The following is a 54909-nucleotide window of genomic DNA, read 5'->3' on the forward strand; positions in this document are numbered from 1 at the left end:
GGCGCCCATGGCCAGCATGAACAGCACCGCCACCGGCAGGTCCACCAGCTGCAGCGGCGTCTCGACGCCGAACAGGTTCACCACCGGCCCGAACGGCACGATGGAGAAGGCCAGGAACGCCGGCACCACCATGATCACCGGGGCGAGCAGGTAGAGCACCCGGTCCACGTTCCGGGGGAAGAGATCCTCCTTCAGCCCCATCTTGATCGCGTCCGCGACCGACTGCAGCAAGCCGGACCTGCCCGCCCGGTTGGGGCCGTGGCGGTGCTGCATCCGCGCGATCAGCTTGCGCTCGAACCACACCCCGAAGACCACGCCGAGCCCCAGGAACACGAACACCATCACGGCCTTGAGGATGGTGATCCACAGCGGATCATGGCCGAAGTCGGCGAGGGTGGGATCGGCCGCGAGAGCCCGTCCCGTCGTCCCGGTGAGCGTCATGAACGCGCACGCTAGTGCGCCGCCGTCCCGGTGTCTTGAACGAATGCGAACAGCTGTCCCGGCGTCATCCCCGCCATCGCCCGCACCTCGCGTGTCAGATGCGGCTGGTCGGCGTAACCGCACGCGATCGCCGCCTCGTCCAGCACGGCGGCGGGACGGCTCAGCGCCCGCACCGCCCGCTGGAACCGGGCGACCCGCGCCACCGTCTTCGGCGACAGCCCCACCGTGCGCCGGAACCCCAGCTCCAGATAGCGACGGCTGACACCCAGCTCGGCGGCCACCGCCTCCACCGTGACCCGCCCGCCCGGCTCCCGCAGCCGCGCGTGCGGGCCCAGCAGCCGCCCGTCCGGCGGCTGCTGCAGCCGCCGCCACGCCCGCATGATCAACTCGTCGGGGCCGGCCGGTCGCAGCCGGGTCGCCAGCCACCGCTCCAGCAGGGCGAAGCGCTCCGCCCAGCCCGCCTGCTCCGCCAGCCGCCCGGCCAGCTCGCCGGCCTGACCGGCCCCGAGAAGAACCTCCAGCGGGACGGCCGCGGCGCCGGCCACCTCGCGCATGGGCGTCCCGGTCAGCGCCGCCATCCCGGCGGGCGTCAGCCCGACCGCCACCCCGTGACGCCAGAGCGCCTGAGGAACGAGCGTCGCGGCGCCGCGCGGCCCGGTGACGAACGCCCCCGCGCCCGTGAAGTCGACGATCAAGGTGGCCGCGTTCAGCGGCAACATCCTGGTGGGCTGCCCCGCCACCGCCGGCGTGCGGAAACCCGCCCAGCCCAGCACGAAGGGACGCAGCTGCGGCCGCGCCGCGCGGACCCGGACCTCGTACGGCTCCGGCCGTGGCCGCGCCGGCAGTGAATGGATCGACATCACCTCCCATCATCCAGGAGGCCGTCCCGGGATCTCGTGGCGGGAGCATGCCAAGAGCCATGTTCCTGCCGTGAGGGCGTGGTGTTTGTCGCTTCGCGGCGAGTTCGGGCGACCGCGTTCCGTGCAACGTATCCGGTATGACGGCGAAGAGAACGAAATCCTGCTCATGCGGACACGGATCCTCCTGCTCCTGCGCCAGCACCTGCAGCTGCGGCTGCAACTCCTGATCCCCCCGGCCCGGTACGCGGGCCCGAGCGCCGGCGACCTCCGGTGACAGGGCGGGCACAGCGCCGTGCCCGCCACGCTCCCTCTGCCGCGACACGGGGCGATGCCGGCGCGCTCCACCACCCGGTGACAGCCCGGCGATCGGCTGGGCGATCGGCTGGGCGATCGGCTGGGCGATCGGCTGGGCACGGCACACGTACGTGGGCGACTCCGGGTCGGTCGCCGCGGGGCCCGATCCGGCGATCCTGGGCGCGGGTGCGCCGACCTCGACAACGAGAGCCGGCCACCGGCGTCCGGGACGGTGATCTATCTTCGGGTAGCGTGATCGACTGGTACCCGAAGACGGAGCCGTACGACTCCGGCCTGCTCGCCGTCGGCGACGGCAACGAGATCTACTGGGAGACCTGCGGCAACCCCGCCGGCAAGCCCGCGCTGTTCCTGCACGGCGGCCCCGGCGGTGGCCTGCTGCCCGACCATCGGCGCTTCTTCGACCCGGACGCGTACCGGATCGTGCTGTTCGACCAGCGCAACTGCGGTCGCAGCCGCCCCCACGCCGGCGACCCGGCCGTCTCGCTGCGCCACAACACCACGCCGCACCTGGTCGCCGACATCGAGCGGCTGCGGGAGCACCTGGGCGTCGAGCGCTGGCTGGTGTTCGGCGGAAGCTGGGGGACGACCCTCGGTCTCGCCTACGCGCAGGCGCACCCCGGCCGCGTGACCGGGCTGGTGCTGCGCGGCGTGTGGCTCGTCCGGCCCGGCGACCAGGCGTGGTCGTTCACGCCGTCGGGGGCGGCGCACCTGTTCCCGGCCGAGTGGGCGGCCTTCGTCGCCCCGATCCCCGCCGAGGAGCGGCACGACCTGATCGCCGCCTACGGCCGCCGCATCGCCGACCCCGACCCAGCCGTGCACCTGCCCGCAGCGCGCGCCTGGATGGGCTGGGAGCTGTCGGCGAACACGCTGCTCCCGGTCGCCCCGCCCGACCTCGACGACGCCATGCTGCTGGGCTTCGCCCGCATCACGCACCACTACATCGCGAACGGGGCCTTCCTCCCGGACGAGGGCCTGCTGGCCGGGATCGACCGCATCCGCCACCTCCCGGCCGTCATCGTCAACGGCCGCTACGACATCAAGACGCCGCCCGGCCAGGCGTGGGCCCTGCACCAGGCCTGGCCGGAGGCGGAGCTGCACATCGTGGAGGACGCCGGTCACGGCGGCTCGGAGCCCGGCATCCGCAGCCTGCTCATCCAGGCCACCGATCGCCTGCGTTCCTAGGGGCGGCCGTTCAGGGTGTCGAGGAAGCGTCGCTCGAACGCGGCCCGGTCGGCGGCCGTGCCGTACCGGAGCCGGCCTCCCGCCGGGGACAGGAACGTGCGGCCGGCCGACGGGCCGCTGAGCACGACGTCCACGCGTCCGTACGCGAACTCCACGTATCCGGGGCGGACGGCGCTCATGGCGGCGAGCGGGTCCCACCAGTAGAGGAGGTTCTGCGCGATCAGGGGCCGCACCTCGGGATGGGTGACGATCTCCAGGACGGTGGCGGCGGCCGGGGTGCCGTGGTCGGCGGCGAGCCGGTCCAGGAACGTGTCCGTGATCGGCACCTCGTTGGCGGCGTCCAGCGACACCATGCGGACGGCTCCCCGGCTGCCGGTGAGCACGGCGCGGGCGGCGGCGGGGTCGAGCCAGTAGTTGAACTCCTGCGTCCCGTCGAACTCCGGCGGCGTGCCGCAGCACAGGTTCCCCGGCACGTGGACGGCGCCGCCCATCGTGGTCAGCCGCGCCGCCGAGTACGGCAGGGCGGCGGCCGGGTTGGTGAGCGGGCCGGTGGCGATGATCTGGGTCGAGGGGTCGTCCCGCAGCAGCTTCCTGATCAGCTCGGGGGCGCGCACGGCCGACGGGCTCTCGTCGCCCGCGCAGCCGGGGGTGGCCGCCGTGAGCACCCGGTCGAAGAGCCGGCGCAGGTCGGCGGGGAAGGAGTGGGGCCCGGTGCCCGAGCCGTCGGCGATGCGGACGCCGCGCAGGCCGAGCCGCTCGGCCAGGCACCTGGCGTGCCGGATGGCCCGGCCGGGTAAGCCGGCGCCGCTGTTCGTGACGGTGATGGCGCGCAGGTCGATGCGGCCGGCGTGGTGCTCCTGGGCGAGGTAGGCCAGGGTGGCGGCGTCGTCGAAGTCCATGTCGGTGTCGAAGACGACGGCGGGCCGCTCGGGGCCGGAACGGGCGTGGGCGGCGGTCGCGGGGATCAAGGACGTCGCGGCGAGCAGGGCCAGAAGGAGGGGAAGAAGGGGTCTTTTCATGAGATTCCCGGAGAGGTGGGGTGATCGGTACGGACTCCAGTCAAACCCGGACCTGTTTCATTTCGTCTTCACCGCCCTTCCCACCCGGCGATTGCCCGATCGGGACGTCACCTGTCAAACTGGTGATGTGAAACATGTCTTCCTGTGCGGCAACCCCGCACTCGACTTCGCCTGCACGATGCGCGCCCGCCGCACCGCCCGCTTCGAGACGCTGGACGCCCCCGCCGCGCTCGACTCCTGGTACGTGGAGTGCGGCCTGGTCAACGAGGCGCCCTCCTGCTCCGGGGACGACCTCGCGCGGGCCGTGCGGGTGCGAGAGGCCATCTACGCGCTGGTCACCGCCCGGCTCGCCGGCGAGGGCTACGACGAGCAGGCGCTCGCGCTGGTGAACGAGGCGGCCCGCACGCCACCCGCGACCCCCAGGCTCACCGCTGCGGGCCGGTGGACGGAGGCGACCCCCGAGCAGGCGCTGTCCACCGTGGCACGGCACGCCATCGAGCTGCTCAGCGGGCCGGACGTGCCGCTGATGAAGGAGTGCGCCAACCCCGAGTGCACCAAGGTCTTCATCGACCGGTCGCGGGGCGGGCGGCGGGAGTGGTGCGGCATGGAGTCGTGCGGCAACAAGGTCAAGGCGGCGGCCTACCGGGCCCGCAAGAAGCAGGCGGTCGCGGCGCACTAGCCTCGGCCCGCGCGGGGCGGGGCTGCGGCGCGTCGGCCCGCGAGGGGCGGGGCTGCGGCGCGCCGGCCCGCGAGGGGTGGCCCGCTGGCCTCAGCCCGGAGGAACCAGGGTACAAGTCGGGATTTATCTCGCTAAGGTGCATGGGCTCGTGCCTGATGGCCGGGGTCGGCGTGTGGAACGTCCGGGCCGACGAGACTCCCGTCACTCCGGTGCTGGCGGCCGGCTCCAGCGAGCCGACCTCGTCCGCCACCAGAAGCGGGCACCGCGCCCGCACCACGCCGTCCACTCCCAGAAGCACCCCGAAAAGCACCCCAGAAGGACCCCCAAGAGCACCCCGTCGCCCACCGTCACGACCACGCGGCCGCGCCCCACCCCGTCCCGGACGCGGACGGCCGCCACCCGGCCGTCGCCGTCCGCCAGTGCGAGGAAGACGCGGCCGGCGGCGGCCTCGTCCAGCCTCGCGTACGTGCGGGTCGCCGGCGCGTCGAGGATCAACCCTGAGGGCGTGACCTGCTACACGGGCTCGATCGGCTTCGGCATCGGCCTGGACGCGAGCCAGGCGGGCGCCCCGTTCTCCAACCAGTGGATCGTGGACGGCCAAGTGCTGGAGAGCGGCTCCAGGAGGATCCCGTCCTACGGCAAGAGCGACTACTTCGGCTCGAAGAAGGAGGTCAGGCCGGAGCTGGGCACGTCCCACACCGTGGTCTTCCAGCTCACCTCCCCGCAGCGCAGGAGCAAGTCGGCGACCTGGACCATGTGCTGAGCGAGCCGGCCGCCCAAGACAGGAGGGCTCACATGGCGGCGCCGCGCATCTCCGCCTCGATGTCGCGCGCGGTCGCGGCCAGCGCGCCGACCAGGCCGGGCAGCAGGTCCCGGGAGAAGCGCGTGGTCGGCATCGACACCGACACGGCCGCCTGGGCCGTGCCGTCGGCGCCGCGCACGGCCCGGCCGACGGCGGTGACGCCCGCTTCGGTACGGCCCGCGTTGATGGCGAACCCGCGCTCCCGCGTCGTGCGCAGCTCGCGGCGCAGCGCCGCCAGGTTGGGCCGCTGCTCGGGCCGGTCGGCCCACTTCTCCGCGCTGTAGAGGAGGTCGAGCCGCTCGGGCGGCAGGTCGGCGAGCATGACCTTGCCGCCGGACGCCAGGTGGGCGGGGAAGACCATGCCTTCGCGGTTGCCGACCCGCAGCGCCTGGGCGCACTCCACGGTGCCGATGAACCGTACGTGGTCGCCGGCCAGGATGACGAGGTTCGCGCTCTCGCGTACCCGCTCGACGAGCGCCGACAGGTGCGGCATGGCGATCGCGCGCAGCCGTGAGGTGTGGGACAGGGAGCTGGCGCCGAGCGAGAGCACGGGCCCGGCCGCGTAACGGCGGTCTTCGAGCTGCACGGCGAAGTCGCGGTACACCAGCATGGCGAGCAGCCGGTGCGCCGTGGAGGGCACGACGCCGAGCCGTTCGGCGGCCTCGCCGACGCCGAGCGGCCCTTCCACCTGCAGCATGACGGCGAGCTGCAGCGCGTGGTCGACGCTGCGGATGGCGTAGTTCGGTGGATTCTTCACAGCGGGTCCGGCGGATTCTTCAGAGCAGAATGTCCTGTTCTTCTGGCGCGCCCAGGCTACAAGCTGGCACCGACGGCATCGAGCCGCACGCCCGAAGGAGCCGAGATGACCCACACCGCGAACCATCCGGTGCGCCTCGCCGTGGTCGACGCCCCGGACCAGCCGCCGCCGTCGCCCGCGCTGGAGGAGCTGTACCGCGGCTTCGAGCGGGAGCTGCTGATCCCGCTCTGGACGGAGATCGGCGACCTGATGCCGCCGCACCCGCGCTCGAAGGCGGTCCCGCACCTGTGGCGCTGGCGGAGCCTGCTGGCCCTGGCGGAGCGGGCCGGGCACCTGGTGCCGGTCGGCCGCGGCGGGGAGCGGCGGGCGATCGCGCTGGCGAACCCGGGGCTGGGCGGCCGGCCGTTCGCCACGCCGACGCTGTGGGCGGCGATCCAGTACCTGATGCCGGGTGAGGACGCGCCGGAGCACCGGCACACGCAGCACGCGTTCCGGTTCGTCGTCGAGGGCGAGGGCGTGTGGACGGTCGTCGGGCGCGACCCGGTGCCGATGCGGCGCGGCGACTTCCTGCCCCAGGTGGGCTGGAACTGGCACGCCCACCACAACGGCGCCGCCGAGCCGATGGCCTGGATCGACGGCCTGGACATCCCGTTCCAGTACGCCGTGGACGCCCAGTTCTTCGAGTTCGGCCGGGACCGGATCTCCGACGCCGAGCGCACCACCCCGGACCGCTCCCGCTCCGAGCGGCTGTGGGGGCATCCGGGCCTGCGCCCCGTCTCCGCGCCCGGCCCGCGGCCGGGCACCCCGCTGCTGGCCTACCGCTGGGCCGACACCGACCGCGCGCTGGCCGACCAGCTCGACCTGGAGGCGGAGGGGTACGCGGGGACGGTCGAGCCGGGCCACGCGGCCGTCCGCTACACCAACCCCACCACCGGCGGCGACGTGCTGCCGACCATCCGGGCGGAGATGCACCGGATCCGGACCGGGGCAGAGACCGCGCCGCGCCGCGAGGCGGGCTCGTCGGTGTTCCAGGTGTTCGACGGCAGCGGGCGCGTCACGGTCGGCGACAGGTCGTGGTCGGTGACCCGCGGCGACCTGTTCGTGGTGCCCTCGTGGCAGCCGTTCTCGGCCAGGTCCGAGGCGTCGGCGTCCGACTCCGACTCGGGCGCGCTCGATCTGTTCAGGTTCAGCGACGGGCCGGTCTTCGAGGCGCTGCACCTCGACCGGGTCACCGTGGAAGGGAACGGCAAGGCATGAGGCTGGCCACCATCCGCACGGCTGACGGCCGGACCAGGGCCGTGCGCGTGGACGAGGACGCGTCGGTGGATCTCGGCGCCGCCGACGTGGGCGAGCTGCTGGCCCGGCCGGGCTGGGCCGAGCGTGCCGCGCGGGCGCGCGGAGACGCGGTCGAGAGCGCCGGGTTCGCGCCGGTCGTGCCCCGCCCCGGCAAGATCGTGTGCATCGGGCTGAACTACCGCACGCACATCCTGGAGATGGGCCGCGAGCTGCCCCGGTATCCGACGCTGTTCGCCAAGTACGCCGAGGCGCTGATCGGCGCGTACGACGAGATCCTGCTGCCGCCCGAGTCCGGCCAGGTGGACTGGGAGGCGGAGCTGGCCGTCGTCATCGGCGCGCGGGTAAGGCGAGCGGGTGAGGCGGAGGCGGAGGCGGCCATCGCCGGGTTCGCCGTGCTCAACGACGTCACCATGCGCGACTGGCAGTACCGCTCGCCGGTGTGGTTGCAGGGCAAGACGTGGGAGGCCAGCACGCCGTTCGGCCCGTACCTGGTCACTCCGGACGAGCTGCCCGGCGGCACCCGCCCCTCGCTCACCCTGACCGGGTACGTGGACGGCGAGGTGGTGCAGCGGGCCGACACCTCGGACCTGGTATTCGACCCCGTGGCGCTGGTCCGGTACGTCTCCACGATCGTCACCCTCAACCCGGGCGACGTGATCGCGACGGGCACGCCCGGCGGGGTGGGGCACGCCCGCGAGCCCGCCCGCTACCTCACCGACGGCAGCGTCCTGGCCACCGAGATCACCGGCCTGGGCCGCGCGGAGTCGAAGGCGGTGGCGGAGAAGCCCGCCGCTGAGGGAGCGTCCTGATGGCGGCCCGGCGGAGCCTGGCCGACAGCCTGCGCTGGATGGCCGAGGGCACCGGCACGTTCTTCGACGCGCTCGCCCGCCTGCCCGACGACCGCCTGGACCGGCCGACGGCGCTGACCGGCTGGACCGGCAGGCACCTGCTGGCGCACGTCGCCGCGAACGCCGACGCGCTGCTCAACCTGGCGCACTGGGCGAGCACGGGCGAGGAGCGCCCCATGTACACCTCGTTCGAGCAGCGCGACGCCGACATCCGCACGGGCGCGGTGCGGTCCCCGGCCGAGCTGCGCTCCTGGGCCGCGACCTCCGCCGGGCTGCTGGAGAAGCGGCTGTCCGGGCTGGACGAGTGGCAGTGGACCCGGCCGGTGCGCACCGCGCAGGGCCGCACCGTCCCGGCGACCGAGATCCCGTGGCTGCGGGCGCGGGAGGTCATGGTGCACGCCGTCGATCTCGGCGCGGGGGTCGGCTTCGCCGACCTTCCGCCGGACTTCCTCGCGGCCCTGGTCGACGACATCGCCGCCAAGCGCTCCGGCGCCGCCGACGGCCCCGCGCTCCTGCTCAAGGCGACGGATCACGACGGCACGTGGCACGTCTCCGGCACCGGGGACGACCCCGTCACCGTCACCGGCACCCTCGCCGAGCTGGCCGCCTACCTGTCCGGGCGAGCCACCGGCCCAGGAGGCCGCCCCGCCCCCGCCCTGCCGCGCTGGCTCTAGCCCCCCGACGAGAGGAACACCCCGGATGACCAGTGTCGACGTAGTGGTGGTGGGCGGCGGCATCGGCGGCCTGGCCAACGCCCTCGCCCTCAGCCGCAAGGGCCTGCGGGTGCGGGTGCTGGAGCGGGCGCGGGAGTTCGGCGAGGTCGGCGCCGGCCTGCAGATCGCGCCCAACTGCACCCGCATCCTCGACCACTGGGGCCTGCTCGACGAGATCGTCTCGCTGGGCGTGCTCCCCGAGCACATCGTCATGAAGGACGCCCTCGACGGCAGCGTCCTGACCCGGCTCGACCTGCACGACGTGGAGCGCCGCTACGGCTTCCCGTACGTGGTGATCCACCGCAGCGACCTGCACGGCACGCTGCTGCGCGCCTGCCGCGAGGCGGGCGTGGACCTGGTCACGAGCGTCACGGTGACCGGGTACGAGCAGGCCGCGGGCGGTGCCGTGGCGGTGCACGAGGGCGGGCGGGAGCTCGGCCGGGTGGTGATCGCCGCCGACGGGCTGCACTCGGTGGCCCGCCGCCTGCTGAGCGACGACGAGCCGGTCAGCTCCGCGTACGTCGCCTACCGCGGCGCCGTGCCGTTCCACGAGGTGCGCGGCCTCGACGTGCACCCGAAGGACGTGGTCGTCTACATCGGCCCCCGCTGCCACTTCGTGCAGTACCCGCTGCGCCAGGGGGAGATGTTCAACCAGGTAGCGGTGTTCGAGTCGCCCAAGGCGCTGGCCGGCGAAGCCGAGTGGGGCACGCCCGACGAGCTGGACGCGGCCTTCGAGCACACGTGCGCGCAGGTGCGGGCGGGGCTGCCGCTGATGTGGCGGGACCGCTGGTGGCGGATGTTCGACCGGGACCCGATCATGAGCTGGGTCAGCGGCAGGATCGCCCTCACCGGCGACGCGGCGCACCCGCCGCTGCAGTACCTGGCGCAGGGCGCGGTGATGGCGATCGAGGACGCCTGGGTGCTGTCGGAGCACGCGGGCGCTAGCGGCGACTGGGACGCGGTGCTGGCGGCGTACGACGCCGTCCGTCCCGAGCACTGCCGCCGCGTGGTGACGACCGCGCGCGCCTGGGGGAACCTGTGGCACCACGACGGGGACAAGCGGCTGTGGCGCAACGACGTGCTGCGCGGGCGCGACGTGCACGACTACACCTACGTGGACTGGCTGTTCGGGCCGACCGCGCTCACCCCCGAGCAGGAGCCGCCGATGTTCCCGGGAGGCGGGGCGATCGTGTCATAGTGGGGCATGAGCGAGGAGCAGGATGCCCGTGAGCAGGCCCTGGTCGAGCAGGTGCTGGCGGCCTTCGAGGGCACGCCGTCGCCCCGGCTCAAGCAGCTCGTCCAGGCCCTGGTCGGGCACCTGCACGCGTTCGTCCGCGAGACGCGGCTGACCACGGAGGAGTGGGAGGCGGCGATCGGCTTCCTCACCGCGTGCGGGCGCATCACCGACGACCGGCGGCAGGAGTTCATCCTGCTGTCCGACGTGCTGGGCCTGTCGATGCAGACGATCGCGGTCAACAACGAGGCGCGCGGCGACGCCACCGAGGCGACCGTGCTCGGGCCGTTCTTCACCGAGGGCGCGCCGGAGATCCCGATCGGCGGCGAGCTGCCCGGCGGCGCGGCGGGCGAGCCGTGCTGGGTGGAGGGCGTGGTCACCGACACGGCGGGCGCGCCGGTGCCGGGCGCCAGGATCGAGGTGTGGGAGGCCGACGCCGACGGCTTCTACGACGTCCAGTACGGCGACGGCCGGACGGCGGGCCGCGCCTGCCTGCACAGCGACGACCAGGGCCGCTTCGCCTTCTGGGGGGTCACGCCGACGCCGTACCCGATCCCGGCCGACGGCCCGGTCGGCGACCTGCTGAGGGCCACCGGGCGCTCGCCGATGCGCGCCTCGCACCTGCACTTCCTGGTCTCCGCCGAGGGGCTGCGCACGCTGGTGACGCACATCTTCGTCCGCGGCTGCGCGTACCTGAGGCGCGACAGCGTGTTCGGCGTCAAGGAGTCGCTGGTCAAGGACTTCGTCCGGCAGCAGCCCGGCACGCCCGCGCCGGGCGGGCGGCGGATCGAGGGGCCGTGGACGCGGGTGCGCTTCGACATCGTCCTCGCCCCCCAGAAGGAAGTCCTCGCCCCTCAGAAGGAAGTCCTCGCCCCCCAGGAGGAAGGGGCGGACGCGCACCGGCCGGTGCCGGACGCGTCCGGGGATCGTCGAAGGCGCTAGCGGGCGGCCTTCAGCAGGTCGGCGTCGATCGGCCGGCGGTCGGCCAGCGCCGTGAACAGCTTCTCCCACATCGGCATCACGACGTGCGGGGTGTAGCCGTAGGCCGTCTCGGCCGCGGTGGCGCCCAGGCGCAGCCGCAGCTCGCGATCGCCCATCACCCGGCCGAGCGCCTCCGTCATGGCGGGCACGTTGCGGGGCGGCACGAGCAGGCCGTCCTTGCCGGGGGTCAGCACGTCGGCGGGCCCGGTCGGGCAGTCGAAGGCGACGATCGGCAGCGCGTGGCCCATCGCCTCGATCATGGCCATCGGCAGGCCCTCGATGCGGGAGCTGAGCGCGTACACCGACGCCCTGGCCAGCTCCTCGTGGATGCGGTTGCTGCGGCCCATCAGCCGGATCCGGTCGCCCGCGCCGAGCTCGTCGATGCGCTTCTGCAGCCGCTCCTTCGACGGGCCGGTGCCGAAGATGCGCAGCTTCCACTCCGGGTGCTCCTCCGCGGTGGCCGCGAAGGCCGGGATGAGCATGTCGAAGCCCTTCTGCGGCACCAGCCGGCCCACGGCGATCACGATCGGCTCGCTCTGGTCGGAGTGCTTGCGCTCGTCCATGTGCACCGCGTTGGGGATGCGCACGACCGGCGTGTCCTTCAGCAGCTTGCGGTACTCGCGGCGGCTGGTCTCGGTGAGCACGGCGATCGCGTCGAAGCGGCCGTAGTGGCGGGCGATCTGCTCGCGGACCCGCTCGTGGTAGGAGGCGAGGTTCATGTGCTCCTGGGCGACGCGGATCACGCTGGAGGAGGCGCGGCGGGCGGCGATGAGGTTGAGCGCGGGGCGGGTGGTGACCAGGATGCCGTCACGCAGGCCGGAGACGTACTCGATGACGGCCGCCTCGACGCGCTCGGTGAAGTACTCGGCGGCGAACTCGCCGTACGGGACGATCTTGCCGCGGGCCCGCCGCCACACCTTGCGGGCCAGGGAGTCGGCGGTGACGCCTTCGCGCTGGTCCACCAGCGTCGACAGGCGCACCAGCGGGTCGATCGCGAACTGCGGCTCGGTCCTGCGCCGGACCACGCTGACGATCTCGACGTCGTGGCCGGCCGCCGCCATGGCGTTGGCCTGGTTGACCACGGTGCGGATGGTGCCGCCCATGCCGTAGGCGTGCAGCAGCATGTAGCGGATCCTCATGTCAGGTACTCCCAGGTCCTGCACATGTCCTTCAGCACATCCGGGATCTGGTCGGGGCGGGGCAGGTCGCGGCCGCGTTGTACCGTTCCTGAGCGGATCTTGTCCTTCCAGTCACCCAGGCCCTTGGTCACGACGTCGGGGGTGCCGTACGTGAGCAGCTCGGGCGCCCAGGGCACGCCGAGGAAGTCGCAGATGGCGCGGCCGACGCGCTCGGGCTCCGCGGTCAGCTCCTCGTAGCGGACGGTCAGGCCGGGCAGGGCCTTGCGCGCGCGCTGCACGGCCTTCATGTACCGCAGCGCGTCGGCGGCGGCCTCGTCGGGGGTGCGCTTGCCGGGGCTGGCCTCGTACCAGGAGCTGGCGATCGAGGCGGGGTGGCGCAGCAGGAACACGAACCGCGCGTCCGGCCAGCAGGTGGACAGCCGCTCGTAGGCGAACGCGTTGGCCGGCGTCTTCTCGACGATGTACCGCTTGCCGCTGCGGACCAGCTCCCGGTGGAGCACGCGGTCCCACAGCAGGTGCTCCAGGTCGGCCTTGTTGTGGCCGAGTGCCTCCATGGCCTTTTCCGCCAGCGAGGTGTCGAATTCCACTCGCAACCGGCGTACGTGCAGCTCGTGCGGAGCGTGCAGGTCCGGGTGAGCGTTGAGCATCGCCCGCAGCAGCGTCGAGCCCGATCGGACCGGCGAGATGATGAACACCGGCGCCTGCACGAGGCGATCGGTCTTCGGATCCGCCGGGGGCCGGAAAGGCGTTTCCGGCCGTTTGACCGGAGCCTTTTCCTGGACCGTCGTCGTAGCCGCTTGCCCTGCTTTACCTACTCGGTTGAACTGGAATCCTGTGTACCTCGCCAGCGCCCCGTTGATTGTGCGCTGCCACTTCATGCCCAGGGAGAGTACCGGGCGTACCTGGAAATTGCCTGAACGAGAACGGACGCTTAACGCGGCACCACCGGCAGCGTGATGTACGAGTCCGGAAAAACCCGCTGATTCTGTACGACCAGGTCAGCCTCGGTCGCCAGCGCGGCCGGGCGGCCGGTTCCCGGGTTACGGTCGAAGCGGGGGAAGTTCGAGCTGGAGATCTCCACCCGGATCCGGTGACCGGCCTTGAAGACCTGGCTGGTGGCGACCAGATCGATCACGTACGTCCCCGACGGCGTGCCGGTGCGCACGATGCCGTCGATCACGCTCATCGCCCGCCCGTCCGGGTACACGTCCACCAGTTTGGCCGTCCAGTCGGTGGCGGCGGCCGAGGTCTCGGCGTGCAGCGTCACCGACACCGGCCCGGTCACCTCCACGTCGGAGCCGAGCACCCCGGTCGTGTAGCACAGCACGTCGGGGCGGCGCTCCACGTCGCGCTGGTCCTGCGGGCCCACGTTCGTCGGGTCGGCCAGCAGCGTCGGGCCGCCGGTGGTGGGCACCGGGTCGCGCGGGTCGAACGTGAACGTCGCCGGCTCGGCCGAGACCGGCGGCTCGGGGCTGAGCAGGCCGTCCGCGCGCAGGTAGTACGGCGTGTCCACGGCGCGGGCGAGCGGCCACGCCTCCTCGTCCCGCCACACGTCGTCGCCCATCACGAAGATCCTCACGGCCGGGCCGGTGTCGCGGCCCATCAGGAACGCGAGCTGCCGCTGTTCGAGCTGCACCGCCGGCGCCGAGGCGGCGAACCCGAAGTCGAGCCGCCCCGTACCGGACGAGGCCGCCGTCAGGTGCGACCAGGGCCCGACGACCAGCGGGCCGCCCAGCCGCCGGTGGTTCTCCAGCGTGCCCGCGAGGAACAGGTCGAACCAGCCGGCCACGTGCATCACCGGCACCTCGATGCGGTCGTGCCGCAACGTTTCGGCCAGCTCCTCCCAGAACGCGTCGCGCTCCGGATGGGAGATCCACTCGCGCCACCACGGGATGCCCTCGATCGTGTCCAGCGGCAGCGTGCGCAGCGCCGTGGCCTGGTCGGTCATCGCCGGCAGCAGCGCGCCGAACGCCGCCCCGACGTCCTCGCCCGCCTCCGCCGCGTGCATCAGCCCGAGCGCCGCCTGCATCGCGCCCCAGTTGAGCGCCGAGCCCAGGGCCAGCGCCCCGCCGTGGTACTTCAGACCGTCGTGGAAGTCGTGCGGCGTCATCGCCGCGTACACCGCCTTGAGCCCCGGCGGGCGGGTGGCGGCGGCCTGAAGGGCGCAACCGGCCAGGTACGACATGCCGGTCATCACCACCTCGCCGTTCGACCACGGCTGCCCGGTGATCCAGGCGATCGTGTCGTGCCCGTCGTCGCCCTCGTCCCGCCACGGGCGGAACTCGCCGTCGCTGCTCCCGCGCCCCCGGCAGTGCTGCAGCACCACCGCGAAGCCCGCCTCCAGCGCCGCCGTCACCGGGATCATCCGGAACGCGCCCTCGCCGTACGGGCTGCGCGCCAGCAACGCCGGGAACGGCCCACCCTCCGCCCGGCGGTGCACGGTGCCGCGCAGCACGGTGCCGTCACGCATCGGCATGGGCGTGTCGTACTCGGCGGTGACGCGCATCGGCGAGCGGTCGAGCTTCGGCATCGGAGCCTCCGGCGTCGGTCGGGCCGGCGCGGGTCGGGCCGGCGCGGGTCGGGCCGGCATGGGTCGGGGCGGCGTGGGTCGGGCCGGCGCCGGTCAGGTGAGGGTGTAGGCGTCGTACCGTACGGCGGAGGCGGCGCGCGCCGCCGAGGCCACCGCCAGCGTACGGTTCAGCCACAGATAACGCTCGTCGCCGGTCTCGAAACGGCAGAACAGCCGGAAGTAGTACTCCGACGGGTCCACCTCCTCGCCCCGCGCGAGCCGGTCGAGCACCTCGGGCGGGCCGTGCCGCACGCCGCTGGTCGAGATGTAGAGCAGCGCGCCGTCGTGGGTGCGCAGCGTGTAGCGGGTGTCCACGCTGATCGCGCCGTCGGCGTGCACCACCTGCCAGTCGGCGCCGCCGGGCAGCACCACGCCCGACAGGCGGGGCCCCTCGAACGAGCCGCCCACGATGTTGATCACCCGGCGGCGGCCCCACGGCGAGTCGCCGAGGTCGAGGATCGGGTCGAGCTCGACGTGGAAGGAGGCGAGCGGTTCGAGGTTCATCGGGTGACGCTCCAGGACGGGCGGGCGCTGAGCGAGGCCGGGTCGAAGCCCGCCGTGCGCTTGTAGGAGGCGGCGATCTCGGCCCGCTCCGCCAGCGGGATGACCTGCTCCACGTCGTCGAACCCGCCCGGCGCCCGCTCGTGGGCCAGCTTCATCACGACCTCCGGGCCCATCTCCCTGTTCGACAGCTGCAGCGCCGTCGTGGCGGGCCGCCGCAGCCGCTCGTACGCGGGCAGGTCGTCGCGGGCCAGCGCGTACGCCAGCACCCGGGCGTCGATGATGGCCTGGGAGGCGCCGTTGGAGCCGATCGGGTACATGGCGTGGGCCGCGTCGCCGAGCAGCGTGACGTTGCCGACGGTCCAGCGGGGCAGCGGGTCGCGGTCCACCATCGGGTACTCGTAGGCCGTGTCCGCGCCGGCGATGATGCCCGGCACGTCCAGCCAGTCGAAGCGCCAGCCGGCGAAGTGCCGGCCGACCTCGGCCAGGTCGCAGGGGCGGTTCCAGTTTCCGCGCTCGGGCGGCTCGCCGTCGAGCGGGCGCTCGGCGATCCAGTTGATCAGGGTGCGCTCGCCGGTCTCGATCGGGTAGGCGACGAACTTCTGCGTGCCGTCGCCCGCCATGATCATGGATCGGCCGGTCAGGAACGGCTCGCCGTACGTGGTGCCGCGCCACAGCACCAGGCCGTTCCCCGGGGGCGGCCCCTCGTCCGGGTACAGGTGCGCGCGCACGGCCGAGTTGATGCCGTCCGCGCCGATCAGCAGGTCCTCCTCGCCGGGGCCGGTGATGCGGCTGCCGGTCCGTACGCTGTCCGGCCCCAGCCGCTCGATCACCGCCTCCAGCAGCAGCATCTGCAGGCGGCCCCGGTGCACGGAGTACTGCGGCCAGGCGTAGCCGGCGCCGAGCCCGCGCGGCTCGGACCAGATGGGGGTGCCGTAGCGGTTGAAGTAGGCCAGCTCGGCCGTGGCGACGCCGATCGCGGCCAGGCGGTCGGCCAGGCCCAGCTCGGTCAGCTCGCGGACGGCGTGGGGGAGCAGGTTGATGCCGACGCCGAGGGGCTTCAGCTCCCGGGCGGCCTCGTGCACGGTCACGTCGGAGAAGCCCGCCGCGTGCAGGCTGAGTGCGGCGGTCAGGCCGCCGATGCCGGCTCCGGCGATGACGATGCGCACTGGCCCTCCTCCGAGATTGTTATGGCCGAAACAATATCTCGGGTGGGCGTCCCGCTACGCAAGACTTGACCGGTGACCGATTCCCAGGCCGGGCCGCCCGACCTCGAGTACGCCGCGTACGCGCGGGAGCGGCTGGCCGCGATGCCGCCGCCCGCCGATCCCGACGCGTTCGCGCTGGCCTACCACCTGCTGCAGCTCGCCTACCTGCTCGTGACGGACCTGGAGACGCGCATCCACCGGCCGCGCGGCTGGACGCTGCCGGGCTTCCGGCTGATGTTCAAGCTGTGGCTGCTCGGCCCCACCCAGCCGGTCCGGCTGGCCGAGCTGTCGGCCATGTCCCGCTCCGCCGTCACGAACGCGGTCAACACGCTGGAGCGCGGCGGGCTGGTGGAGCGGCGGCCGGTGCCGGGCGACGGCCGCGCGGTCGTCATCGCGCTCACCGGCGCGGGGGAGAAGGCCGTGCGGGAGGCGTTCGCCGAGCAGGCGCGGCGGGAGGGGGAGTGGTTCGCGCCGCTGGACGAGGCGGAGCGGGAGCGGCTGACCGGGCTGCTCATCAGGATCCTGCGGGAACGGCCGGCACTGGGCTCCGCCCGGTGACGGGGGTGGTCAGGGGGCGACACGGGTGTTCAGGCGGCGATCGCGAGCCGCGTTCGGTGACGGAGCGGTCAGGCGGTGATCGCGAACCAGACGAGCTTGCCGTTGTCGGCCGGTGTCACGCCCCACTCGTCCGCGATCGCGGCGACGATCTGCAGGCCGCGCCCCGACAGGGCGTCCACGCCGGGGGAGCGCTGGAACGGCACGCCCTCGCCCGGGTCGAACACCTCGCCGTACAACCGGCCCCCGCGCTCCTCCAGCCGCAGCGTGTAGGCGGAGCCGCCGTGCCGTACGACGTTGGTGACGAGCTCGCTGACGATCAGCAGACAGTCGTCGGAGAGGTGGGCCAGCTCCCAGCGAGACAGCTCCGCCCGGACGAGGGAGCGGGCCTCGGCGACGCCGGCGGGAGCGGAGGGCAGCAGGTACTCCACCGCGCGGGCCTGAGGGGCGGTCAGGGACCCGCCGTGAGGGGCGAGGTGGGGGGCCATACGCATCACGTTCTTTCATTTTGGGAGCGCTCCCACACTTACGATAAGCGCTCGCCTTCACTTTTGTGAATGCGTGGCAGAGAAGTTTCCTCAGGGGATGCGAGCGACGGCACCGTAGTTGCCCGACGAGCTGGGCTCCTCGCGACAGGCGTGGCCGTTGTCGTCAGGGCGCCACTCCGGCACCCACACCAGCCCGGGCGCCACCAGGTCGAGCCCCTCCAGCAGGGCCGCCACCTCGTCCTTCGTGCGGATCGCCAGGTGCGGCAGCGTCATCGCGAGCAGGTCGCGGATGGCCGGCAGCAGCTCCGGCGGGACGCCGTCGAACGTGGTGTGCAGCAGGCCGAGGAAGCTGCCGCCCGGCGCCGTGTGCCGCAGGCGCTTGATGACGTAGTGGGCGTACTCGTCGTCGTTGAGGCTGTAGGTCGACAGCAGCAGCACGGCCACCGGCCGGTCCCAGTCGATGAACGTGCGCACCACGTGGTCGCGCAGCACCTCGTCGATCTCGCGGATGTCGCCCTCCACGACGCGCACCAGGTCGGTGAAGGGCTCGATGGTGGCCTGCGCCATGGTGACCACCATCGGGTTGTTCTCGACGTACAGGACGCGCGGGGCGGCGGCGCACGCCTGGCGGGCCACGTCGTGCAGGCCGTGCCCGGCCGACGGGCCGCTCGGGATGCCGCTGCCCACGATCAGATACTGGTCGACGCCTTCCGCGGACAAATGGCCGATCATGCGGGAGAAGAATTCGAGCACCGCGCGGGCCGCCGTGGTCAGAGCCGGGGCCGCCTGATCAAAATGGCGGACCGTGTCCTTGTCCGCGAGGAAATGGTTCTTGCCACCTGCCGCAGCGTCGAAGATGCGCGTTATTCTGGCCTGCGTGGTCTCGAGGCCGGCCAAGTTCCGCACGGCACGCTGGTGCATGATGGCCCCTTTTCCCTCGCCGCTACCGGCAAGCCGGTAGACGATCTCTGGACCTCACTCGATGACTCGAACCATATGTTCCAACAATTCCAGTCAATGACAACCCGCTAGACCGGTTGTCTTGGATATGTTTGGCCGCCGCATCGGTGTGGCAAGGGACCTCTGCCGGGCGGGACACACCCGGCAGAGGATGAAGGGGCGCGTGCGTCAGTCGGTGCCGGCCTCCATCGCCGCCTGGTCGAGCAGCACGTCGTCGTCGGACACCTCGCCGGGGGCCTCGCCACGAGAGGCGATCGCCTCGGCGCCGCCCTCCGGCATCGCGCCGATCAGCCCCGTCGCGGCCACCTGCGTGGTGCCCAGCAGCGTCTGGTGCCCCACCATGCCGAGCCCGGCGTACTGCTCCAGCTTCGCGCGCGAGTCGGCGATGTCGAGGTTGCGCATGGTGAGCTGGCCGATGCGGTCGAGCGGGCCGAACGCGGCGTCCTCGGTGCGCTCCATCGACAGCTTGTCGGGGTGGTAGCTGAACGCCGGGCCCGTCGTGGCGAGCACCGAGTAGTCTTCCCCGCGCCGCAGCCGCAGCGTCACCTCGCCGGTGATCGCCATGCCGACCCAGCGCTGCAGCGACTCGCGCAGCATCAGCGCCTGCGGGTCGAGCCAGCGGCCCTCGTAGAGCAGCCGGCCCAGCTTCCTGCCCTCGATGTGGTAGCTGGCCAGGGTGTCCTCGTTGTGGATGGCGTTGACCAGCCGCTCGTAGGCCGCGTGCAGCAGCGCCATGCCCGGCGCCTCGTAGATGCCCCGGCTCTTGGCCTCGATGACGCGGTTCTCGATCTGGTCGGACATGCCGAGCCCGTGCCGGCCGCCGATCGCGTTGGCCTCCAGCACCAGATCGACGGCCGAGGCGAACTCCTTGCCGTTGATCGTCACCGGCCGGCCCCGCTCGAACCCGATCGTGACGTCCTCGGCCGGGATCTCGACCTCAGGGTCCCAGAACCGCACGCCCATGATCGGCTCGACGATCTCGATGCCGGCGTCGAGGTGCTCGAGCCTCTTGGCCTCGTGGGTGGCGCCCCAGATGTTCGCGTCGGTGGAGTACGCCTTCTCCGTGCTCGCACGGTAGGGCAGGCCGCGGGCGAGCAGCCACTCCGACATCTCCTTGCGCCCGCCGAGCTCGCTGACGAAGTCGGCGTCGAGCCACGGCTTGTAGATGCGCAGCGACGGGTTCGCCAGCAGGCCGTAGCGGTAGAACCGCTCGATGTCGTTCCCCTTGAACGTGGAGCCGTCGCCCCAGATCAGCACGCCGTCGTCGAGCATCGCGCGCACCAGCAGGGTGCCGGTGACGGCGCGGCCGAGCGGCGTCGTGTTGAAGTAGGTGCGGCCGCCGGAGCGGATGTGGAACGCCCCGCAGGCCAGCGCGGCCAGACCCTCCTCCACGAGGGCCTCCCGGCAGTCGACCAGCCGGGCGATCTCGGCGCCGTACGCCGTCGCGCGGCCCGGCACCGAGGCGATGTCGGGCTCGTCGTACTGGCCGATGTCGGCGGTGTAGGTGCAGGGAACCGCACCCTTCTCGCGCATCCACGCGACCGCCACGGAGGTGTCGAGGCCGCCGGAGAAGGCGATCCCGACGCGTTCGCCTACGGGGAGGGAGGTGAGCATCTTGGACACGAATAGAAGTATATACACATGACTGCATGACCATTCAATGCTTGCCCCCTCATCGGCGCGCCGCCTTGTTCGGGGCAAAATTTAAATCAGTCGCTTGGCTTACGATGGTCAGGCTGGTTGAGTGAGCCTGTGAAGGTCACCGTTGACGAGGACAGATGTTGCGGCGCCGGCAACTGCGTGCTGCTCGCGCCCGAGGTGTTCGACCAGCGTGAGGACGACGGCATCGTGCTCCTCCTGAACGCCGAGCCGGCCGAGACCGAGCACGCGCGGGTCCGCGAGGCCGCCGCCGTCTGCCCGGCGGGCGCGATCGAGATCAGCACCGGGACCGGCATCGGGATCAGCGAGGACGCATGACCGAGACACTGCCCGAGTTCCCAGGCGTGAGAGCGGCGACGTGCCCGTTCGACCCGCCGCCGCGCATCCAGGCCCTGCAACAGGACGGGCCGCTCACCAGAGTCCGGCTGTGGGACGGCAGCACACCCTGGCTCGTCACCACGTACGCCGAGCAGAAAGCGCCCTCCTGCGCGAGAGCGACGACCCCAAGCTGATCGCGGGCGCCGTCGAAGAGCTGCTGCGCTACCTCAACATCACCCACAGCGGACGCCGCCGCGTGGCCCTGGCCGACATCGAGATCGCCGGCCAGGTCATCCGCGCCGGCGAAGGCCTCATCATGGCCAACGACATCGCCAACCGCGACCCCGCCGTCTTCCCCGACCCCGACGAGCTGGACCTGCGCCGCGACGCCCGCCGCCACGTCGCCTTCGGCTTCGGCGTCCACCAGTGCCTCGGCCAGCCGCTCGCCCGGATGGAGCTGCAGGTCGTGTACGGCACCCTCCACAAGCGCATCCCCACCCTCACCCTGGCCACCGACCTCGACCGCATCCCCTTCAAGCACGACGGCCAGGTCTACGGCGTCTACGAGCTACCCGTCACCTGGTGACCCGCGTGCCGCCGGTGGTGACACACGTCCCGCGAGTGGTGGCGCGCGGGCCCCGGGCGGTGGTCCGGGGGTGGCCGGCACGCCGTTGGCCGGTACGCCGCTAGGGTGCTCGTGTGGATCAGTGGGGTGGCCGGTGAGCGGGATGGAGGGGCTGGTCGAGCGCGTGCGCGGGCTGGCCGCCGCAGGTGAGCGCGTGGTGGTCGGGATCGCCGGCTGCCCCGGCGCGGGCAAGTCGACGCTGGCGGGCCGGCTCGCCGCCGCGCTCACCGCCGCCGGGCTGCCCGCCGTCTGGGTGCCGATGGACGGCTTCCACCTGGCCGACGTCGCCCTCGAACGCCTCGGCCGGCTCGGCCGCAAGGGCGCCATCGACACCTTCGACGGCCACGGCTACCTCGCCCTGCTGCGCCGCCTGCACACCGAGACCGGCACCGTCGTGTACGCGCCGTCCTTCGACCGCGACATCGAGCAGCCGATCGCCGGCGCCATCGCGGTGCCGCCGCAGGCCCGGGTCGTCGTCAGCGAGGGCAACTACCTGCTGCACGACGAGGACCCGTGGCGGCAGGTGCGCACGGCCATGACCGAGGTCTGGTACGCCGACCTCGACGACCACGTCCGCCTGGAGCGCCTCACGCGGCGGCACGTCCGGTTCGGCAAGAGCCCGGAGCAGGCGGAGCGCTGGGTCGCGACCGTGGACGAGCCCAACGCCGCCGCCATCCGCGCCACCCGCCACCGCGCCGACCTCCACGTGGACATCGCCGCCCTCGCCCTGTCCCCCTGACCTCCCGCCCCGCGATTTGCGGGGGTGTGAGGCCCGGGTTAGCGTGCCGCATGACCCGAGGCAGCGACCCCGAGCCGGGCCCCGAGCAATCCGCAGCCCCCCGGGACACCGCACCCAGGGCGGCCACAGCCGGAGGCGCCGCGCCCGGCGAGGCCGCAGCCGGGGATGCTGCCAGGGCCGCTGAGGGCACCGGCGGCGGCGCGCCCGGCGAGGGCGGTGCCGCGTCCAGTCCCTGGGCCGTGCTGGTGCGGCATGCGGACTTTCGCCGGCTTCTCGCGGGCAACACCGTCTCGCTGCTCGGATCCAGTGTCACCACGGTCGCGCTGCCCCTGACCGCCGTCGTCCATCTCGGTGCCTCCGCCACCGAGATGGGCGTGCTCGGTGCCCTCGGCCTGCTGCCGCACCTGCTCCTCGGCCTGCCCGCCGGCGTGTGGATCGACCGGGTGCCGTACCGCCGCGCGGTCGTGGTGGCCGACGCGGTGCGGGTGGGGCTGCTCGGCGCGGTGCCGGTGCTGGCCGTGTTCGGCGGGCTGCGGATGTGGCACCTGTACGTGGTGGTGACGCTGGCGGGGACGGCGGCGTTGGTCGAGTCGGTGGCCGCGCAGTCGTTCACGCCGCAACTCGTCCCGCGTGAGCGGCTGCTGGCCGCGGCGGCCGGCCCGTTCGCGCTGGTCGTGGCCGTCGTGGTGCTCGCCCAGCTGTTGCGGGGCGCGGGCCCCTCGCTGTACGGCGTCAACCAGCAGACGTTCCGCCAGGCGCTGATCCCGGCCGAGCTGCTGTCGCGCGCCAACGCGACCTGGCGCTTCCTCGCGTACGGCGGGCAGTCGCTGGGCGCGCTGGCGGGCGGCGCCGCAGCCGCGGCGCTGGGGCTCCGGGCCACCCTGGTCGTCACCTCGTGCGTGATGCTCGCGGGCACCGCCATCGGCGCCGCCTCACCCCTGCGAAGCTTGCGCCGCCTGTGAGCCGTGCGCGGCCTCCCCGCCGGGCGAGCTAGTGGTGATGGGCGATGGGCGCCATGTACGTGTACAGCTCGTACCCGACGAACGCGACCACCGGCAGCCCGACCGCGATCAGCAGGCGGCGCGGCAGCGGCGGCCGGGCGACCGGCGGCGCGATGTCCTTGATGGGGATGACCGGCACCTTGGCCAGCGGCACCGGGTCGGGGGCCGCCGCCAGCTCGGGGTGGCGGGCCAGGTAGCCGGCGGGGAAGGACGTGAGATGGTAGGCGCCGCACGCCGGGCAGCTCAGCCCGGACCAGGGTGGCTGGACGGGCACCCCGGAGGCGAGCCAGATCTCCGTCTCGTTGCCGTGGTCGTCGGTCAGGTGACGGACGACGTAGTCCTCCTCCCATACGTAGAGACAGCGCAGGCACTCGAAAGGCCATGACTCACGGGATTCGAACCCGTCGTGCACAGGGAATCACCCCCGGCCGGGTAAGGAGCGTGTGTGTTCCTTACGAGTGTCCGCCCCTGCCCGTACTCCCACGCAAGTGGGCAGTTGTGACACTTGCCGCCACAAAAAGCTCGCTCGGTGTGATGTTAGCCGCCCTTCCAGGGCTCGTCAGAGCGGGCCGCGGTGCCAGGGGCCGCGGATCGCGTACGTGCGGCCCGGCGGGTCCAGCGAGACGGAGTCGCCGAAGTTGTTGACGAACAGGACCGAGCCGTCCGGGCTGAAGCACGCCCCGGCGAACTCGCACTCGTCGGCGATGTTGACCGCGAACTCGAACGGCTGCCCCCTGCGCGGGTCGAGCCCGATCAGCCGGTTCACGTTGGTCAGGCCGGGGGCCAGCGGGTGCGGGTCGGCGTCGGCGGAACTGGCATCGTCCTCGCAGAGCACGATGCCGCCGCGCGGCGTGAACGTCAGGTTGTCGGGCGAGTCGAGCTCCTTGCGGCCGGGCGACTCGTAGACCAGCACGAGCGTGCCGCCGTCGCGGCGGCCGGGGACGTACTGCCAGACCTGGCCGTAACCCTCCAGGTAGCCGTCGGCGTTCGGCGGGTCGCCGTTCTTGGCGTCGCCGCCGCTGGTGGAGTTGAAGAAGACGCTGCCGTCGCCGTACCAGCAGCCTTCGAGGCGGTTGAACTTGGCGCCGCCCTTGGCCAGGCCCTGCCCGGTGCAGGTGGTGGCGCCGTTCTCGAGGTCGGGGTCGGGGTCGTCGATGCGGACCCATTCGACGGGCAGGCGGGCGCCCATGGTCTGGCCCTCGCGGCAGTCGTAGCCGTCCACCCCCCTGATCTTGAGCATCTCCAGCACGCCGCCCTTCGCCAGGTCGCGCGGGTCGCTGGGGCGGAAGCGGTAGAAGCCGTCGGGCGTGCCCGACTGGTCCTCGGTCTCGTAGACGTATCCCGTGCGCGGGTCCACCGCGACCGCCTCGTGCGAGAAGCGGCCCATCGCCGTCAGCGGCTGGGAGGGGGCGGGATTGCCGGGCGCGGGGCCGTCGAGCGGCACCGCGAAGATGTAGCCGTGTTTGCGCTGCCAGCCCTGCGCCGGGCCGGCGGTCGTCTCCTCGCAGGTCAGCCAGCCGCGGTCGTGCAGCATGCGGCCGCCCGCGCAGTTGACGATCGTGCCGTTGAGGCTGACAAAGTGCCGCAGCACCGCGCCGCCGCGCAGGTCGACCTCCAGCGTGGTGGTGCCGCCGACGCCCAGCTCGTCGTAGCGCCGCGAGCCTTCGACGTACACGCGGCCGACGGGGGAGCCGGGGGTGGTGCGCACCTCGTGGTTGCGGATGAGGCGGACGGTGTGGCGGCGGGTGCCCGGGAAGGCGGCCATGCCGTCGTGGGCGATGGGAGTGGCGACGCCGTCCGTCATGGGCATGCCGCTCTTGCTCAGCACGACGTACGAGAAGCCCGCCGGGAGGGCGAGGTACTCCTCGCCGGTGTTCCTGGCGGGCATGCGGCGCAGGGGGCCGTAGCCGCTCTCGCGCGGGTCGGCGGCGGGGCGGCCCGCGCCCGCCCAGGCGGCGTGCGCGGTCAGGGTCTCGATGGCCAGGCCGCTGGCCAGCACCCCGCCGGTGGTGGCCAGGCCGCGGCCGAGGAAGGAACGACGGTCGAGCTCGGTCATGGTGCTCCCCTCGGGACAAGGGCATAGACCGGGGGTCCATGTGAAGCGTTCGATGAACGAGTGCTGTCGTCAGCGTAAACGGCGTATTGCGCGCCGAGAGGACCCATTTATGCCGTTCGTCCGGGAATCGGGGGGCCTGAGCCCGTCATGACCGCAGCCTGGACAGCGGCACGAGCACCATGAGCAGGGAGATCGCCCCGGCCGCGAACGCGGCCGCCACTGCCACGAACATCGGCGGCAGGAAGAACGCCCCGACCGCGCAGCAGCCGCCCACCGCCACCAGGCCGTGCCCGCCGAGCCGGCGCGCCTGCTCCACGCCAGGGACGAACCGCAGCGGGTCCAGCAGCGGGCGTGCCCGGCTCAGCCCCGCGATCAGCAGCCCGAACGCCACGGCGACGGTCACCTCCAGCGGGAAGGCGTGACCGGCGGTCCGCAGCAGCACGCCGCCGTGGACGACGGCGAAGAACGGCGGCAGCACCACCAGGAACAGATCGGCCGACCGGCGCCGGGGCACGAGCGCCGCGGGCACCAGGCGGCGCAGCCGGTCGGCGACCAGGGCGCGGCCGACCATGAGCGTGCCGAGCAGCACCAGCGTCAGCGGAACCGCGGCCACCAGCACGATCCTCGGCACCTGGCTGCCCATCCGTCCGGGCCGGGGCTCCCGCGTCGTCACCAGCTCCGGCAGCGAGTCGTAGACCGCGAAGGAGATCGCGACCGTCGCGGCCAGGCTCAGCGCCGTCACCACGACCCCCGCCCACGGCACGCCACCCGCTCGCCGCTCCGTCACCGCCATGACCGCCTCCTCTCCTCGCCTCGCCGACTACCGTGCTGTGAGCGTAGATCGCGAAGGTCGGGACGGATATCCGGCGCGGGTCATGTCATGTCATGTCCCGCCATGACCGGCGTCACATGACTTTTGGCACCCTGCCAGGCGGGCGGTGGATGGTTATGCTCCGCATATGCGGCAGGCGCGATCGTTCCGGGACCTGAACGGCTGGGTGCGCTTCACGGACGACCGGCCGCCCCTGGTGTTCAGCGTGTTCTTCTGGGCGGCGGCCACGATCGCCGCGACGATCTACGGGTTCTCCTTCACCTCCATCGAACGCGCCGAGCTGTGGAGCTGGCCGCTGTTCGCCGTGCTCTTCTACGCCGGCGCCGCCGCCCTGCTGCCCGCGGCCGTGCTGTGGCGGTTCCTGCCCTGGCAGCCGGGGGCCTCGCCGGGCCGCAAGGCGGTGACGGTGGCGTTCCTGGCCCTGACGCTGCCGCTCATGCTGTCAGGAGGGGTCGCGGGCCTGCTGATCGTCGGCCTGGCGGTCAGCAACGCGCTGCTCGTGCTCGGGCTGCGCGGCGCGCTGGCCTACACCGGCATCGCCGGCCTGCTCGGCTTCGTGATCGGCGCGCTCAACCCCGTCCAGACCCTGTTCGAAGCCGCCATGAACGGCCTGATCATGATCTTCCTCTGCCTGGTGCTGCTGCTGGGCGCGGTCGCCATGTTCGACTCCAGCCGGCGCGCCGAGGAGACCCGCCGCCTGCTCGCCGACCTCGAACAGGCCCACGCCGAGCTGGCCGGGTACGCGGCCCGCTCCCGCGAGCTGGCCATCGCCGAGGAGCGCGCCAGGATCGCCCGCGACATGCACGACTCCGTGGGCCACTACCTGACCGTCATCAACGTCGGCCTGCAGAACGCCCAGCGCTACCGCACCGCCCGCCCCGAGGCCGCCTGGGACGAGGTGCGCCAGGCCCAGGCGCTCACCCTGGAGGCGCTGAACGACACCCGCCGCTGGGTGCGCGCGCTCAAACCCCTGCGCATGGACGGCCGCACCGGCCCCGACGCGCTGCGGGCCCTGGCCGAGTCGTTCGGCTCGGCCGAGACGGGCGTCGCCTTCACCGTCACCGGCACCTGGCCCGACGTGGACGAGGGCCGCGAGCTGGTCTGCTACCGCGTCGTCCAGGAAGGGCTTACCAACGCGGTGCGCCACTCGGGCGCGCGGCACGTCGAGGTCGCCCTCGACTGCACGGCCGAACGCGTCGAGGTGACGGTCTCCGACGACGGCACCGGCGCCGCGCCCGGCACGACGGCGAACGGCTTCGGCCTGCGCGGGCTGCGCGACCGCCTGCGCGGCGTGGGCGGCGAGCTGGACGTGATCGACGGGGCCGGGCAGGGCTTCACCCTGCGCGCCACGGTGCCGGTCGTAGGGCCGGTCGGAGGGCCGGTCGCGGGGCCGGTGCTGGGACGGGCCGGATGAGGCCGGGCGACGGCGCGCAGCCGATCCGGGTGATGCTGGTGGACGACCAGATCCTCATGCGGGAGGGCCTGCGCAAGCTCCTGGAGATCGAGCCGGGCATCGAGATCGCCGCCACCGCCGGCGGCGGCCAGGAGGCGCTGGCCTGGCTCGCCGGGGCCGTGGCCGGCGAGCGGCCGCAGGTCGTGCTCGTCGACGCCCGCATGCCCGGCATGGACGGCGTGGAGCTGGTGGCCCGGCTGCGCGCCGAGTTCCCCGGGCTGGCGCCGGTCATCCTGACCACGTTCGACGACGAGGACTACATCTTCGGCGGCCTGCGCGCCGGCGCGAAGGGCTACCTGCTGAAGGACACCCCGCCGGACGAGCTGGTCGCCGCGATCCGCCGGGCCGCGCGCGGCGAGACCGTGCTCGGCGGGGCGGCCAGCGAGCGGCTCGTCGCCCTGCTGCGCGCCGCGCCCGCCCCCTCGGCCGCCCCCTCGATCGCACGGCCCCTCCAGGAGCCGCCGGGCGGGCTGTCGGAACGCGAGTACGAGATCGCGCTGCTCATCGGCGCCGGGGCGGCCAACCGGGAGATCGCGCGGCGGCTGCACATCACGGAGGGCACGGCCAAGAACCACATTTCGAGCTGCCTGCGCAAGCTCGGCCTGCGCGACCGCACGCAGCTCGCGGTCTGGGTGTCGAGGCACGCCCCGCCCGGGAACGGCGCCACCTAGCAGGGGCGGTGGGTCAGGGGAGCGAGATGTGCAGGGCCTCGCCCACCCGGCGGTACCCGGTGCGGGCGTACACGCGCGCCGCCGCGTCGTCGGCCGGGGTGAGGAACGGCGTGCCGACCCCGGCCCCGGCCCCCTCGCGGGTCAGCAGCGCGGTGACCGCGCCCGCGATGCCGCGCCGCCGGTACGCCGGCGCCACCGCGATGCCGGCCACCTCGGCCACCCCTTCGTGCGGCCGGCCGAGCTGCCCGCCGCCCACGACCTGGCCGGAGACGGAGGCGGCGGCCACCAGCCCGCCGCCGTCCAGGACGTTGCGCAGCCGCGCCACGTCGTGCTCGGTGGCCTCCGGCGCGCCGAACGCCTCGTTCATCACCCGCGCCACCGCCCACAGGCCGGGGTCGTCGCTCACGAGCCGCACCCGCACGTCAGGCGGGACGGGCACGTCCACCACCTCGGCGGGCGGGCACACGAGCAGCGGGTAACGCCCCTCGGGGACGAACCCGGCGGCCAGCAGGGCGGCCTCCACCTCCGGCGAGGTCTGCGGCACGTACTCCAGCCGGGGCACCCGCGCCCGCTCCCGGAAGGCCGCCACCAGCGCCGCGACGTCGCCCGGTGTGGGCGAGGCGCCGTCGTCGGGCACCGCGTAGTTGAACGGGCGGGCGTCGTCGTGCGCGTCGAACCTGATGAGGAACGGCCCGGACCGCACCGCGCCGGGCCCGGCCGCCGCCCTGAGGTAGGCGTGGACGGCGGCGCTCACCGGGCCGCGCCCGGCGCGGCGGAACGGGTGGTGAGGCGGGCGTGGGTGATCGTGAAGAGCATCGAACGAGGATAGCCGCCCTTCGTGTCCGCGAAATCCCTTTATCGTGGCCGCATGGCTGACGCGATCTTCGAGCATCCACGGCTGGCCGCCGTGTACGACCCCCTGGACCCCGACCGGAGCGACCTCGACGTCTACGCCGCCATCGCCGAGGAGCTGGGCGCCCACCGCGTCCTCGACGTCGGCTGCGGCACGGGCACGTTCGCGCTGCTGCTGGCCGGCCGGGGCATCGAGGTGACGGGCGTGGACCCGGCCGGGGCGTCGCTCGACGTGGCCAGGGCCAAGCCGGGCGCCGAGCGGGTGCGCTGGATCCACGGCTACGCCACCGACGTGCCGCCGCTGGCCGCCGACCTCGCCACGATCACGGGCAACGCCGCCCAGGCCATCGTCGAGCCGGACGACTGGCGGGCCACGCTGGCGGCCGTGCGCGCGGCGCTGCGGCCCGGCGGGCACCTGGTGTTCGAGACCCGCGACCCGGCCAGGCGGGCGTGGCTCGGCTGGACCAAGGAGCAGACCCACCAGGTCACCGACGTCCCGGGCGTGGGCAGGGTCGAGCAGTGGCACGACGTGACCGACGTCAGCGGGCCGCTGGTGACCTTCCGGACGACCGTCGTCTTCGCCTCCGACGGCGAGGTGCTGACCTCGCACTCCACGCTGCGCTTCCGCGAGCGCGCCGAGGTCGAGGCGGACCTGGAGGCGAGCGGCTACGTCGTGCGCGAGGTCAGGGACGCCCCCGACCGGCCCGGCAAGGAGTTCGTGTTCCTCGCGGAGCGACCGTAGGGAAGGCGCCGTAAGAATATCGGCAGGATTCGGTAAGCGGCCGTCGCCATGCTCTACCCATCGACCACGAGGAACGACCTGAGGAGCACACGATGAGGAAGCTCGTCGAATCCACCTTCGTCACGCTGGACGGCGTCATCAGCGACCCGCACGTCTGGGGCCCGCCGTACTGGGACGCCGAGCACAACGCCTACTCGGCGAAGCTGCTGTTCGGCGCCGACGCGCTGCTGCTGGGCCGCGAGACGTACGAGGGCTTCGCCGAGGCGTGGGGCGCCCGCTCCGGCGACGAGTACACCGACCGGATCAACGGCCTGCCCAAGTACGTCGCCTCCACCACGCTGAAGGAGGCCACCGCGTGGAACGGCAACCTGATCGAGGGCGACGTGGCCACCGCCGTGGCGGAGCTGAAGCGGCAGCCGGGGCAGAGCATCCTCAAGTACGGCAGCGGCGTGCTCGACCGCACGCTGATCGAGCACAAGCTGATCGACGAGCTGCACCTGTGGATGTTCCCGGTGGTGGCCGGCGGCGGCGACCGGCTGCTCGACGGCCTCGACCTCACCCACTTCGAGCTGCTGGACTCGACCCGCTTCACGTCGGGCATCATCGTCCTGACCTACGGGCTCAAGTCGTAGGGGCGCGCCCGGCCACGGCCCGCTAGGGTGGGTGGTCGGTCAGGGGAGGGGTGACATGCGCGCGAGGCTGCCCGCCGTCCTGCTCCTCCTCCTGTCGTGGTTCCTGCCCGCCACCGCCCACGCGCAGGCCGCCCAGCAGGCGGCCGCCGTGCACGCCGCGGTCTGGCGGGCCGAGCAGCAGCAGTCGGGGGCGCGGCAGCTCCCGTACCCGGGCCCCGACCTGCGCGCCTGGCACGGGCAGACGGGCGCGGCGGGCACCGGGGGCACGGGAGGCACGGCCGCGGCGCTCGCGGCCGAGCCGTCCGGCGCACGCCCGGCGTGGGCCGTCGTCGTCCCTCCGGCCTCCCTCGACGTCCCGCAGGCCCGCCGGCCCCGGGCGTCGGGCGCGCGGGCCCCTCCCTCCACAGGGCACTGAAGATCCCTTTTTCCTGATCTTGCAAGCCTGTGGAGGCTTCCATGTTCCGTGCGCCGTTCTGGCGTGCGGTGACGGCGGCTGCCGTCATCGTGATCTCCTTGATCGTCACTCTCGCCGCCGCGCCCCGCCTGGGCCTGGACCTGCGCGGCGGCACCCAGCTCGTCTTCGAGGCGAGGAGCACCCCCACCGTCCGGGCCGACGCCGCCGCCACCGACCGCGCGCTCAACGTGCTGCGGCAGCGGGCCGACGCGCTCGGCGTCGTCGATCCCACCCTGGTCCGCTCCGGCGAGCGGCGCATCATCGTCGAGCTGCCGGGCGTGCTCGACCCGAGGCAGGCCGCCGAGGTGATCGGCCGCACCGCGCAGCTCGCCTTCCACCCCGTGCTCGGCGCCGCCGAGCCCGGCGACAAGACGGCGATACCCGACGAGAGCGGCGTGCCGCTCAAGCTCGGGCCCGCCGCCATCACCGGCGACGGGGTGAGCGACGCCACCGAGCAGAGCGACCCCCAGCGCGGCCCCGGCTGGTGGGTCAGCCTCGACTTCCGCGAGCAGGAGCCGTGGCGGCGGCTCACCGGAGAAGCGGCCTGCAAGCCGCAGGGCGACCCGGCGCGCCGCATCGCCATCGTGCTCGACCGGGAGATCATCTCCTCGCCGCCGCTCGACCCGTCCATCCCGTGCCGCACCGGCATCCCCGGCGGCAGCGCCGAGATCACCGGCTCCTTCACCCACGAGGAGGCGCGCGACCTGGCCGTGCTCATCAAGGGCGGCGCGCTGCCCGTCCCGCTCGACCTGGTCGAGCAGCGCACGGTCGGCCCGACGCTCGGTGCCGCCGCCATCGAGGCCAGCGCCCAGGCCGCGATCGCCGGGCTGGTCCTGACCGCCGCGTTCATCGTGGCCGTCTACCGCCTGGCGGGGCTGCTGTCCGTGGCCGCCCTGCTCTGCTACGGGCTCATCTCGTACGCGGCGCTGGTCGCGATGGGCGCCACGTTCACGCTGCCGGGCCTGGCCGGGTTCGTGCTGGCCATCGGCATGGCCATCGACGCGAACGTGCTCGTCTTCGAGCGGGCCAGGGAGGAGTACCAGCAGGCGCCCGGCCGCGGGCTGCGCAGGGCGCTCGACCGGGGCTTCAGGAACGCCTGGAGCGCCATCGCCGACTCCAACGTGACCACCCTGATCGCCGCCGGGCTACTGTTCTGGCTGGCGTCCGGCCCGGTCAAGGGGTTCGGCGTGACGCTGGCCGTCGGGGTGCTGGCCTCGCTCGTGTCGGCCATGCTCATCACCCGCGTGCTCACCCAGGCCGTGATGGGCCGCGTCGGGCCGCGCCTGTCCGGGCTCGGCTCGGCCGGCTCCGTCCGTACGTGGCTGACGCGCAGGAACCCGCGGCTCATGCGGCGCCCGAAGCTGTGGCTGGCGATCGCGGGCGGGCTGGCGGCGCTGGCCGTCGCCGGGCTCGTGGCGCGCGGGCTGAACTTCGGCGTCGAGTTCACCGGCGGCCGGCTCGTCGAGTTCGCCACCAGCAAGCCCATCCCGGCCGAGGCGGCGGGGGAGGCGGTCGCGCGGGCCGGGTTCCCCGCGGCCGTGGTGCAGGCGGGCGACGACGGCGTGTCGGTCCGCGCCGCACGGCTCGGCCTCGACGAGGTGGCCAGGATCGAGCAGGCGCTGGAGGCCCACGGCGGCGAGGTGACCAAGCGCAGCGAGGAGTTCATCGGCCCCAGCCTGGGCGAGGAGCTGCGCCGCAACGCGCTCGTCGCGCTCGGCGTGGCCGTGGCCCTGCAGCTCGCCTACCTGGCGGTCAGGTTCCGCTGGACGTTCGGCACGGCGGCCGTGCTGGCACTGCTGGTGGACGTGACCGTGGTGGCGGGCCTGTTCGCCTGGCTGGGCAAGCCGATCGACGGCGTGTTCCTGGCCGCCATGCTGACCGTCGTCGGGTACTCGGTCAACGACAAGGTGGTGGTGTTCGACCGGGTCAGGGAGCTGTGGGCGGCCCGCCGCCGCGAGCCGCTGGCGCTGGCGGTGAACGGCGCCGTCCTGCAGACCATGCCGCGCACCGTGAACACCGGGCTCGGCGCGCTGTTCATCCTGCTCGCGCTCATGGCCTTCGGCGGCGACTCGCTGCGGGACTTCGCGATCGCGCTGGTGACCGGGATCGTGACGGGCACGCTGTCGTCCGCGTTCGTGGCCGGCCCGGCGGCGATCCTGCTCGGCCGCTTCGACCGCCGCCCGGCCCCCGAGCCGGCCAAGCCCCGCCGGCCCGCGAGGGAACCGAGGGGCTCGGGCGCCGTGGTGTGACGCGGGCCCCGCCGGGGGCGGGTGATCTCCCGGATCCCGGGCTTTCCCGATCCGGGGGCTTCCCCGGCCCGGCGCGGGGAACAGGTTCGGCATGGAGGTGCTGAGCAGTCGCGTGCTGTTGCGTCCCCGTGACCCCACGCGCAGCCGCCGTTTCTACGCCGACACCCTCGGGCTGGCCGTCTACCGCGAGTTCGGCCCGCCCGAGCATCCCGGCGTGGTCTTCTTCCTGGGCCAGGGCTTCCTGGAGCTGTCCGGGTCCTCGGAGGAGGCGGGCGGGCCGGGCATGCGGCTCTGGCTGCAGGTGCGCGACGTGGCGCAGGAGGAGAAGCGGCTGCGCGAGGCGGGCGTCACCGTGCTGCGCGAGGCCCGCGAGGAGCCGTGGGGGCTGATCGAGGCGTGGATCGCCGACCCCGACGGCCACCGCATCGTCCTGGTCGAGGTCCCGGCCGGCCACCCCCTGCGCCGCGACCCCCGCTGACCGGAGCCCGCCCATGACCGCTTACCGCATCCTCGCCGTGGACGACGACTGGGCGATCCTGCGGGCGCTGTGGCGAGGCCTGCGGCTGGAGGGCTTCGCCGTGGACACCGTCGACGCGGGGCCGCTCGCGCTCGACCGCGTGGACAAGGCCCCGCCCGACGCGATCGTCCTCGACGTCACGCTGCCCGGCATGTCGGGCGTCGAGGTGTGCGCGCGGATCAGGGCGGCGGGCACGCGGATGCCCGTCCTGACGCTGGCGGAGCGGGACGACGTGGAGGGCCGGGCGGCCGCGCTCGCGGCGGGCGCCGACGACTGCGTGCTCAAACCGTTCGACCTGTACGAGCTGGCCCGGCGCCTGCGCGCACTCCTGCGCCACGTCGCGCCCCATGCCGCCGCCCGCACCGCGGTCACGGTCGGCCCGCTCACCGTCGACCCGGCCACCCGGAGGGTCACCCTCGGCGGCGCGGAGGTCGAGGTGACGCGGCGCGAGTTCGACCTGCTGGAGGTGCTGGCCCGCAACGCCGGCATCCCCATGTCCCGCACGCTGCTCCTGGAACGCGTCTGGGGGTACGACTTCGAGATCGGCACCGGCCCGCTCGACCCGCTCGCGGGCTCCCTGCGCCGCAAGCTGGAGGCGTCCGGCCACCCGCGCATGCTGCACACCGTGCGCGGGGCGGGCTTCATGCTGCGCGAGCCGTGACGCGACCCGTCATCCCACGGGCCCGCCGGGGTCGTCCTCCAGCAGGTCGAGGTCCGGGGGCACCAGCGTCGTCGACTCCACCAGGCCGCGCAGCAGGTTGTGCAGGAGGTTGTCCGACGGGCCGCCCGCCGCCTTGTCGTGGGTCAGCGGGTACGGGAAACCGGCCGCGTCCAGGCGGCGGCGCACGGCCTCGATCCGGTTCTCGATCCTGCGCTCCCGCCAGTCGCCGTCCGGCCGCAAGCAGGCGAGCTCTTCGGCCGCCTGCCGGTACGACAGGGGGCGCGGCCCCTCCTCGTAGAGCAGGTACCGCCGGCCCAGCACCACCAGCAGCAGCCGCTCGTCGTCGTCCAGCGGCCACCTGCGCGGCGGCTGGGTCTCCGCCCGCCGGCGCGGCGCCCGATCCGCGTCATGGCCCGTGACGTACAGCTCCACCAGGTGCTCGCGGAAGCCGGACCCGCGCACGAACACCGGCGTGTACCCCGGCGTCAGCGGGATCGCCTCCGTCGTCGCGTGCATCAGCCGGCCCCGGGGGAGGCGCAGGAGCTGCCGGCCGGTGTTGCGCAGCCACCAGCGGTGCTCGCGGTAGGTCAGCTCGCCGTGGCGGCGGCTCACCCACAGGTCGTCCTCGCCGACGCACAGGTCCACATCGGGCCGCTCGCCCCGGCCGAACCGCACGGTCAGGCCGGGCCTCGGCGGCATCGCCACGCCGCCGTTGACGCTGCGGGCGTGCAGCGTGCCCGGCGCGGCGGGCGCGACGCCGCGCGCGAGGCTCCCCGGGACGTCCATCGCTCTCCTCCCTCTCCTGGGACTTCCGTACCCAAGCTTGCCCGCTCCTTCCCGGGACCGGTCCCGGCGCGGCCGTCGCACACTGGATCCCCCGCACATGGAGAGCAAGGAGGATCATGTCCCGCACGATCAGGAGCGCCGCCCTGGCGGTGGCCGCCGCCCTCGCCATCGTCCCCGCCGTCACCCCGGCGGCCACCGCAGCCGACACCGCAGCCGGCACCGCAGCCGGCACCGCAGCCGGCACCGCAGCCGCCAAGCCGAACCTGCGCGCCTGCTACGACGGCAGGTGCAACCTCACCCTCACCAAAAGCGTCTCGTTCCGGGTCAGCCCCCGGTTCGGCATCACCCGGCTGGCCATCTCCTTCAACTCCTCCACCGTCCACGTGAAGGGCACCGCGCGGGGCGCGATGTCCCAGGTGTTCCTCAGCGAGGGCGCGACGGGCTCGGTCAACAACATCGGCGTGCGCGTGGTGTCGCTCTCCTCCGGCAAGGCGGTGCTGCGGCTGTCAGCCCGCCGCTGAGCCGGACGTGGCCCGCAGGAGCAGCACGGCGATGTCGTCCGTGCGCCGCTCCAGCGTGGCCGGCTCGATCAGCGTCTCCGCCAGGTCGTGCAGCGGCCGGCCGGCGGCGGGACGGAAGCGGCGGGCCAGGGCGGCGATGGCGTCGCCCAGGTCGAGGCCCGGCTCCTCGATGAGGCCGTCGGTGTAGAGGGCCAGGACGTCGCCGGGCTCGATGGCCAGCTCCGTGGTGGCGTACTCGGCGCGGGGGTCGATGCCGAGCAGCAGGCCGGGGGAGGTGTCGACGACCCGCGCCGGGGCGCCGGGCCGGCCCAGCACCGGCGGCAGGTGCCCGGCGCCGGCCAGGCGCGCGGTGTGCCGGCGCAGGTCGAGGCCGACGTACAGGCAGCTGGTGAAGCGGTCGGGCGCCAGCTCGACGAGCAGCCGGTTGGTGTGCGCCAGCACGTCGCCGGGGCTGCCGCCGGCCGAGGCGTGCGCGCGGATGGCGGTGCGCACCTGCCCCATGAGCGCGGCGGCGGTCACGTCGTGCCCCTGCACGTCGCCGATGACGGCCGCGGCCATGGTGTCGCTGAGGCGGATCAGGTCGTAGAAGTCGCCGCCGATGTCCATGCCGGGGGTGGCGGGCACGTACCGGGCGGCCACGTCGAGGCCCGGGATGTGCGGAAGCGTGTGCGGCAGCAGGCTGGACTGCAGGCACTGGGCGAGCTGGTGCTTGACGTCGTAGAGCCGGGCCCGCTCGAAGGCCTGCGCGATCAGGCCGGTGAGCGCGGTGAGCGTGGCCCGCTCGTCGGTGCTGAACCGGTGGGGCCGGTCATAGGCCAGGATGCACGTTCCGATGGGCTGCCCCGACGTGACCAGCGGCAGGAACGCCCAGGCGGACATGCCGTCGGAGCGGATCGCGTCGGGGTAGGTGGCGCGCAACTGGTCCCACGTCGAGAAGAACGCCGGCTTGGCGGCGTCGAACGGCCGGTCCTCGGGGGCGACCGGGATGACGGGGCGGCCGTCGAACTCGTCCACCGCCTGCCGGCTGTAGCCGCGCGAGGCGGCCACGCGCAGCCGCCCGCCCTTGGCGGTGAGGATGGCCAGCGCCTGCACGTTGTAGACCGGCATGACGTGGTCGGCGACCAGGTCGAGCACCTCCTGCGCGGTCACCGCGCGGGCGAGCGCGGTGGCGAGGTTCAGGATCTCGTGCACCGCGATGACGCGCAGCGTCCGGTCCCCGCCGACGACGGGATCGAGCGTGACCTCCCCGGACGGCACCCCGCCGGTCGAGGTCCCGGTCGCGGCGCTGGACGCGACGCCGGGCGTGATGCGCAGGGTGATGCCGGACAGACCCGGATACAGCCAGAACGTCAGCCGCCGCCCCGCCGGGCTGCGGCTGACGAAGTGGGTGATCTGCAGGCTGATGATGGCCGCGCGGTAGCGGTCCTCATACGAGGGGTCGGCCAGCCAGGGCAGCACCTCCCACAGCCGCCGGCCGAGCAGCGCGGACGGCGCCACGCCGAGCAGGTCGGCGGCCGGGGCGCTGACCAGCGTCGCCCGGCCCTCGACGTCCAGCACGCAGTACCCCTCGGGCAGCCGGTTGAGGCATTCCAGGGCGACGAGGCCGGCTCGGCCGTCGGCGGCGTGTGCGGTGCGCGGGCCGAGCAGGCGCGGTCGCGGCCCGGCCTTGACCGGCCGTCCCCGCCGGGCGCCGTCGCGGACGAGGTCGCCGATGGCGGTGCGGGTCCGGTCGATGACGTCGTACTGGCGATTGGTCAGCCCGGACACGTGCCCGGCCGGCCACAGCAGCAGGAACCCGCCCCGCACCTCGCCGCCGGAGCAGCGGATCGGCGACAGGGCGGCGGCGAACGGGTACGGCAGGGCGAGCGCCGCCGCGGGGAACTCGCGGGCCAGGTGCTCGCGCCCGCTGACCCAGATGAGCCGCCGCTCGCGCACGGCGACGGCGATCGGCACGGGGTCCTTCGTCCTGACCCTGGCCCAGGCGCGGGCGATCGGCGCGGGCAGGCCGACCTCGGAGACCATCTGCAGCACCTGGCCGCTGTCGTCGAGCAGGTAGACGGCGCCGATGTGCGCGCCGGTGCTGACGACGGCGTCGATCAGCAGCTCGTCGAGGCGGGCCGCGCCGTCGGCCGGCTCGTCCGGGTGGCGGCGCGAGCCGTCCGCCGGCTCGTCCGGGTGGCGGCACGTGCCGTCCGCCGGCCCGTCCGGGCGGGACGCGCCGCTCGCCGGCTCGTCCTGGTGGGACGGGCCGTTCGCTGCCGTCGGGGCGTCGTCCGTCGGCACCGCGTCAGCGGGCTCCGCTCACGCGCGGTGAGCCCGCAACCCCATCGAAACCCCCCATACGGGCAGGTTACACGCAGACCTGTAGGGATTTGGTTACGTTCCGCCCATGGAGTGACAGGTCGGCGACGCCGGTTTCCGTGACCCGTGAACCTCCCCGGCCGCTGGCCCGACTGTGCTGGGTGATAAGCCCGACCACGGAAAGAGGATCGCCATGGCGCACAACCCGAAGCTCATCCGCCGCCGGTTCGGCACGGCAGGCGTGACCGCGGCGGCCACGGTCGTCGCCGTGCTGCTCCTGGCCGGTCTGATCCTGCTGCTGAGCTGAGAGCGCAGCTAGAGGCCGGGCTGGGCCTGCCCGGCCTCCGGCTCGGGCAGGCCCAGCCCGCGCCCGAGGAGCTGGTGCAGGTGGGCGCGGAAGCGGCGCAGCTGGCGCTGGTCGTCGATGCCGCGCCGCACCCCGCTCCCGTCCAGCACGCCGCTGACCACGAACGCGTGGATGCACCAGATCAGCGTGTACGTGGTGTGCAGCGGGTCCGCGCCGGCCGGGGCGGCGAGCGTGTCGACGCCCTCCACGACGTACTGGGTCAGCGGCTGGGCGTTCTCGGCCTCCAGGCTGACGATGTCGCTGGCGTCGGACAGCCACCGGTGCATCCACAGCGCGGGCATCTCCGGGTGGGCCACGCACAGGTCGAGGTAGCCGTCGATGAAGTCGTGCAGCGCCCGCGCCCGCCGCTCCGGCGGTGCCGTCATCAGCGCGTCGACCCGGGGCCGGATGCCCTCGGCGAGCACGTTGCGGGCCTGCTCCATGACGGCCAGGTAGAGCTCACGCTTGGTGGGGAAGTGGGCGTGGATCTCCTCCTGGCCCACCCCGGCCGCCTCGGCGACCTGCGCGACGGAGGAGCAGTCGTAGCCGAGCGCGGCGAACAGCCTGGTGGCGGTCCGCAGAATCAGCTCCCGCCCGCCGTCGTCCGCAGAGTCCATGGTGGCGACCTTAGGCGTGAAGGGTGCGCGGACCTATGACTTGATCGACAAGTGCCGGTAAAAACGCGACCCGGCCGCGAGCGGCGGCGAAACATTCGCTAGGGTGCCGAAAGTTTTTACGACCGACCAGTGGAGCGCCCCTCATGCCCGTCTCGCCCCCGTCCGGCCGCTGGGTCACCACGTGGACGGCCATGCCGCAGCTCACCGAGCCGGACAACATGCCGCCCCCGCCGTACGCCAAGGAGGGCCTGAGCCTGGCCGACACGACGCTGCGGCAGACGCTGCGCGTCACGCTCGGCGGCGACCGGCTGCGGCTGCGGCTGTCCAACGCGTTCGGGGGCGCGCCGCTGCCGATCACCCGCGTGGCCGTGGCGCTGCCGGCCGGCGGCGCGGGCGCGAGCGGCATCCGGCCGGAGACCTCCCGGCCCGTGACGTTCTCCGGCCGCGCCTCGACCACGGTCCCGCCCGGGGCGCACGTCGTCTCCGACCCCCTGGAGTACGACCTGCTCCCCGGCTCGGTGCTGGCCGTCACCGTCCACCTCGCCCACGGGCTGGCCTCCTCCGCCCTCACCTCGCACCCCGGCTCCAGGACCACCTCCCACCTGGCCACCGGCGACCACGTGAGCGCCGCCGGCCTGCCCGCCGCCACCCCGGTCGACCACTGGTACCTGCTCAGCGGCGCCGAGGTCTGGGCCGGGCCGGACGCGGCCACGCTCGTCCTGCTGGGCGACTCGCTGACCGACGGCAGAGGCTCCACCACCAACGGCAACGACCGCTGGCCCGACCGCCTCTTCGACCGGCTCCCGGCCGGCATCGCCGTCGCCAACCAGGGCGCGGGCGGCAACCGGGTGCTGAACGACGGCCTCGGCCCGAGCGCCCTGGCCCGCCTCGACCGGGACGTCCTCGCCCAGAGCGGCGCCCGCTGGCTGCTCGTCTTCGAGGGCGTCAACGACCTCGGCACCGCCCCGGCCACCCGGACCGGCCAGCGGCAGGTCGTGGCGGACCTGCTCGCCGCCTACGAGCAGATCGCCGTGCGCGCCCGCGCCAAGGACCTGCTCGTGTACGGGGCCACGCTGACGCCGTTCGGCGGCAACGACCCGTACGACGACCCCGAAGGGCACCGGGAGGAGGCCCGGCAGGCGGTCAACGCGTGGATCCGCGACGCGGGCGCGTTCGACGCGGTGGTCGACTTCGACCGGGCGGTGCGTGACCCGGCCGCGCCCCGCCGCCTGGCCGCCGCCTACGACGAGGGCGACCACCTCCACCTGAGCCCGGCCGGCTACCGCGCCCTGGCCGAGGCCGTGCCTGTCTCGCTGTTCGCCTAGAGACGGGGCCGTGCCTCTCACGCTGTTCGCCTAGAGACGGGGCCGTGCCTCTCACGCTGTTCGTCTGGAAAACGAGGCCGGCCTTCACTCACCGTCTCGTCAGACGAGGATGCGGTCGAGCCCGTCCTCGAACCGCTCGTCGAACGTGCCCTCCACGAGGTGGCCGACGGCCTCGGCGAGGGCCGGGTAGGGGCCGGCGGCGACGGCGGCGCGCAGCCGGTTCCCGTCCGCTCCTGTCGCCCCCTGCTCCTCTTGCGTGAGCCCCAGCGTGAAGTAGACCAGCGCGCTCAGCGTCCAGGCGGCCTGCCGGGGCGTCGCGCCGCCGGAGGTCAGGGCCGCGACGACCGCGTCCGCGAAGCGGAGGGTGGCGGGCTCGGCGGCGTAGGTGCCGGCCACCAGCGCGGCGCCGTCGCGGTGGCGCAGCAACGCCGCGCGATAGCGCCGCATCAGCTCCCTGGCCCGCCGCGGCGCGGCCTCCGGCAGCCCGTCGAGCGGGATGCCGGCCACGACGGCGTCGGCCATCAGCTCCAGGAGCCTGGACTTGGTCTTGACGTGCCAGAGCACGGTGTTCATCCGCACGCCGAGCAGGCCCGCGACGGCCCGCGTGGAGACGGCGTCCAGCCCCTGATCGTCGAGCAGCCGCAGGGCCGCCGCCACGACCGTGCGGGGCTCCAGGCGGTCGGCCCCAGGTTGCCTTTTGGTCACTGACCTAGTTTACTCGCCTCACTGAATTGGTCACCGACCAAGGGAGGAACGATGGACCCTGTCATCGTCGTCGGCGCCGGGCCGACGGGGCTGTGGCTGGCCGCCGAGCTGCGGCTGCACGGCGTACCGGTGACCGTGCTGGAGACCCGCGAGGAGCGCGACCCGCACTCCAAAGCGGTCACCGTCCACCCCAGAACGCTGGAGGTGCTCGCCATGCGCGGCATCGCCGGCCGCTTCCGCGCCGCCGGCATGCCGATCCCGACCGGGCACTTCGGCGGGCTGCCCCAGCGCCTCGACTTCGGCGTGCTGGACACCGCGTACCCGTTCACGCTGTTCCTGCCGCAGGCCGACACCGAGCGGCTGCTGGAGGAGCACGCGCGGGAGCTGGGCGCCACCGTGCTGCGCGGCCACCGCGTCACCGGGCTGGAGGAGCGGCCCGACGCGGTGACGGTGCTGGTGGAGGGGCCCGGCGGGCCGTACCGGCTGCGGGCCTCCTACGTGGCGGGCTGCGACGGCACCCGCAGCACCGTCCGGCAGGCGGCCGGCATCGCCTTCCCCGGCACCGACCCGAGCGTCTGGGGCTGGCTGGGCGACGTCGTCCTCGACGAGCCGCCCGCCGGGCCGCTCAGCGCGGCCGGCGAGCACGGCGGCGTGATGGTGGTGCCGCTGCCGGGCGGCGTGCACCGGTTCGTCGGCGCGACCGCCGACGACCTGCGCCCCGGCCACCCGGGCGAGCTGACGATGGAGGAGCTGCGGGCCAAGGTCGTGCGCGTGCTCGGCACCGACTTCGGCATGCGCGACCCGCGCTGGCTCTCCCGCTTCGGCAACGCCGCCCGCCAGGCGGAGGCGTACCGGCGGGGGCGGATCGTGCTCGCGGGGGACGCGGCGCACATGCACTTCCCCGCCGGCGGGGTCGGGCTCAACGTCGGGGTGCAGGACGCCGCCAACCTCGGCTGGAAGCTCGCGGCCACCGTCCGCGGCACCGCGCCCGCCGGCTTGCTCGACACCTACCACGCCGAGCGCCACCCCGTCGGCGCCGAGCTGCTGCGCCACACCATGGCCCAGACCGCGCTCATGACGGCGATCTCCGACGACGGGCGGGCGCTGCGCTCGCTGCTCAGCTCGCTCCTCGCCGAGGTGCCCGAGCTGTCGCGCACGCTGGCCGAGCGGCTGGCCGCGCTCGACGTGCGCTACCCTCCGTCCGGGCCGGGCCCGGCCCACCCGCTGGCCGGCACCCGCGCCCCCGACCTGCCCTTCGCCGATGGGGCCGGGACGCTGTACGGGCTGATGCACGCGGGCCGCCACGTCCTGCTGGACCTGACCGGCGACGCCGAGCTGCCGCAGCTCCCGCACGCCGACCCGCACCGCGCCCGCCTCGCCGCCCCCGAAGGAGCCTGGGCAGAGGTACGGACCGTGCTGGTGCGCCCGGACGGCCACGTCGCCTGGGCCGGCGACCAGGCAGGCGCCCCGCCCGCCGACGCCTGGACGTGACCGTCGCGGGAGTGCCGGGCGAGGACCTGCCCGGCACTCCCGCGCCGCGGGGGGCTCAGCGGGGCGGCGGGAGCGTGTTCAGGTTGCGCGGGGTGACCGAGCGGGCCAGCCGGTACGCCGCCTCCGCGTTCACCAGCCCCGCCCCGGTGGGCCCGTCGTAGCCGTCGCCGGCCACCTGCCCCATGGCGCTCTTGCCGTCGACGACGTCCCGGGCCGACGCCTTGAGCACGGCCTTGACCAGGTCGGGCGAGAGGCCGGGCTGGGCCTGCTTGAGCAGCGCGCACACCCCGGCGACCTGCGGGGAGGCGGCGCTGGTGCCGCTGATCACGGCCCAGCCGTCGTCGGGCGCGGTGCCGTCCTTGGCGGGGTAGCCGGGGCCGGCGAGGCTGGTGTCGATCTCGTCGCCGGGCTCGACGGGCAGCATGATGTAGATCGCGCGGGGCGCCTTGCCGACCAGGCCGCACACGTCGGGCACGTGCCGCCCGGCGTAGATGAGGCTGTCGAAGCTGCTGGCGTAGTCGGACGCCTCCAGCTTGAAGTCCCCGTTGACCTGCGTCTCGTCCACGAACACGCCGCCGACGGAGATCACGTCGGGCATCATGCCGGGGAAGGCGACGTGCCCGTTGCCGGCGGAGAAGCAGACGGTGATGCCGCGCTCCCGCACCGCCTCGACGACGGCGAGCTCCAGCGGGCGCAGGAAGTTCGGCAGCGTGTCGAGGCCGGGCAGGTGGTAGCCCCAGCTGTTGGTCATGACGGCGGGCGACAGGTCGGAGGCCGCCTTGAAGGCGAGCGTGGCGTTGGCGCCCATCTTGACGCCGACGAAGTCGACGTCGCGGGCGCTGGCGAAGATGTTGGCCGCCTCGGCGGTGCCGTGCCCGTGCTCGTCGCGCTGCACGCGGGTCGCGTCGGGGGCGAGGGTGGCGTTGAAGTTGTAGCCGTGGTGGTCGTAGAAAGGGTGCCGGTAGAAGCCGGTGTCGGGCATCGCGACCAGCACGCCCCGGCCGGTGATGCCCCGGTCGTGCACGGCGTGCGCGCGCAGCAGGAGCGCGACGTCGTCCGGCACCCGCAGGTGGTGGTAGGCGACGCGGGGCGGGATGGGGGAGGCGAAGAAGCGCGGCGGCGGCTGCGGGTAGGCCCGCTCGATGTACGGCTCCAGGTCCTGCGGCATCGTGAACGGCTCGCCGCTGACGTGCGCGAGGTAGGGCACCTGGGGGCCGGCGGCGGCGGTCACGTCCGGCGGGCGGCCCTCCAGGTCGGCCTGGCGCACCTCGACGTGCGTGTGGAACGTGCTCTCCCACAGCGACCTCGGGCCCTCGGCGCTGATGGAGAAGGTCCCGACGTGCCGTACGGTGAAGCCCTTGGTTTGTAACGCGCTCGCGGTGCGCTCGGCGAGCCCCGGCGCCGGCCTGAGCCGCTCCAGGCCGGTGCTCTGAGTGGCGGAGGACTCGGCGAACATCGAGGCCCCGCTGTCCGGCCGCAGGGCCGCCTCGAAGGAGACGGTGTCCTCCCGGCGCTCGGTCATGGTGGTCATGTCGCTCCTTTGCGGAAGAGGACCGGGGGCGGCCGTCAAAGAGCGTGCAGGTCCGGTGGCTCCGCGAAGTGCACGCCGACCACGAGCTCGCCCAGCTCCCCCGGAACCTCCACCTGGGGCAGGCCGAACGCCTGCTCCCAGACCTGTTTCGGCGCGCGCACGCTGATCGTCGTCCCGATGTGGAGCACCTTGAAGCCGAGGCGCGTCAGGGCGGTGGCCACCTGGCGTTGCCGGCCGGGCACCGCTTCGACCTCGGCCGAGAGAATGTCACCCTCAGCGGCCATGCCCCCAGGGTCCACCCGCCCCCGCGCCCGCGACACCGGGGGTGACTCAGGGATAACCCCTGCGTTCCATCGGCCGGTCCTGGGGCACTGGACCGACCAGGGGGTGCACCGATGCGGATCGAGGACTACGCGCTGATCGGCGACATGCAGACCGCCGCCCTCGTGGGCAGGAACGGCTCGATCGACTGGCTGTGCCTGCCCCGCTTCGACTCGGCGGCCTGCTTCGCCGCGCTGCTCGACGACCCGCGCGCGGGCCGCTGGCTGCTGGCCCCCGCCGACGCCGGCGCCACCGCGCGGCGCCGCTACCGGCAGGACACGCTCGTGCTGGAGACGACGTGGGAGGCCGATGGCGGGTGCGTGCGGGTGCTCGACTTCATGCCGCCGCGCGTCGAGGCGCCCGACGTCGTGCGCATCGTCGAGGGCGTGCGCGGCCGGGTCGAGATGCGTACGGAGCTGGCGCTGCGCTTCGACTACGGCAGCATCGTCCCCTGGACCCGGCAGGACGGCGGGGAGCTGGCCGCGGTCGCCGGCCCCGACTCGGCCTGGCTGGACGCGTCCGTGCCGCTCGACGAGGGCACGGGCGAGGGCACGGGCGTCACCACGGCGCGCTTCTCGGTCGCGGCGGGCGACCGGCTGCCGTTCGTGCTGACCTGGCAGCAGTCGTGGCTGCCTCGCCCGGCCCGGGTCGACGCGTTCACCGCGCTGGACGACACCGAGCGCACGTGGACGGGCTGGTTGCGCGACTGCGCCTACCAGGGCAGCCGGTACGGCGACGCCGTGCGGCGCAGCCTGCTCACCCTGAAGGCGCTCACCTACGCGCCCACGGGCGGCCTGGTCGCCGCGCCCACCACGTCGCTGCCCGAGGAGATCGGCGGCACCCGCAACTGGGACTACCGCTACAGCTGGCTGCGCGACGCCTCGTTCACGCTGCGCGCCCTGCTGCAGGCCGGCTACGAGGACGAGGCGCGGGCCTGGCGCGACTGGCTGCTGCGCGCGGTCGCGGGCGACCCGGCCGACCTGCAGATCATGTACACGCTCGACGGCACCCGCCGCATCCCCGAGTGGCGGGCGGAGTGGCTGCGCGGCTACGAGGGCTCCCACCCGGTGCGCATCGGCAACGCCGCGTACGCCCAGGTCCAGCTCGACGTCTACGGCGAGGTCCTCGACTGCCTCTACCAGGGCAGGCGGGCCGGCCTGCACCACGACGACGCGGCCTGGGACCTGCAGCGCGCCCTCATGGACTACCTGGAGGGCCACTGGCGCGACCCCGACCACGGCCTGTGGGAGGTGCGCGGCCCCCGCCGCCACTTCACCCACTCCAAGGTGCTCGCCTGGGTCGCCGCCGACCGCATGGTCCGCACGGTCGAGTCGGGCGACCACGGGGGCCCGGCCGGCCGGTGGCGGGCGCTGCGCGAGGAGGTCCACCGCGAGGTGTGCGAGCACGGCTACGACGCGGAACGCAACACGTTCACCCAGTTCTACGGCTCGCGCGGGGTGGACGCGGCGCTGCTGCTCATCCCCAGGCTGGGCTTCCTGCCGCCGTCCGACCCGCGCGTGGCCGGCACGGTCGAGGCCGTGCGGCGCGAGCTCGGCAGGGACGGGCTGGTGCTGCGCCACCGCCACGACCTGGACAACCTCGACGAGCTGACCGGCGGCGAGGGCACGTTCCTGGCCTGCTCGTTCTGGCTGGCCGACGCGCTGGCCCTGATGGGCAGGGGCGAGGAGGCGCGGGAGCTGTTCGAGCGGCTGCTGGACCTGCGCAACGACGTGGGGCTGCTGGCGGAGGAGTACGACACCGCGCACCGCCGCCAGGTCGGCAACTTCCCCCAGGCGTACAGCCACCTGGCCGTGGTCAACACGGCGGCCGCGCTGGAGGCCGGCGCTCCGGTTTCGACCACCGAACGATAACGATTACCTGTGAAAGTCGCCCCCCGATATGCCCCCTTTAGCCCACGCATGGAACGCTACGAGCGGCATGCTCAAAGTGGAATCGGGTGAGAATCGGGTGGCAACGACTAGCGGGGGATCGTTCTGGCGCAGGCTCGGCCGGGCGACGGGGGTCGCCACGATGGCCGTGACGATGGCCGGGATCATGTCCGGGTGCGGCAGCGTCGGCGCGGCGGAGCAGGGGCCGCCGGCCGAGCGGCCGACGGGGGCCGCGGCGGAGCCGCCGGCGCAGAGCCAGGCGGCCACGCCGCCGAAGGTGGACGAGGGCTGGCCCCGGTGGGGCTTCACGCACACGGGCGTCAGCGCCAACAACATCACCCGCGAGTTCGAGCAGGTCGTGGCCGGGGAGCTGGCCCGCACGCCGATGCTGCAGAACCAGCACATCATGGGCTTCGGCGCGCTGAACCCCGAGCCGTACCCGGGCCAGTACTTCTGGGAGGACCTCGACAGCCGCATGAACCTCATGCGGCAGTCGAAGGCCACGCCGGTCATCACCCTGTGCTGCGCGCCCGACTGGATGAAGGGCGGCCCCGAGGGCCCCACGGAGGAGTCGGCGTGGGGCGAGCACCTGGAGGACGCCCCCTACCCCGAGCACTTCGACGACTTCGCCAAGCTCGCGGCCGCGGTCGCCGAGCGCTACAAGGACGTCAAGTACTTCATGGTGTGGAACGAGTTCAAGGGCTTCTGGAAGGACCACGCCAAGCCCGCGGACTACAAGGGCTACACCGAGATGTACAACAAGGTCTACGACGCGGTGAAGAAGGTCCGGCCGGACGCCCAGGTCGGCGGCCCGTACCTCGGCTTCGACAGCAACGCGCGGGGTGACACGGAGCTGCGCGGCGAGTGGGGGGTCGTCAACCAGAACGTGCTCGACGCCTTCACCTACTGGTTCGAGAACAAGAAGGGCGCCGACTTCATCGTGGTGGACGGCGCCTCGGTCACCGACGCGCACGAGCAGCTCCCGGACGAGTTCGGCGCGGTCGACAAGTTCGCCGACGTCACCAAGTGGCTGCGGGAGAAGACCGGCGACATGCCGATCTGGTGGTCGGAGTGGTACTTCGAGCCCGAGGACGGCAGCACGAACTGGGCGGAGCCCAAGCGGCTCGCCGTGCAGGCCACCTCCATGATCGCGTTCGTGAACAGCGGCGCCGCGACCGCGCTCTACTGGAACCCGCAGGCCAAGGAGGGCGCCTGCAAGGGCTGCCTGTGGGATCCGCGCAGCGGCTCCGAGACGCAGTCGGGGCGGCTACTGAGCGACTTCGTCACGTACTTCCCGGCCGGCGTGCGGCTCGACCCGGTCACCTCCTCCGAGCCCGCGGTCAAGGTGCTGGCCCAGCCGGAGCGGCTCCTGCTCGTCAACACGAGTGACGGCGAGGTCACCACGACGGTGGACGGCAAGGAGTACACGCTGAAGGCGTACGAGATCAAGTGGAGCGCCCGCTGACCGGCGGCCCGGCGAGCGCTCCAGCGGCCTGACTCAGACGTACCCGGGGAGCGCGTCCGGCCGGATCGGCAGGACGCGCTCCCCGCGCCTGCGGGTCAGGGCCGGTGGCGGTCTGTGATCCACGTCTCAGCCTGACCTTTGCCGGGGGCCCCGGCCCCGCCCGTCCCTACGATGATCAACGATCATTCGGAGGGGAGATCGTTGTCTCGGCAAGAACGCGTCCGGGCCGTCCTGGAGAGCCGCCTCGTGCAGCGGGCGGTCATCCTGGTCATCGTCGTCAACGCGATCACCATCGGCTGCGAGACCAGCGCCTACCTGATGCAGCGGGCCGGCGGCCTGCTGCACGCCATCGACCGGGTCGCGCTGGCCATCTTCACCGTGGAGCTGGCCGCCCGCCTGTACGCCTACCGCAAGGCGTTCTTCAAGGACCCCTGGAACTGGTTCGACGCCGTCATCGTCGCCGTCGCGCTCATCCCGGCCTCCGGCCCCACGTCCGTGCTGCGCGCCCTGCGCATCCTGCGGGCGCTGCGGCTGGTCTCGGCCGTGCCCAGCATGCGCCGCGTCGTCGGCGCGCTGCTCGCCGCCGTGCCGGGCATGGCCTCCATCATCGGGCTGCTCGTCCTGATGATCTACATCGCGGCCGTCATCGCCACCAAGCTCTTCGGCGACATCGTGCCCGAGCGCTTCGACGAGCTGCCGCGCTCGCTGTTCACGCTCTTCCAGATCATGACGGGGGACGACTGGGGGAACGTCGCCCAGGAGGTCATGGAGCACAAGCCGTGGGCGTGGATCTTCTTCATCGTCTACATCCTCATGTCCACCTTCGTCGCGCTGAACCTGTTCATCGCGGTCGTGGTCAACGCCATGAACGAGGAGAGCGACACCCCGCCCGAGCTCGAAGCCGTCAAGCAGGAGCTCGCCGCGGTCAACGCCAAGTTAGACCAGCTCCTTATGCGGGAGCGGCCCGAGGAACTCCGCCCCACGGCCGATCGTTGACGCGGGCGTCACACGTTTCGATCTTCGTTCGACAGGAGAACAAGAGCCGTGGTCTTCAAGAGGATGCTGGGTGCGTTCGGGGTAGGCGCGCCTTCGGTGGACACCGTCCTGTCCACGCCGCGTACCCGGCCGGGCGGCACGCTGGAAGGAGAGGTACGGCTCAAGGGCGGCGACTTCGACGCCGAGATCGAGCACGTCACCCTCGGCCTCGTCGCCCGGGTGGAGATCGAGCACGGAGGCGGTGAGAGCGCCGGGCTCAGCGAGTTCGGCAGCGTCCGCGTCTCCGGCCCCTTCACCCTGCGCAAGGGCGAGGACCGCACCATCGGCTTCCGCATCCCCGTCCCGTGGGAGGCGCCCATCAGCGAGATCGCCGGGCAGCCGCTGCGCGGCATGGCCGTCGGCGTGCGCACCGAGCTGGCCATCGCCAAGGCCGTCGACAAGGGCGACCTCGACATGGTGGCCGTCGAGCCGCTGCCCTCGCAGCTGCGCATCCTCGAGTCGTTCCTGCAGCTCGGCTTCGCCTTCAAGTCGGCCGACCTGGAGGCCGGGCACCTGTACGGGGTCGCGCAGGAGCTGCCGTTCTACCAGGAGATCGAGTTCTACCCCACCGGGCACTACGCCGGGCGGGTGCGCGAGGTCGAGGTCACCTTCGTCGCCAACCCCGGCGGCCTGGAGGTCGTCCTGGAGGCCGACAAGCGCGCCGGCCACTACTCCGGCGACGCCATCGGCCGCTTCACGATCAGCCACGACGACGCGCTGCGTACGGACTGGGCGGGGGAGCTGGGGCGCTGGCTCGACGGCCTCACCCAGTACGGCGTTCACGGGGGTGGCCACCACTACGGCGAGCCCCACTACGGGGAGCACGGCCACTACGGTCACCACGATGACCACCACGGGCACCACGGCGGGGCGGGCATGGGTGCGATGGTCGCCGCCGGCGCCGCCGGCGTGGTGGGCGGCCTCGTGGCGGGGGAGATCGTGGAGGAGATCTTCGAAGGCGATGAGGAGGAGGGCGGCGACGACTGGTGACCCGCCGACGCGTTGAGAGCGGTCACTGACCCGCCGCCCGGCCACGGGAGTGCCCCGTGGCCGGGCCGGGGTCACCCGCGGTTTCTGCTGCCGTAGATGCCCGCCGTCAGCGACACTCCCAGCGCCGCCAGCGCGACCTGGATGGCCAGCTCGATCCAGTCGATGCCGCGCGTGTCGGCCACCCCGAGCGCCGCCGCGATGGCGGTGCCGATGAGGGCCGCCACCACGCCGATCAGGATGGTGAGCCAGATGGGGATGCGCTGCCGCCCCCGGACGACGAGCCGTCCCAGGGCGCCGATGACGATGCCGATGATGAGGCCGGAGATGATGCCGGTGATTTCCACGCTGCTGCGCCTCCAAGAGGTCGGCGTTCTCCCGTCATCAGGCACAACGAGCGACCCACCCCAAGGGTTTCCCCCGCGGTCAGCCGTCGACCGGTAGGCGGCGGGCGGCCACGCCGGCCCAGCCCAGCCCGAGCGCCGTGATCATGAGCACGCCCGCGGCCCCCAGCCCGGCCGCCACCAGCCCCGCCGCGCCCGGCAGGAGGAGCTGCCCGGTGCGGTTGCCGACCAGGCGCAGCGACATGGCGCGCCCGCGCAGGCCGGGCGGCGCCGACTCGGCCAGCCACGACATGGTCATCGGCTGCCCCACCCCCAGCCCGAACCCGAGCACGACCAGCACGGCGACCAGCAGCCACAGCGGCATCGGCAGGGGGGTGAGGAGCATGGCCGCCGCCGCGGCGACCGTGCTGCCGACGAGCAGCCGTCGCCGGCCGAGCGCCCGCGACAGGCGCCCGAGGAAGAACCGCGAGACCATGGAGGCCAGGCCGCGCACGGTCAGCAGCAGGCCGATCGTGCCCGCCGCGAGCCCGTGCTCGGTGCCGAGCGCGGGCAGGTAGACGAGCGTGATGTCCACGGCGGCCAGCACCACGCAGCTCGTGATCAGGGCGTGCGCGAGTCCGGGCCGCCGCAGGAGGCCGCGCAGGCCGCCGCCCGCCTCCCGGTCCTGTGTCTCAGGACGGGGGCTGCGCGGCAGCAGCGCCGCCAGCACCACGAGCAGCAGCGCGAGCCCGCACGACCACAGGAAGATCTGCCCGGTGTCCGGGATGGCCCGCTCGCCGCCGAACGCGGAGATCAGCACCGGCCCGGCCGCCTGTCCCAGGGAGGCGGCGAAGGTGTAGCGGCCGAAGGCGGTGTCGTGGCCGCCGCGCCTGGTGGTGTTGGCGACCAGCGCCTGCTGGGCGATGACGCAGCCGAGGTGGCCGGTGCCGAGCAGCACCCCGGCCACGATCAGCCCCGGCACGCTGTCCCCCAGCGCGAGGAAGGCGGCCCCGGCCGCGGTGAGCGTGAGCGCGCCCGCCACGGCCATGCGCCGCTCGCCGTACCGGTCGGCGGCGTGCCCCGCGGGCAGCGCCAGCAGCAGCGGGGCGATGGCGAAGCTGGCGCCGAGCACGCCCAGCCAGGCGGGCGGCACGTCCAGCTCGATCGCCCGGTACGACATGGTGGGCCGCAGCACGAACGTCACGATCTGGGTGGTCGCCGAGTGGGCCAGCAGCACGGCCATCGCATAACGCTTGTTCCCTTTTGCCGCTGGTTCGCCCATGTTCGTCCTGTCGTGCCGGGAAGTGCTCGTTATAACTTACAACGCCGCTATCAGAAGGGCGGCAAGCCCCTCGAAACTCTGCAATCGGCCTGTAAGTCAGGAGAAAGTGTCAGGCATAGGTTGACTCCCTGCCCGATCGAGTCGACCTCAAGGAGCCGACGTAACCAGCACGACTGCGTGGAGCGAGCTGCGCGTGACCTCCACACCTCAGTTGTCCCTCTCGATCTCCCCGCACCTCACGGCCCTGGCCCTGATCACCGACGCCCTCGCCGGCCGCCGCCGGGGCCTGCCCGGCCTCTGGCGCGACGCGATCGCCGCCCGCGTCGGCCGGCCCGGGCACCAGGCGGTCCGCCCGCTGGCCGCCCCCGGAACCTCCGTGGGCCCCGACTGCCTCGTCCCCCTGACGCCCGCCCGCGGCGACGCGACCGTACCGGAGCAGCTCGCCGCGCTGCGCGACCTGCCGCCCGGCCGGCTCCTCGCCGACCTGGAGCAGGCGTTCGGCCCCGGGCCGCTGCCCGTGCAGTGGCGCTCGGCCGCCGACCGGCCCGCCGCCTGGCTGCACGGGTACGCCAGCGCGATCTCCGAGGCGTGGGACACCGCCGCGCCCCTGTGGGACAACGCCCGCGCCCTGCTGGACAGGGAGATCAGGAGGGTCGGCGTGGCGGTCGTCCGCGGCGGCCCCGAGCTGCTGCTCGGCACGCTCAGCCCGCGCCTGACGTACGGCGGGGACGGCCTGCTCGTCTCCGGCGCCGACGCCGGCAGCCACGACCTGGGGGAGCGGCCCATCGTCCTGGTGCCGATGCTGGCCGGCAAGGACGCCCTCATCCTCAGCCTGGACGACCGCGAGGCCGTCTGGATCGCCTACCCGGTGCCCGGCGCCGCCACGCTGTGGCGCCGGCCTGCCGCTCCGGCGCGCGACGAGCTGTCGGCGCTGATGGGCCAGGTGCGCGCCGACCTGCTGTGCGCCGTGGCCCGGCCCAAGACGATGAGCATGCTGGCGGCCGACATGCAGATCGCGCCCAGCAGCATCACCTACCACTGCGACCGGCTGCGGGCCGCAAGGCTCATCACCCGGGAGCGCCGCGGCCGGGAGGTGTGGGTGGGCCGCACCCACCGCGCCGAGGAACTGCTGGAGCTGTTCCACCGCACGTAGGCGGAACGGGCACGGACAGCACGAAGGGGCCTCCACCCTGTGCGGTGGAGGCCCCTCCGGCTCGGCTTCACGCGCGCTGGGAAGCCCCTGCGAGATGGCTCAGCTGCCGGTGCTGAACTGCCTCAGCAGCGGGCCGTCGAGCTTCCAGCCGGGCTCGTTGGCGAGGATCTTCTCGGTGTGCGACTCGATGGCCAGCCGCCACTTGTTGTTGTTCGACAGCCGGAAGATCTTCACATCGCCGCCCGCGTCCGCGCTGCCGGGCGCGTACCCCAGGATGCCCTCGTAGCGGAACTCGCCCGAGGTCACCAGCCGCTCCCGCTCCGTCACCGACGCGGTCACGATGTACGACGCCTTCTTCGCCCAGCGCAGCCGGTACAGCGGCTTGCCGCCGGCGAACGGGGCGCGCGCGATGTAGTACAGCGGCGTCTGCGTCGTGGACCAGCCGTGCTTGGTGATCGCGTCCTGCTTCTCCGACTCGCTGGCGGTGTAGAAGAAGCCGCCGTCCTTCGTCACCAGCTCGTAGACCTTCACCCGCTGCGCGGCGACGCTCGTGGCCGCCGTCTCCGTGGCCGACGTCTTCGCGGTGGCGGTGGCGGTCTGCGCCGTGGCGACGCCGAGGGACAGCGTGGCGCCCAGGGCGACCGCCAGCCCGAGGCCGACGGGACGGGTCATGCGGCCGAACGACATAGTGGGTTTCCTCCCGATGGGCTGATCAAGACGTCGGCCAAGCTAACAACGCCCGATCCGCCAGGGAGATCACTTCGACAGACCTGGAAGCGTCACGGTCTCGGGGAGGTCGTCGATCGTCCCGTCCGGCCAGGTGATCTTCCGGTCGTCGATCACGGGCGGCTGGTCGCCGTCGCCCAGCAGGAGCGCGGCGGCGTACCAGCGGCCGGGCTCGGCCGCGCCGGGCGTCGCGCACCACGGCACCAGCGTCCGCTCGCCCAGCGGCGTGGCCGCCACCTCCGTGCCCGCCTCGCCCAGCCCGGGCCCGCCGTGCACGCGCGTGGCGGGCCCGCCCTCGGGCGAGGGCCAGCCGCCCACCCGCAGCCTGCCCGCCTGGCCGGTCAGCCGGGTCAGGCGCACCTCCCACGCCCCGCGTACGACCGACACGACCTCCACCTCCGGCCCGTGCCGCATCTCCGCGCCCGCCCGGGAGTAGCCGTGGTCGGGGCCGGGCCCCTGCTCGCCCCAGTGCGCCCGCCACCGCGACGACCCGGTGAGCGTGCCCGACGGCAGGGCGAGCACCGGACCGGCGGTGAAGCCGGTGCGGTGGCTGGCCCGCCCCTCCTCGTCCAGCACCGCCACCGACTGGTCCAGCGGGTCGCCGGTCAGCAGCGGGAAGGTGGCCGTGGAGTAGCCGAGCCGCGCGTACAGGGGCGCGTCGGCCAGGTCGGAGCCCTCGTGCGAGTGGTCGGTGCCGTGGTTGACGACGCGGACGACGCCGTCCGCCCGGGTGCCGCTGACCAGCCAGCCCGGGGCCCGTACGACGCGGGTGAAGTCGCCCGCCTCGACGGGCAGCGGCTCCTCCACCGCCGTCCACACCGGATGGCCGGCCGGTAACGCCAGCCCGAACAGGCCCTTCGCCGCCCAGTACGGCGAGCCGGGCCCCGAGTAGTCCTGCGCGATCTCCCGGTAGGGCCCGTGCCAGCCCAGCGTGAGCAGCCCGTCCTCGTCGGGTGCGCCGTGCTCGGCGAAGTGCCGCACGATGCCGGAGGCGGCCCGCCGCAGCAGCCCGGGTGAGCCGACCCCGGCTCTGGCGCCCACCCAGAAGGGCGTGGCGGCGGCGAAGCGGTAGGCGAGGCTGCGCCCCTGGATCAGCGGCGAGCCGTCGGCGCCGACCAGGTGCACGGCGTCGTCGAGGAACCGTTCGAGGCGCGCCAGGTAGCGGGGGTCCGGCGCGCGGCCCGCCATCTCGCTCCACAGCAGCGGGTAGAAGTGCAGCGCCCAGCCGGCGTAGTGGTCGTAGGCGCGCTCGGAGCCGTCGGCGTACCAGCCGTCGGCGCGCTCGAAGCTCTCGGCGAGGGCGAGCCCGGCGTCGATGTCCTCCTGCGCGTACGGCCCGCCGACCGAGGCGAGGAACTGCTCCACGACGATCTGGAACCACACCCAGTTGATCGGCGGATAGTCCGCCCCGACGGCGGGCGCCAGGTAGTCCACCACCTGCTCCTGCACGCGGGGCGGCAGCCGGTCCCACAACCAGGGCCTGGTCAGGTGCAGGACGAGCGCGATGGAGGCGGCCTCCACCTTGGCCTGCCCGTGCTCGTCGAGCCGCACCCACCGGTCGGGGTGGTGCGGGTCGGTGCCGGCGGCGATCCCGTCGGCGTACCACTCCATCAGCCCCAGCGGATCGCGCCCCGCCTCGCCGGCGACCCGGAACCCGGCCGCGAGGAACGTCCGCGCGAAGCCCTCCAGGGCGTCGACGTCGGACCCGTAGCCGCCGGGCGCACCGGGGAAGCCGACGCGGGCGTGCGAGGGGGAGGCGTGGCGGCGGGCGGCCAGGAGCAGCCGGTCGGCCAGAGCCGCCCAGTGCTCCCTGGTCCAGCCCGTGTAGGGGGAGATCACCCAGCCAAGGAAGCACACCGCCGCCGCCCCCGGCAAGGCGTGCGGCGATCAGAACGTCACCAGCGGGTCCCCCACGAAGTCGGCGATGAAGTTGACGAAGAAGAACCCGAAGAACAGGAAGTTGAGGACGAGGATGACGTAGTGCCAGGGGCGCGGGCGGGCCGGGCGCGGCAGCCGGCTGTTCAGGTACATGAGCAGGAACGGGTAGATCAGCGCCCCGAGGTTCGACATGTTCGCCGACCACTCGACCAGGCCCAC

At 73.4% G+C, this 54909-nt stretch carries 57 protein-coding genes (1 of these 57 only partly in view); 29 read left to right on the plus strand and 28 right to left on the minus strand.

Going from position 1 to position 54909, the window contains the following annotated elements:
• Positions 1-441, minus strand: a 441-nt coding sequence (locus HCN51_RS48755) for an NADH-quinone oxidoreductase subunit H (RefSeq protein ID WP_206068779.1), incomplete at its 3' end; no start/stop codon positions are given.
• An 11-nt stretch (positions 442-452) separates the two neighbouring features.
• Positions 453-1301, minus strand: coding sequence for a helix-turn-helix transcriptional regulator (locus tag HCN51_RS48760; protein WP_168019080.1), 849 nt, complete (start codon positions 1299-1301; stop codon positions 453-455).
• A 546-nt stretch (positions 1302-1847) separates the two neighbouring features.
• On the opposite strand from HCN51_RS48760, the gene pip reads away from it, so the two are divergent.
• On the plus strand, positions 1848-2798 hold the full coding sequence (gene pip, locus HCN51_RS48765; RefSeq protein WP_168019082.1) for a prolyl aminopeptidase: 951 nt from the start codon (positions 1848-1850) through the stop codon (positions 2796-2798).
• Here the strand turns inward: pip and HCN51_RS48770 are convergent.
• A complete protein-coding gene (locus HCN51_RS48770; protein ID WP_168019084.1) occupies positions 2795-3817 on the minus strand; it encodes a nucleoside hydrolase in 1023 nt (340 codons plus the stop codon). The genes pip and HCN51_RS48770 overlap by 4 nt on opposite strands.
• Before the next feature lie 127 nt (positions 3818-3944).
• Between HCN51_RS48770 and HCN51_RS48775 the strand changes: the two genes are divergently transcribed.
• Positions 3945-4496, plus strand: coding sequence for an ABATE domain-containing protein (locus HCN51_RS48775; RefSeq protein ID WP_206068780.1), 552 nt, complete (start codon positions 3945-3947; stop codon positions 4494-4496).
• A gap of 201 nt (positions 4497-4697) precedes the next feature.
• Here the strand turns inward: HCN51_RS48775 and HCN51_RS48780 are convergent, their stop codons facing one another.
• Positions 4698-4991 carry a hypothetical protein gene (locus tag HCN51_RS48780; protein WP_168019088.1) on the minus strand — a complete coding sequence of 98 codons (294 nt, stop codon included), beginning with the start codon at positions 4989-4991 and terminating at the stop codon, positions 4698-4700.
• 10 nt (positions 4992-5001) lie between these two features.
• Here HCN51_RS48780 and HCN51_RS48785 point away from each other — a divergent pair, with 10 nt between their 5' ends.
• Positions 5002-5259 (plus strand): hypothetical protein, encoded by a 258-nt coding sequence (locus HCN51_RS48785; RefSeq protein WP_168019090.1) that lies wholly within the window; start codon positions 5002-5004, stop codon positions 5257-5259.
• Between the two features lie 28 nt (positions 5260-5287).
• Here HCN51_RS48785 and HCN51_RS48790 read toward each other — a convergent pair whose 3' ends face one another.
• The gene (locus HCN51_RS48790; RefSeq protein WP_346434071.1) at positions 5288-6055 is read right to left on the minus strand and encodes an IclR family transcriptional regulator; all 768 of its coding nucleotides are present in this window, start codon (positions 6053-6055) and stop codon (positions 5288-5290) included.
• Between the two features lie 105 nt (positions 6056-6160).
• On the opposite strand from HCN51_RS48790, the gene HCN51_RS48795 reads away from it, so the two are divergent.
• Genes HCN51_RS48795 through HCN51_RS48815 form a run of 5 tightly spaced genes read left to right on the plus strand, consistent with a single transcriptional unit; the run spans position 6161 to position 11088 of the window.
• A complete protein-coding gene (locus tag HCN51_RS48795) occupies positions 6161-7312 on the plus strand; it encodes a cupin domain-containing protein (RefSeq protein ID WP_168019094.1) in 1152 nt (383 codons plus the stop codon).
• A complete protein-coding gene (locus HCN51_RS48800) occupies positions 7309-8160 on the plus strand; it encodes a fumarylacetoacetate hydrolase family protein (RefSeq protein WP_168019096.1) in 852 nt (283 codons plus the stop codon). Before HCN51_RS48795 ends, HCN51_RS48800 begins: the two co-directional genes overlap by 4 nt.
• A complete protein-coding gene (locus tag HCN51_RS48805; RefSeq protein WP_168019098.1) occupies positions 8160-8873 on the plus strand; it encodes a maleylpyruvate isomerase family mycothiol-dependent enzyme in 714 nt (237 codons plus the stop codon). The genes HCN51_RS48800 and HCN51_RS48805 overlap by 1 nt, the downstream gene beginning before the upstream one ends.
• Before the next feature lie 25 nt (positions 8874-8898).
• On the plus strand, positions 8899-10110 hold the full coding sequence (locus HCN51_RS48810; RefSeq protein ID WP_168019100.1) for an FAD-dependent oxidoreductase: 1212 nt from the start codon (positions 8899-8901) through the stop codon (positions 10108-10110).
• 6 nt (positions 10111-10116) lie between these two features.
• On the plus strand, positions 10117-11088 hold the full coding sequence (locus HCN51_RS48815) for an intradiol ring-cleavage dioxygenase (protein WP_168019102.1): 972 nt from the start codon (positions 10117-10119) through the stop codon (positions 11086-11088).
• Here HCN51_RS48815 and HCN51_RS48820 read toward each other — a convergent pair.
• From HCN51_RS48820 to HCN51_RS48840, 5 genes are all read right to left on the minus strand, one after another.
• The gene (locus HCN51_RS48820; RefSeq protein ID WP_168019104.1) at positions 11085-12266 is read right to left on the minus strand and encodes a glycosyltransferase family 4 protein; all 1182 of its coding nucleotides are present in this window, start codon (positions 12264-12266) and stop codon (positions 11085-11087) included. The genes HCN51_RS48815 and HCN51_RS48820 overlap by 4 nt on opposite strands.
• Positions 12263-12961, minus strand: a complete 699-nt coding sequence (locus HCN51_RS48825; protein ID WP_230465973.1) for a sulfotransferase family protein — start codon at positions 12959-12961, stop codon at positions 12263-12265. Before HCN51_RS48825 ends, HCN51_RS48820 begins: the two co-directional genes overlap by 4 nt.
• Before the next feature lie 236 nt (positions 12962-13197).
• A complete protein-coding gene (locus HCN51_RS48830; RefSeq protein WP_168019114.1) occupies positions 13198-14796 on the minus strand; it encodes a CocE/NonD family hydrolase in 1599 nt (532 codons plus the stop codon).
• Between the two features lie 93 nt (positions 14797-14889).
• Complete coding sequence (locus tag HCN51_RS48835) at positions 14890-15339, minus strand: DUF3237 domain-containing protein (protein WP_206068781.1); 450 nt, start codon at positions 15337-15339, stop codon at positions 14890-14892.
• Complete coding sequence (locus tag HCN51_RS48840; RefSeq protein ID WP_168019122.1) at positions 15336-16505, minus strand: FAD-dependent monooxygenase; 1170 nt, start codon at positions 16503-16505, stop codon at positions 15336-15338. The genes HCN51_RS48835 and HCN51_RS48840 overlap by 4 nt, the downstream gene beginning before the upstream one ends.
• A gap of 72 nt (positions 16506-16577) precedes the next feature.
• Here HCN51_RS48840 and HCN51_RS48845 point away from each other — a divergent pair, with 72 nt between their 5' ends.
• Positions 16578-17102, plus strand: a complete 525-nt coding sequence (locus HCN51_RS48845; protein ID WP_346434072.1) for a MarR family winged helix-turn-helix transcriptional regulator — start codon at positions 16578-16580, stop codon at positions 17100-17102.
• 68 nt (positions 17103-17170) lie between these two features.
• Here HCN51_RS48845 and HCN51_RS48850 read toward each other — a convergent pair whose 3' ends face one another.
• From HCN51_RS48850 to argG, 3 genes are all read right to left on the minus strand, one after another.
• A complete protein-coding gene (locus HCN51_RS48850; RefSeq protein ID WP_186404272.1) occupies positions 17171-17593 on the minus strand; it encodes an ATP-binding protein in 423 nt (140 codons plus the stop codon).
• 84 nt (positions 17594-17677) lie between these two features.
• A complete protein-coding gene (locus HCN51_RS48855) occupies positions 17678-18508 on the minus strand; it encodes an SAM-dependent methyltransferase (protein ID WP_080036752.1) in 831 nt (276 codons plus the stop codon).
• A 207-nt stretch (positions 18509-18715) separates the two neighbouring features.
• The gene (gene argG, locus HCN51_RS48860) at positions 18716-20170 is read right to left on the minus strand and encodes an argininosuccinate synthase (protein WP_168019131.1); all 1455 of its coding nucleotides are present in this window, start codon (positions 20168-20170) and stop codon (positions 18716-18718) included.
• 129 nt (positions 20171-20299) lie between these two features.
• Between argG and HCN51_RS48865 the strand changes: the two genes are divergently transcribed.
• From HCN51_RS48865 to HCN51_RS48880, 4 genes are all read left to right on the plus strand, one after another.
• Positions 20300-20524, plus strand: a complete 225-nt coding sequence (locus tag HCN51_RS48865) for a 4Fe-4S domain-containing protein (RefSeq protein WP_168019133.1) — start codon at positions 20300-20302, stop codon at positions 20522-20524.
• A gap of 109 nt (positions 20525-20633) precedes the next feature.
• Positions 20634-21110 carry a cytochrome P450 gene (locus HCN51_RS48870; protein ID WP_346434073.1) on the plus strand — a complete coding sequence of 159 codons (477 nt, stop codon included), beginning with the start codon at positions 20634-20636 and terminating at the stop codon, positions 21108-21110.
• A gap of 142 nt (positions 21111-21252) precedes the next feature.
• The gene (locus HCN51_RS48875; protein WP_168019220.1) at positions 21253-21888 is read left to right on the plus strand and encodes a nucleoside/nucleotide kinase family protein; all 636 of its coding nucleotides are present in this window, start codon (positions 21253-21255) and stop codon (positions 21886-21888) included.
• 50 nt (positions 21889-21938) lie between these two features.
• Positions 21939-22850, plus strand: coding sequence for an MFS transporter (locus tag HCN51_RS48880; protein WP_168019135.1), 912 nt, complete (start codon positions 21939-21941; stop codon positions 22848-22850).
• A gap of 28 nt (positions 22851-22878) precedes the next feature.
• On the opposite strand, the gene HCN51_RS48885 is transcribed toward HCN51_RS48880, so the two are convergent.
• From HCN51_RS48885 to HCN51_RS48895, 3 genes are all read right to left on the minus strand, one after another.
• Positions 22879-23301: a hypothetical protein gene (locus tag HCN51_RS48885; protein WP_168019137.1), complete on the minus strand. Its 423-nt coding sequence runs from the start codon at positions 23299-23301 to the stop codon at positions 22879-22881.
• A 147-nt stretch (positions 23302-23448) separates the two neighbouring features.
• Positions 23449-24945, minus strand: a complete 1497-nt coding sequence (locus HCN51_RS48890; RefSeq protein ID WP_168019139.1) for a PhoX family protein — start codon at positions 24943-24945, stop codon at positions 23449-23451.
• Positions 24946-25090: 145 nt separating this feature from the next.
• On the minus strand, positions 25091-25738 hold the full coding sequence (locus HCN51_RS48895; protein WP_168019141.1) for a hypothetical protein: 648 nt from the start codon (positions 25736-25738) through the stop codon (positions 25091-25093).
• 166 nt (positions 25739-25904) lie between these two features.
• Between HCN51_RS48895 and HCN51_RS48900 the strand changes: the two genes are divergently transcribed.
• Positions 25905-27191: a sensor histidine kinase gene (locus HCN51_RS48900; protein ID WP_168019143.1), complete on the plus strand. Its 1287-nt coding sequence runs from the start codon at positions 25905-25907 to the stop codon at positions 27189-27191.
• Entirely contained in the window at positions 27188-27901 is a 714-nt protein-coding gene (locus tag HCN51_RS48905; protein WP_168019145.1) for a response regulator, read from the plus strand. The genes HCN51_RS48900 and HCN51_RS48905 overlap by 4 nt, the downstream gene beginning before the upstream one ends.
• Before the next feature lie 13 nt (positions 27902-27914).
• Here the strand turns inward: HCN51_RS48905 and HCN51_RS62740 are convergent, their stop codons facing one another.
• A complete protein-coding gene (locus tag HCN51_RS62740; protein WP_168019147.1) occupies positions 27915-28655 on the minus strand; it encodes a GNAT family N-acetyltransferase in 741 nt (246 codons plus the stop codon).
• 114 nt (positions 28656-28769) lie between these two features.
• Here HCN51_RS62740 and HCN51_RS48915 point away from each other — a divergent pair, with 114 nt between their 5' ends.
• The 6 genes from HCN51_RS48915 to HCN51_RS48940 all read left to right on the plus strand — a co-directional run bounded on the left by HCN51_RS48915 (position 28770) and on the right by HCN51_RS48940 (position 34008).
• A complete protein-coding gene (locus HCN51_RS48915) occupies positions 28770-29495 on the plus strand; it encodes a class I SAM-dependent methyltransferase (RefSeq protein WP_168019149.1) in 726 nt (241 codons plus the stop codon).
• Positions 29496-29587: 92 nt separating this feature from the next.
• A complete protein-coding gene (locus HCN51_RS48920) occupies positions 29588-30127 on the plus strand; it encodes a dihydrofolate reductase family protein (protein WP_080036764.1) in 540 nt (179 codons plus the stop codon).
• A gap of 55 nt (positions 30128-30182) precedes the next feature.
• The gene (locus HCN51_RS48925; protein WP_168019151.1) at positions 30183-30542 is read left to right on the plus strand and encodes a hypothetical protein; all 360 of its coding nucleotides are present in this window, start codon (positions 30183-30185) and stop codon (positions 30540-30542) included.
• Between the two features lie 41 nt (positions 30543-30583).
• Positions 30584-32830: a protein translocase subunit SecD gene (gene secD / locus HCN51_RS48930; RefSeq protein ID WP_168019153.1), complete on the plus strand. Its 2247-nt coding sequence runs from the start codon at positions 30584-30586 to the stop codon at positions 32828-32830.
• A gap of 91 nt (positions 32831-32921) precedes the next feature.
• Positions 32922-33308: a VOC family protein gene (locus tag HCN51_RS48935; RefSeq protein ID WP_168019155.1), complete on the plus strand. Its 387-nt coding sequence runs from the start codon at positions 32922-32924 to the stop codon at positions 33306-33308.
• A gap of 13 nt (positions 33309-33321) precedes the next feature.
• Entirely contained in the window at positions 33322-34008 is a 687-nt protein-coding gene (locus HCN51_RS48940) for a response regulator transcription factor (protein ID WP_168019157.1), read from the plus strand.
• 9 nt (positions 34009-34017) lie between these two features.
• Here the strand turns inward: HCN51_RS48940 and HCN51_RS48945 are convergent, their stop codons facing one another.
• Positions 34018-34794, minus strand: a complete 777-nt coding sequence (locus tag HCN51_RS48945; RefSeq protein WP_168019159.1) for an FHA domain-containing protein — start codon at positions 34792-34794, stop codon at positions 34018-34020.
• Between the two features lie 116 nt (positions 34795-34910).
• On the opposite strand from HCN51_RS48945, the gene HCN51_RS48950 reads away from it, so the two are divergent.
• Positions 34911-35315 (plus strand): hypothetical protein, encoded by a 405-nt coding sequence (locus tag HCN51_RS48950; RefSeq protein WP_168019161.1) that lies wholly within the window; start codon positions 34911-34913, stop codon positions 35313-35315.
• Here the strand turns inward: HCN51_RS48950 and HCN51_RS48955 are convergent.
• Both HCN51_RS48955 and HCN51_RS48960 read right to left on the minus strand, forming a co-directional pair.
• Positions 35301-37598, minus strand: coding sequence for a SpoIIE family protein phosphatase (locus tag HCN51_RS48955; RefSeq protein ID WP_346434074.1), 2298 nt, complete (start codon positions 37596-37598; stop codon positions 35301-35303). The two genes, HCN51_RS48950 and HCN51_RS48955, sit on opposite strands and share 15 nt — an antisense overlap.
• Positions 37599-37931: 333 nt before the next feature.
• Positions 37932-38579: a TetR/AcrR family transcriptional regulator gene (locus HCN51_RS48960; RefSeq protein WP_168019163.1), complete on the minus strand. Its 648-nt coding sequence runs from the start codon at positions 38577-38579 to the stop codon at positions 37932-37934.
• Between the two features lie 143 nt (positions 38580-38722).
• On the opposite strand from HCN51_RS48960, the gene HCN51_RS48965 reads away from it, so the two are divergent.
• Positions 38723-39904, plus strand: coding sequence for an SGNH/GDSL hydrolase family protein (locus tag HCN51_RS48965; protein ID WP_168019165.1), 1182 nt, complete (start codon positions 38723-38725; stop codon positions 39902-39904).
• Positions 39905-40003: 99 nt separating this feature from the next.
• Here the strand turns inward: HCN51_RS48965 and HCN51_RS48970 are convergent, their stop codons facing one another.
• Positions 40004-40609 carry a TetR/AcrR family transcriptional regulator C-terminal domain-containing protein gene (locus HCN51_RS48970; RefSeq protein WP_168019167.1) on the minus strand — a complete coding sequence of 202 codons (606 nt, stop codon included), beginning with the start codon at positions 40607-40609 and terminating at the stop codon, positions 40004-40006.
• Between the two features lie 51 nt (positions 40610-40660).
• Here HCN51_RS48970 and HCN51_RS48975 point away from each other — a divergent pair, with 51 nt between their 5' ends.
• A complete protein-coding gene (locus tag HCN51_RS48975) occupies positions 40661-42100 on the plus strand; it encodes an FAD-dependent monooxygenase (protein ID WP_168019169.1) in 1440 nt (479 codons plus the stop codon).
• 55 nt (positions 42101-42155) lie between these two features.
• Here the strand turns inward: HCN51_RS48975 and HCN51_RS48980 are convergent, their stop codons facing one another.
• Both HCN51_RS48980 and HCN51_RS48985 read right to left on the minus strand, forming a co-directional pair.
• A complete protein-coding gene (locus tag HCN51_RS48980) occupies positions 42156-43631 on the minus strand; it encodes a S8 family serine peptidase (RefSeq protein ID WP_168019171.1) in 1476 nt (491 codons plus the stop codon).
• A 35-nt stretch (positions 43632-43666) separates the two neighbouring features.
• Positions 43667-43915: a hypothetical protein gene (locus HCN51_RS48985; protein ID WP_155126462.1), complete on the minus strand. Its 249-nt coding sequence runs from the start codon at positions 43913-43915 to the stop codon at positions 43667-43669.
• Positions 43916-44026: 111 nt separating this feature from the next.
• Here HCN51_RS48985 and HCN51_RS48990 point away from each other — a divergent pair, with 111 nt between their 5' ends.
• From HCN51_RS48990 to HCN51_RS49005, 4 genes are all read left to right on the plus strand, one after another.
• A complete protein-coding gene (locus HCN51_RS48990; RefSeq protein ID WP_168019172.1) occupies positions 44027-45823 on the plus strand; it encodes a glycoside hydrolase family 15 protein in 1797 nt (598 codons plus the stop codon).
• Positions 45824-45920: 97 nt separating this feature from the next.
• Entirely contained in the window at positions 45921-47306 is a 1386-nt protein-coding gene (locus HCN51_RS48995; RefSeq protein ID WP_206068783.1) for a GH39 family glycosyl hydrolase, read from the plus strand.
• A 201-nt stretch (positions 47307-47507) separates the two neighbouring features.
• The gene (locus HCN51_RS49000; RefSeq protein ID WP_168019185.1) at positions 47508-48302 is read left to right on the plus strand and encodes an ion transporter; all 795 of its coding nucleotides are present in this window, start codon (positions 47508-47510) and stop codon (positions 48300-48302) included.
• 48 nt (positions 48303-48350) lie between these two features.
• Positions 48351-49331, plus strand: coding sequence for a sporulation protein (locus HCN51_RS49005; protein ID WP_168019187.1), 981 nt, complete (start codon positions 48351-48353; stop codon positions 49329-49331).
• Between the two features lie 71 nt (positions 49332-49402).
• On the opposite strand, the gene HCN51_RS49010 is transcribed toward HCN51_RS49005, so the two are convergent.
• Both HCN51_RS49010 and HCN51_RS49015 read right to left on the minus strand, forming a co-directional pair.
• Positions 49403-49675, minus strand: a complete 273-nt coding sequence (locus HCN51_RS49010; protein ID WP_168019188.1) for a GlsB/YeaQ/YmgE family stress response membrane protein — start codon at positions 49673-49675, stop codon at positions 49403-49405.
• A 79-nt stretch (positions 49676-49754) separates the two neighbouring features.
• Positions 49755-50894, minus strand: a complete 1140-nt coding sequence (locus tag HCN51_RS49015) for an MFS transporter (RefSeq protein ID WP_168019190.1) — start codon at positions 50892-50894, stop codon at positions 49755-49757.
• Between the two features lie 232 nt (positions 50895-51126).
• Here HCN51_RS49015 and HCN51_RS49020 point away from each other — a divergent pair, with 232 nt between their 5' ends.
• The gene (locus tag HCN51_RS49020) at positions 51127-52086 is read left to right on the plus strand and encodes an ArsR/SmtB family transcription factor (protein WP_168019192.1); all 960 of its coding nucleotides are present in this window, start codon (positions 51127-51129) and stop codon (positions 52084-52086) included.
• Positions 52087-52185: 99 nt separating this feature from the next.
• Here the strand turns inward: HCN51_RS49020 and HCN51_RS49025 are convergent, their stop codons facing one another.
• The 3 genes from HCN51_RS49025 to HCN51_RS49035 form a co-directional block, all read right to left on the minus strand.
• Complete coding sequence (locus tag HCN51_RS49025; RefSeq protein ID WP_168019194.1) at positions 52186-52758, minus strand: hypothetical protein; 573 nt, start codon at positions 52756-52758, stop codon at positions 52186-52188.
• 84 nt (positions 52759-52842) lie between these two features.
• Positions 52843-54651: a DUF2264 domain-containing protein gene (locus HCN51_RS49030; RefSeq protein ID WP_346434075.1), complete on the minus strand. Its 1809-nt coding sequence runs from the start codon at positions 54649-54651 to the stop codon at positions 52843-52845.
• A 48-nt stretch (positions 54652-54699) separates the two neighbouring features.
• Positions 54700-54909, minus strand: partial view of an Nramp family divalent metal transporter gene (locus HCN51_RS49035; protein WP_168019206.1) — the 3' end only. Its footprint extends 1269 nt past the window's final position; only the last 210 of its 1479 coding nucleotides appear in the window; its start codon lies off the right edge, out of view; it ends in the stop codon at positions 54700-54702.

It is taken from the genome of Nonomuraea composti (assembly GCF_012034275.1).
GTDB lineage: Bacteria > Actinomycetota > Actinomycetes > Streptosporangiales > Streptosporangiaceae > Nonomuraea > Nonomuraea composti.

Excerpts from the sequence above, each read along its gene's own strand:
- HCN51_RS48990 (WP_168019172.1), top strand. The coding sequence starts at position 44,027 with ATGCGGATCGAGGACTACGCGCTGATCGGCGACATGCAGACCGCCGCC.
- HCN51_RS48905 (WP_168019145.1), top strand. The coding sequence starts at position 27,188 with ATGAGGCCGGGCGACGGCGCGCAGCCGATCCGGGTGATGCTGGTGGAC.
- HCN51_RS49025 (WP_168019194.1), bottom strand. The coding sequence starts at position 52,758 with ATGACCCGTCCCGTCGGCCTCGGGCTGGCGGTCGCCCTGGGCGCCACG.
- HCN51_RS48985 (WP_155126462.1), bottom strand. The coding sequence starts at position 43,915 with ATGGCCGCTGAGGGTGACATTCTCTCGGCCGAGGTCGAAGCGGTGCCC.
- HCN51_RS49015 (WP_168019190.1), bottom strand. The coding sequence starts at position 50,894 with ATGGCCGTGCTGCTGGCCCACTCGGCGACCACCCAGATCGTGACGTTC.
- HCN51_RS48770 (WP_168019084.1), bottom strand. The coding sequence starts at position 3,817 with ATGAAAAGACCCCTTCTTCCCCTCCTTCTGGCCCTGCTCGCCGCGACG.
- HCN51_RS48805 (WP_168019098.1), top strand. The coding sequence starts at position 8,160 with ATGGCGGCCCGGCGGAGCCTGGCCGACAGCCTGCGCTGGATGGCCGAG.
- HCN51_RS48835 (WP_206068781.1), bottom strand. The coding sequence starts at position 15,339 with ATGAACCTCGAACCGCTCGCCTCCTTCCACGTCGAGCTCGACCCGATC.
- HCN51_RS48900 (WP_168019143.1), top strand. The coding sequence starts at position 25,905 with ATGCGGCAGGCGCGATCGTTCCGGGACCTGAACGGCTGGGTGCGCTTC.
- HCN51_RS48975 (WP_168019169.1), top strand. The coding sequence starts at position 40,661 with ATGGACCCTGTCATCGTCGTCGGCGCCGGGCCGACGGGGCTGTGGCTG.
- HCN51_RS48960 (WP_168019163.1), bottom strand. The coding sequence starts at position 38,579 with ATGGACTCTGCGGACGACGGCGGGCGGGAGCTGATTCTGCGGACCGCC.
- HCN51_RS48925 (WP_168019151.1), top strand. The coding sequence starts at position 30,183 with ATGCGCGCGAGGCTGCCCGCCGTCCTGCTCCTCCTCCTGTCGTGGTTC.
- HCN51_RS48920 (WP_080036764.1), top strand. The coding sequence starts at position 29,588 with ATGAGGAAGCTCGTCGAATCCACCTTCGTCACGCTGGACGGCGTCATC.
- HCN51_RS48915 (WP_168019149.1), top strand. The coding sequence starts at position 28,770 with ATGGCTGACGCGATCTTCGAGCATCCACGGCTGGCCGCCGTGTACGAC.
- HCN51_RS48940 (WP_168019157.1), top strand. The coding sequence starts at position 33,322 with ATGACCGCTTACCGCATCCTCGCCGTGGACGACGACTGGGCGATCCTG.
- HCN51_RS48945 (WP_168019159.1), bottom strand. The coding sequence starts at position 34,794 with ATGGACGTCCCGGGGAGCCTCGCGCGCGGCGTCGCGCCCGCCGCGCCG.
- HCN51_RS48795 (WP_168019094.1), top strand. The coding sequence starts at position 6,161 with ATGACCCACACCGCGAACCATCCGGTGCGCCTCGCCGTGGTCGACGCC.
- HCN51_RS48760 (WP_168019080.1), bottom strand. The coding sequence starts at position 1,301 with ATGTCGATCCATTCACTGCCGGCGCGGCCACGGCCGGAGCCGTACGAG.
- HCN51_RS48830 (WP_168019114.1), bottom strand. The coding sequence starts at position 14,796 with ATGCCGAAGCTCGACCGCTCGCCGATGCGCGTCACCGCCGAGTACGAC.
- HCN51_RS48880 (WP_168019135.1), top strand. The coding sequence starts at position 21,939 with ATGACCCGAGGCAGCGACCCCGAGCCGGGCCCCGAGCAATCCGCAGCC.
- HCN51_RS48890 (WP_168019139.1), bottom strand. The coding sequence starts at position 24,945 with ATGACCGAGCTCGACCGTCGTTCCTTCCTCGGCCGCGGCCTGGCCACC.
- HCN51_RS48820 (WP_168019104.1), bottom strand. The coding sequence starts at position 12,266 with ATGAGGATCCGCTACATGCTGCTGCACGCCTACGGCATGGGCGGCACC.
- HCN51_RS48855 (WP_080036752.1), bottom strand. The coding sequence starts at position 18,508 with ATGCACCAGCGTGCCGTGCGGAACTTGGCCGGCCTCGAGACCACGCAG.
- secD (WP_168019153.1), top strand. The coding sequence starts at position 30,584 with ATGTTCCGTGCGCCGTTCTGGCGTGCGGTGACGGCGGCTGCCGTCATC.
- HCN51_RS48895 (WP_168019141.1), bottom strand. The coding sequence starts at position 25,738 with ATGGCGGTGACGGAGCGGCGAGCGGGTGGCGTGCCGTGGGCGGGGGTC.
- HCN51_RS48800 (WP_168019096.1), top strand. The coding sequence starts at position 7,309 with ATGAGGCTGGCCACCATCCGCACGGCTGACGGCCGGACCAGGGCCGTG.
- HCN51_RS48875 (WP_168019220.1), top strand. The coding sequence starts at position 21,253 with ATGGAGGGGCTGGTCGAGCGCGTGCGCGGGCTGGCCGCCGCAGGTGAG.
- HCN51_RS48980 (WP_168019171.1), bottom strand. The coding sequence starts at position 43,631 with ATGACCACCATGACCGAGCGCCGGGAGGACACCGTCTCCTTCGAGGCG.
- HCN51_RS48950 (WP_168019161.1), top strand. The coding sequence starts at position 34,911 with ATGTCCCGCACGATCAGGAGCGCCGCCCTGGCGGTGGCCGCCGCCCTC.
- HCN51_RS48935 (WP_168019155.1), top strand. The coding sequence starts at position 32,922 with ATGGAGGTGCTGAGCAGTCGCGTGCTGTTGCGTCCCCGTGACCCCACG.
- HCN51_RS48850 (WP_186404272.1), bottom strand. The coding sequence starts at position 17,593 with ATGCGTATGGCCCCCCACCTCGCCCCTCACGGCGGGTCCCTGACCGCC.
- HCN51_RS48815 (WP_168019102.1), top strand. The coding sequence starts at position 10,117 with ATGAGCGAGGAGCAGGATGCCCGTGAGCAGGCCCTGGTCGAGCAGGTG.
- HCN51_RS48965 (WP_168019165.1), top strand. The coding sequence starts at position 38,723 with ATGCCCGTCTCGCCCCCGTCCGGCCGCTGGGTCACCACGTGGACGGCC.
- HCN51_RS48810 (WP_168019100.1), top strand. The coding sequence starts at position 8,899 with ATGACCAGTGTCGACGTAGTGGTGGTGGGCGGCGGCATCGGCGGCCTG.